37 protein-coding genes and 1 riboswitch (1 of these 38 running past the window's edge) are annotated in these 57671 nt (G+C 57.8%); of the genes, 20 read left to right on the top strand and 17 right to left on the bottom strand.

Annotated features, from left to right (window positions below; translation table 11 throughout):
• Both LC093_RS19140 and LC093_RS19135 read right to left on the bottom strand, forming a co-directional pair.
• Positions 1–596: the beginning of an extracellular solute-binding protein gene (locus LC093_RS19140; RefSeq protein WP_226668729.1), read on the bottom strand. It extends 1612 nt beyond the left edge of the window; 596 of the gene's 2208 nt are visible here — the first part of the coding sequence; it begins with the start codon at positions 594–596; its stop codon lies off the left edge, out of view.
• A 113-nt stretch (positions 597–709) separates the two neighbouring features.
• Positions 710–1810, bottom strand: a complete 1101-nt coding sequence (locus LC093_RS19135) for an ABC transporter ATP-binding protein (RefSeq protein WP_226668725.1) — start codon at positions 1808–1810, stop codon at positions 710–712.
• A 369-nt stretch (positions 1811–2179) separates the two neighbouring features.
• Here LC093_RS19135 and LC093_RS19130 point away from each other — a divergent pair, with 369 nt between their 5' ends.
• The 10 genes from LC093_RS19130 (at position 2180) to LC093_RS19085 (ending at position 25169) form a co-directional block, all read left to right on the top strand.
• Entirely contained in the window at positions 2180–3751 is a 1572-nt protein-coding gene (locus tag LC093_RS19130) for a TolC family protein (RefSeq protein WP_226668721.1), read from the top strand.
• 89 nt (positions 3752–3840) lie between these two features.
• Positions 3841–4719, top strand: a complete 879-nt coding sequence (locus tag LC093_RS19125) for an efflux RND transporter periplasmic adaptor subunit (RefSeq protein WP_226668717.1) — start codon at positions 3841–3843, stop codon at positions 4717–4719.
• 1 nt (position 4720) lies between these two features.
• Positions 4721–6064, top strand: coding sequence for an efflux RND transporter periplasmic adaptor subunit (locus LC093_RS20485; protein WP_226668713.1), 1344 nt, complete (start codon positions 4721–4723; stop codon positions 6062–6064).
• Positions 6065–6102: 38 nt separating this feature from the next.
• Positions 6103–8331, top strand: coding sequence for a hypothetical protein (locus LC093_RS19115; RefSeq protein WP_226668710.1), 2229 nt, complete (start codon positions 6103–6105; stop codon positions 8329–8331).
• A gap of 115 nt (positions 8332–8446) precedes the next feature.
• Complete coding sequence (locus LC093_RS19110; protein ID WP_226668707.1) at positions 8447–18910, top strand: isopeptide-forming domain-containing fimbrial protein; 10464 nt, start codon at positions 8447–8449, stop codon at positions 18908–18910.
• A gap of 190 nt (positions 18911–19100) precedes the next feature.
• Positions 19101–20597: a coniferyl aldehyde dehydrogenase gene (locus tag LC093_RS19105; RefSeq protein ID WP_226668704.1), complete on the top strand. Its 1497-nt coding sequence runs from the start codon at positions 19101–19103 to the stop codon at positions 20595–20597.
• Between the two features lie 408 nt (positions 20598–21005).
• A complete protein-coding gene (locus LC093_RS19100; protein WP_226668701.1) occupies positions 21006–23282 on the top strand; it encodes a TonB-dependent receptor in 2277 nt (758 codons plus the stop codon).
• A gap of 161 nt (positions 23283–23443) precedes the next feature.
• A complete protein-coding gene (locus LC093_RS19095; RefSeq protein ID WP_226668698.1) occupies positions 23444–24424 on the top strand; it encodes a hypothetical protein in 981 nt (326 codons plus the stop codon).
• Positions 24409–24804 carry a hypothetical protein gene (locus tag LC093_RS19090; protein WP_226668695.1) on the top strand — a complete coding sequence of 132 codons (396 nt, stop codon included), beginning with the start codon at positions 24409–24411 and terminating at the stop codon, positions 24802–24804. The genes LC093_RS19095 and LC093_RS19090 overlap by 16 nt, the downstream gene beginning before the upstream one ends.
• The gene (locus LC093_RS19085) at positions 24801–25169 is read left to right on the top strand and encodes a hypothetical protein (RefSeq protein ID WP_226668692.1); all 369 of its coding nucleotides are present in this window, start codon (positions 24801–24803) and stop codon (positions 25167–25169) included. The genes LC093_RS19090 and LC093_RS19085 overlap by 4 nt, the downstream gene beginning before the upstream one ends.
• A 10-nt stretch (positions 25170–25179) precedes the next feature.
• On the opposite strand, the gene cobO is transcribed toward LC093_RS19085, so the two are convergent.
• The 10 genes from cobO to LC093_RS19035 all read right to left on the bottom strand — a co-directional run bounded on the left by cobO (position 25180) and on the right by LC093_RS19035 (position 38464).
• Complete coding sequence (cobO, locus tag LC093_RS19080; protein WP_226668688.1) at positions 25180–25803, bottom strand: cob(I)yrinic acid a,c-diamide adenosyltransferase; 624 nt, start codon at positions 25801–25803, stop codon at positions 25180–25182.
• 196 nt (positions 25804–25999) lie between these two features.
• Complete coding sequence (locus tag LC093_RS19075; RefSeq protein ID WP_226668685.1) at positions 26000–27877, bottom strand: TonB-dependent receptor plug domain-containing protein; 1878 nt, start codon at positions 27875–27877, stop codon at positions 26000–26002.
• Positions 27878–27992: 115 nt separating this feature from the next.
• A riboswitch (cobalamin riboswitch) is annotated at positions 27993–28175 on the bottom strand.
• 235 nt (positions 28176–28410) lie between these two features.
• A complete protein-coding gene (locus tag LC093_RS19070) occupies positions 28411–29193 on the bottom strand; it encodes an ABC transporter ATP-binding protein (protein WP_226668681.1) in 783 nt (260 codons plus the stop codon).
• Positions 29190–30182: a FecCD family ABC transporter permease gene (locus LC093_RS19065; protein WP_226668679.1), complete on the bottom strand. Its 993-nt coding sequence runs from the start codon at positions 30180–30182 to the stop codon at positions 29190–29192. Before LC093_RS19065 ends, LC093_RS19070 begins: the two co-directional genes overlap by 4 nt.
• Positions 30166–31014: an ABC transporter substrate-binding protein gene (locus tag LC093_RS19060; protein WP_226668675.1), complete on the bottom strand. Its 849-nt coding sequence runs from the start codon at positions 31012–31014 to the stop codon at positions 30166–30168. The genes LC093_RS19065 and LC093_RS19060 overlap by 17 nt, the downstream gene beginning before the upstream one ends.
• Positions 31015–31017: 3 nt before the next feature.
• Positions 31018–32412 (bottom strand): DNA repair protein RadA, encoded by a 1395-nt coding sequence (radA, locus tag LC093_RS19055; RefSeq protein WP_226668671.1) that lies wholly within the window; start codon positions 32410–32412, stop codon positions 31018–31020.
• 136 nt (positions 32413–32548) lie between these two features.
• A complete protein-coding gene (locus tag LC093_RS19050) occupies positions 32549–35692 on the bottom strand; it encodes an efflux RND transporter permease subunit (protein WP_226668668.1) in 3144 nt (1047 codons plus the stop codon).
• An 11-nt stretch (positions 35693–35703) separates the two neighbouring features.
• Positions 35704–36633, bottom strand: coding sequence for an efflux RND transporter periplasmic adaptor subunit (locus tag LC093_RS19045; protein WP_226668664.1), 930 nt, complete (start codon positions 36631–36633; stop codon positions 35704–35706).
• 15 nt (positions 36634–36648) lie between these two features.
• The gene (locus LC093_RS19040; protein ID WP_226668661.1) at positions 36649–37980 is read right to left on the bottom strand and encodes a TolC family protein; all 1332 of its coding nucleotides are present in this window, start codon (positions 37978–37980) and stop codon (positions 36649–36651) included.
• 61 nt (positions 37981–38041) lie between these two features.
• The gene (locus LC093_RS19035; RefSeq protein WP_226668658.1) at positions 38042–38464 is read right to left on the bottom strand and encodes a hypothetical protein; all 423 of its coding nucleotides are present in this window, start codon (positions 38462–38464) and stop codon (positions 38042–38044) included.
• A 196-nt stretch (positions 38465–38660) separates the two neighbouring features.
• On the opposite strand from LC093_RS19035, the gene LC093_RS19030 reads away from it, so the two are divergent.
• The 5 genes from LC093_RS19030 (at position 38661) to LC093_RS19010 (ending at position 43394) form a co-directional block, all read left to right on the top strand.
• Positions 38661–39437, top strand: a complete 777-nt coding sequence (locus LC093_RS19030; protein WP_226668655.1) for a 4'-phosphopantetheinyl transferase family protein — start codon at positions 38661–38663, stop codon at positions 39435–39437.
• Complete coding sequence (locus tag LC093_RS19025; protein ID WP_226668828.1) at positions 39412–39891, top strand: hypothetical protein; 480 nt, start codon at positions 39412–39414, stop codon at positions 39889–39891. The genes LC093_RS19030 and LC093_RS19025 overlap by 26 nt, the downstream gene beginning before the upstream one ends.
• 153 nt (positions 39892–40044) lie before the next feature.
• The gene (locus LC093_RS19020; protein ID WP_226668651.1) at positions 40045–40554 is read left to right on the top strand and encodes a DUF411 domain-containing protein; all 510 of its coding nucleotides are present in this window, start codon (positions 40045–40047) and stop codon (positions 40552–40554) included.
• 7 nt (positions 40555–40561) lie between these two features.
• On the top strand, positions 40562–42505 hold the full coding sequence (locus LC093_RS19015; RefSeq protein ID WP_226668649.1) for a copper resistance system multicopper oxidase: 1944 nt from the start codon (positions 40562–40564) through the stop codon (positions 42503–42505).
• 10 nt (positions 42506–42515) lie between these two features.
• Positions 42516–43394 (top strand): copper resistance protein B, encoded by an 879-nt coding sequence (locus LC093_RS19010; RefSeq protein WP_226668647.1) that lies wholly within the window; start codon positions 42516–42518, stop codon positions 43392–43394.
• A 73-nt stretch (positions 43395–43467) separates the two neighbouring features.
• Here LC093_RS19010 and LC093_RS19005 read toward each other — a convergent pair whose 3' ends face one another.
• Complete coding sequence (locus LC093_RS19005) at positions 43468–44601, bottom strand: helix-turn-helix domain-containing protein (RefSeq protein ID WP_226668645.1); 1134 nt, start codon at positions 44599–44601, stop codon at positions 43468–43470.
• Between the two features lie 317 nt (positions 44602–44918).
• On the opposite strand from LC093_RS19005, the gene LC093_RS19000 reads away from it, so the two are divergent.
• Positions 44919–46013 (top strand): efflux RND transporter periplasmic adaptor subunit, encoded by a 1095-nt coding sequence (locus tag LC093_RS19000; protein ID WP_226668643.1) that lies wholly within the window; start codon positions 44919–44921, stop codon positions 46011–46013.
• Positions 46014–46046: 33 nt separating this feature from the next.
• On the top strand, positions 46047–49148 hold the full coding sequence (locus LC093_RS18995) for an efflux RND transporter permease subunit (protein WP_226668641.1): 3102 nt from the start codon (positions 46047–46049) through the stop codon (positions 49146–49148).
• Between the two features lie 67 nt (positions 49149–49215).
• On the opposite strand, the gene LC093_RS18990 is transcribed toward LC093_RS18995, so the two are convergent.
• From LC093_RS18990 to LC093_RS18975, 4 genes are all read right to left on the bottom strand, one after another.
• On the bottom strand, positions 49216–50253 hold the full coding sequence (locus LC093_RS18990; RefSeq protein WP_226668640.1) for an alpha/beta hydrolase family protein: 1038 nt from the start codon (positions 50251–50253) through the stop codon (positions 49216–49218).
• Positions 50250–51212 carry an alpha/beta fold hydrolase gene (locus tag LC093_RS18985; RefSeq protein ID WP_226668639.1) on the bottom strand — a complete coding sequence of 321 codons (963 nt, stop codon included), beginning with the start codon at positions 51210–51212 and terminating at the stop codon, positions 50250–50252. The genes LC093_RS18990 and LC093_RS18985 overlap by 4 nt, the downstream gene beginning before the upstream one ends.
• Positions 51213–51367: 155 nt before the next feature.
• Positions 51368–51730: a cupredoxin domain-containing protein gene (locus LC093_RS18980; protein ID WP_226668637.1), complete on the bottom strand. Its 363-nt coding sequence runs from the start codon at positions 51728–51730 to the stop codon at positions 51368–51370.
• The gene (locus tag LC093_RS18975) at positions 51727–53970 is read right to left on the bottom strand and encodes a heavy metal translocating P-type ATPase (RefSeq protein ID WP_226668636.1); all 2244 of its coding nucleotides are present in this window, start codon (positions 53968–53970) and stop codon (positions 51727–51729) included. Before LC093_RS18975 ends, LC093_RS18980 begins: the two co-directional genes overlap by 4 nt.
• Before the next feature lie 231 nt (positions 53971–54201).
• Between LC093_RS18975 and LC093_RS18970 the strand changes: the two genes are divergently transcribed.
• The 3 genes from LC093_RS18970 to LC093_RS18960 all read left to right on the top strand — a co-directional run bounded on the left by LC093_RS18970 (position 54202) and on the right by LC093_RS18960 (position 56957).
• The gene (locus LC093_RS18970; protein ID WP_226668634.1) at positions 54202–55542 is read left to right on the top strand and encodes a DnaT-like ssDNA-binding domain-containing protein; all 1341 of its coding nucleotides are present in this window, start codon (positions 54202–54204) and stop codon (positions 55540–55542) included.
• Positions 55454–56107 carry a replication protein P gene (locus LC093_RS18965; protein WP_226668633.1) on the top strand — a complete coding sequence of 218 codons (654 nt, stop codon included), beginning with the start codon at positions 55454–55456 and terminating at the stop codon, positions 56105–56107. The genes LC093_RS18970 and LC093_RS18965 overlap by 89 nt, the downstream gene beginning before the upstream one ends.
• A gap of 133 nt (positions 56108–56240) precedes the next feature.
• The gene (locus tag LC093_RS18960) at positions 56241–56957 is read left to right on the top strand and encodes an outer membrane beta-barrel protein (RefSeq protein WP_226668630.1); all 717 of its coding nucleotides are present in this window, start codon (positions 56241–56243) and stop codon (positions 56955–56957) included.
• Positions 56958–57671: the final 714 nt, after the last annotated feature.

Here is a 57671-nt window from a genome sequence, read left to right as displayed (position 1 = left end):
TGGATATTGGCGCGACTGTCCAGCGCCAGTTGTCCACGGGCGTCGAACGGGCCATTGCCAAAGCTGTTCATCAGCGCGCCGTGGAAAAAGGGCTCGGTATAGCTGTACGCGAGACCAAAGCGCCCGGTGTTGCGATCGCTGTGCCGCCGGGCTTCTGCCACCAGTTCATCGGTGGTTTGCGGTGCGTCCGACACCAGGTCGGTATTGATAATCAGCGCGGTGCTCTTGAAGTTGAATGGCAGGCCGTAAAGGTGCCCTCCGAAACTCATGGCCTGAATCAGGTTTTCGGGGAAGCGTGTGCGCAATTCGGCGTCGACAAGATCGTCAATTGGCGCCACCGTGTGTCCGGCGCTGGCCCAGCCGCCGAGACGGTCATGGGCAAAAACGAACAGATCCGGTCCCTGTCCGCGGGGCAGGGCCGCGGAGAGCTTGTCGGCATAGCCGCCATAGGGCACCGCCAGAGTCCTGACGATCACCGCGTTCTGGCTTTGGTTGTACGCCTCCACCAGCTGCTCGAAGGCGGCGCGCTCGGCACCGCGGTAGCCGTGCCAAAGGTTGACTGTATCGGCAGCACCGACGTGACCAGCGAACAGCAAAAGTACGACCTGTAGGAGCCAGCTTGCAGGCGAAAGCCACGCACGACAACGGCTCCGGGGATGGCTGCCTGGGAGAGGCTCGCCTGCAAGCAGGCTCCTACACGGTGGGGGGGTCAGCACACCACTGCTCCAGCCGGAACACCGACATGGCGAATCCGTTGCTGGCTCCCGGCATCAAACAGGTATACCGCCGCAGGGTCGAACGCGAGTGCGAGCGTTTCTCCCGGTGTAAGCAATTGCATACCCGGCAGCCGCGCAACCATCCGCTCATCCCCCGCGCGCAGGTGTACCAAGCGCTCGGCACCGAGGCTCTCCACCAGCTCGACCACCGCCCGCAACCGCGGCCAGTGCCCCGGTGCGTCGGCGGCGGGCACCAGCTGTTCCGGGCGCAGCCCCAGGGTGAGAGTCTGGGGCTGGTTCTGCAACCCATCCAACGCAAGCTCGAGCATTGCGCAGTGCACGCCACTGCCGGTGTTGTGCACCGGCACCAGGTTCATCGGCGGTGAGCCCATAAAGCCAGCTACGAAGGTATTGTCCGGATCGCCGTAGAGCTCGAGTGGCGTGCCCACCTGCATCAGCTGCCCCTGGTTGAGGATCGCAATGCGGGAACCCAGGGTCATGGCCTCGACCTGGTCGTGGGTAACGTAAACAGAAGTGGTACCGAACTCCCGGTGCAGCCGGCCGATATTCGCGCGCATCTGCACCCGCAGCTCGGCGTCAAGGTTGGACAGGGGTTCGTCAAACAGGAATACCTGGGGCTCACGCACCATGGCGCGGCCAAGGGCGACACGCTGGCACTGGCCGCCGGACAATTGCCCTGGTTTGCGCTGCAACAGGTCAGACAGGCCGAGCGTGTCTGCCGCCTCACGCACCCGCCGCTCGATACCGAGTTTGGGGGTATGCCGCACCCGCAGCCCAAACGCCATATTCTCGAACACGGTCATGTGCGGATAGAGGGCGTAATTCTGGAACACCATAGCGATGTCCCGGTCTTTCGGCGGCAGGTCATTGACCAGGTGGCCGCCAATATACAACTCACCTGCAGTCACCGATTCGAGCCCCGCAATCATGCGCAGGACGGTGGATTTGCCACAGCCAGACGGACCCACCAGCACCATAAATTCGCCGTCGCGGATCGACAGGTCGAGCTCCGGCACGGTCGGCAGGCTATCGCCATAACGCTTGCTCACGCCTTTGAATTCAATACTGGCCAAGGGGGCAGCTCTCTCTCATCGCCATCAGTACGCCGGCAGGGTTCTTTTTCTATCGCACTTCTATCTATCGAACTTCTATCTATCGAACTTCTAAGGGACATTGGTTTTAAACGAAGGATGCCAGCCCTTACCGCCTGCCACCACAGGACACCCCATTGGCGGGCAGGCAAACACTGAACAATAAATGAACAGATCCGTTATTGCAAAGCAATCCGCGCCGCACCAGTAGGGCACACAGGAAACATTTAACGCCTCTTTCATACAGTAGGCGCCGTCATCACCCTGCCAGCTGCACGGCTGTACTAGATTTAGCTCGCGCTGCCGTATCGCGCACTCAGAAGTCAATAAGTACGCTAAGGACACCGAGATATGCGCCTGGCCCCCCTCGCGGCATTCAGCCTGACCGCGGCAATTCTTGCCGCCTGTACCATTCAGCCAACTGCCATCGATGAAGAGACCGTCAACCAGCGCGCCAGCAGCGACTGGATGGCGACGTTCGGCAATCAGCAACCGGTAACCGGTCCCATCGACCTCAACGAAGCGATTGCCCGCGCCATCGCTTACAACATGGACAACCGCCTTAAGCTGATGGAAGCCGTGGTCGCCAACCGCAACCTGCGCCTGAGCCGCTGGGACATGCTGCCGGAAATCGCCGCCAGCGCCGGCTATCACCACCGCAACAAGCAGCACTTTGCCAGCAGTGAGGACGTCAACGGCAATCAGTCCCTGGCCCAATCCACCTCCCTCGACAAAACCTACAGCACTGCAGGGCTGGAACTTTCGTGGAATGTGCTGGATTTCGGCATCAACTACCTCTCCGCCAAACAGGCCGCCGACGGGGTGATGATCGCCATCGAACGCCAGCGCAAGCTGATGCACAACGTCATCATGGATGTGGAATATGCATTCTGGATGGCCGCGGCCGCCCAGCGTGCGGAAAACCAGCTTCCCGGACTCATCGCACAGACCGAGCGCGCGTTAGAGAAATCCCGCCAGAGTGCCGAGCGCGGCCTGCGCCAGACCGAAGCCAGTCTCTCCTACCGTCGCGACCTGCTGGACCTGATGCAGGAACTGCTGGCGCTGGAAGGCGACATGCACGCGGCCAAAATGGAATTGGCCTCGCTAATGGGCCTGCCTCCCGGCACTTCGTTTATGGTCAGCGCGACTCAGAGTGACATCCTGCGCAGCCCCTTCTCGGAAATGAGCATGGAGGAGCTGGAACAGTACAGCCTGCGCAACCGCCCCGAGCTGTTGGAAGAAGACTACCGGCAGCGCATTGCGGCCACTGAAATCCGCAAGGCGTGCCTGCAACTGTTACCGGGCCTGGAACTGCGCACCGGCTATTTCTACGACGATAACAGCTACCTGCTTTACAACGACTGGGCCGAAAGCAGCCTGCGTCTCACCTGGGACCTGCTCGGCACCGTAGTGGCCGGCCGCGACCTGGTGGGCTATGCCCGCGATACCGAACGCCTCGGCGACGTGCGTCGCGCCGCGCTCACCGTGGCGGTACTCACCCAGGTCAACCTCGCCTACAGCCACCTGCGCCGCGCGCAGTTGAACCACGGCTACGCCACCGAACTCGCGTCCATCGATGGCCAGATGTCGAGCCAGTCCCGCGCCCGCTGGCAGGCCAGCCAGGGTACCGAGCTGGAAAGTATTCACGCCGCCACCCAGTCACTGCTCTCCAGTGTGCAGAAAGATGTGAGCTATGCCGACTGGCGCAGTGCCAGCAGCCGCCTGGGTAACGCGGTGGGCTTCCAGCCGGAGTTTTATATCGACTATCGCCAGCCGCTGGAGGTGATCGAACAGCAGGTCGCGGATATGCGGACCCAGAGCGCGAACATGGAGCTGCTGCCCATCGGCGGCTACACCGCCGAGGGCGCCGAGAAGCGCGAAGCGGAAATTCGCGAAGACGGTTCGGCGGCAGCTTACTGGTAGCAGCTACAGACCGTTGAAATAGCTCATCGCGGAGCGCCCTCCACTTTGGAGGCACGCCGCAAACAATGAAGTATCAGTGGTACCCAGAGATGTTGAAGATTTTTCGCACGCAGCCACGGCCTGCGTCACTACGCCCCCGCAAAACTTTTGCTGCGGTGTTTTTCCCGGTTTTTCTTGCGGCCACACTCGCCCCGGCCACCAGCATGGCCGCGTCAGCCGGCGACACGGCACCGGCCAAACTCAATGCACTGAGCCGGGTACAGCTTTCCAGCGAACTGGCCGCACGCCTTACCCAGGTCAAAGTACGCGCCGGCGACCATTTCTCCCGCGGTGATCTGTTGGCGCGCTTCGACTGCACCGAATTGAAGGCCGAACTCGAAGGTGCGGAATCCCAGCGCGCCCTCGCCCGCCGGCAGCTGGATGCGAATATTTCCCTCAAGCAATTGGGCGGGAATGTCAGCGAACTGGAAATGGTACAAAGTGAAGCGCAGCTCGCCGAGGCCACCGCCAGCGCCAAGGTGTTAAAGCACCGCAACAGCTACTGCGATCTGCGCGCGCCCTTCGACGGCTTCGTGGTAAGCCGCAGTATCGAACCTCACCAGCGCGTGGATGTTGGCGCGCCACTTCTGGAGCTGGTGGATAACCGCAGCCTGGAAGTAGAGGCCATTATTCCTTCCGGATGGCTGGCAAAACTTTCTATCGGTGACCGCTTTGAAGTCACCATTAATGAAACCGGCCGCCGCTATGCCGCTACCCTGCAACGCATTGTACCGGTGGTGGATCCGGTTACCCGTACGGTGCGCGTCATCGGTCATATTGATGCTGGCCCTCAGGAAATATCCCCGGCGACACTGTTGATTTCCGGCATGAGTGGCGAAGCCAGATTTTCCCTGAACGACGGCAGTAAAGATTTACTGGCCGACACCAAGGATCCCGCCGCAGCGCCATCCACCAGCGGAGCCAACTAGCGTGGATGCCCGTCTGCTGGAAAAACTGAATCACTTCCTGGCACTGGAGAAAAAACTCCGCAACGCCAGCAGTGTGCAGCAGGTGGCCCAGATTGCCAGCAGCGATAGCCAGGCCCTGCTGCACTTTGACAGCTGCGTTTTTTTCAGTGGCCGCCAGCTCAAACCGCTGGCTGCTTCCAATATCTCCGTCATTGATGCCACCAGCAGTGAAATCCAGCGCTGGCGCCAGTTGCTCGGCCAGCACTTCGACAAAGCCCGGCAACGATCGCCACTGCAATTGGAATTATCCCAGCCCGGAAATGACAGTGCGTCCGAAACCGGGAATAAAGAACATAGCGATCAGAGAGATACCATTGAAACCAAATACCTGGTCCTGCAAACACTGGGGAAAGACGGTAATGAGGGCTGCCTGGCACTGCTGCGCAGCCAGCGTTTTTCCGACCAGGAACGGGAAGTATTGCGGGAACTGGGCGGCGCGGTAACCCAGGCCCTGTTCGCCGTACGCGGGGCGCGGCAATTTTCGCTGCGTCACTGGTTCCGCCGTCGGCCACTGGTGTTCGCCGCGCTCATCACCGCTATCTGCCTGATCCCGGTACGCCAGAGCATACTCGCACCAGCCACGCTGGCGGCCATCGAACCGCGAATTGTTTCCGCACTGACGGATGGTGTCGTGCGTGAAATTCATATTCAACCCAACGCACCAGTGCAACGGGAGCAGTTGTTATTCTCTCTAGAGGATGCGGAAGTCACGGCGGAGATTGATCGGGTACAGCAGGAAATTTCGCTCTTTCAGGAGCGCCTGCGTATGACCCGCCAATACAATTTCCAGCAGACCTCCGCCGGCCACAAACTGGCCCAGGCGGAAACCGATCTGGCCATTCGCAAACTCGACCTCGACTATCAGAAAACTCTGCTGGACAAGACCCGTGTCACCGCCCCGGCCTCCGGCGTGGCCATTTACACCGACCCGGCGGAGTGGATCGGGCGGCGGATTCGCGCGGGCGAAAAAGTCATGGAAATCGTGCAGCCGGATGCGCGCCAGATCCAGATAGATCTGCCAACTCAGGACGCCATCACGCTGCCGGAGAATGCACACGCAGTCTTTTACGCAACCTCCGCACCGCTCGCGCCGATCGAGGGGCGTTTGATCTACCACAGCCTGCTCACTACCGAGGGAGAAAATCTTCCCGCGAGCTACCGCCTGCTCGCGACCATCCAGCAAGACCAGCCCCAGATCCGGATCAATACCCGCGGCCACGCGCGCATTTATGGCGCCCGCGTTCCTCTTGTCTACTATCTGCTGCGCCGCCCACTGGCTTCCGCCCGCCGCTGGATCGGAATGTGAATGCAGCAGAGGTAATTTGAGGTATCAAGAGGTAAGCCGTGCAGTCACAACCATTTATCAATCCGGAAATACCTAGTGGCACGGCCAACCCGGCGTGGCCGCCGCTGCGCAGCGATCTGCAATTTCATCGCGCGCAAGACAATGCAACAGACAGCAGCCCGCACAATTGCTGGATGCTCTATGATCCGCTGCGCGGGCAATACCTGGAACTCGGCGAACTGGAAATACTGGTACTGCATCACTGGCCGCTCGGCAGTCCGCAAAAAATCGCCGATACCATTGCCCGGCAACAGGGCTGCGCCGTAGACCCGGAGCAGGTAAAGGCCGCGGCACAGTTTATTCGCGACAATGAATTAACCCAAACTGACAGCCAGCAGATTGCACAAAAGCTCGCGGCGGTTACCCCGCAACAGAAGCGGCTGACGCAATTGCAGAAAACCCTGTTCTGGCGCCGCCCGCTGTTTGTGCCGGACTTGAGTAGCCGCCTGCTACAACCGCTGGCCCGCTGCACCCGACATGGCTGGTTTTACGCGGTGCTGTTGTGCAGTGCAATCTTTGCCGGCATTTCCATCAACCAGCACTGGCCCGAATTTCTGGCCTACTTCGATGCCAGCTGGAACGCCGCCGGCGCCGCACTGTTTTTTGCCTGCTATCTGGTATTGAGCCTGTTTCACGAACTGGGCCACGCCAGTGTCGCGCGTTTATATGGCGTGCGCGCCAATTCCGTCGGCTTCGGCCTGATCGCCTTTATGCCGATCATGTTCAGTGAAATTACCGATGCCTGGCGCTTGCCGCGGCGCGCGCGCCTGCATATCTCCGCCGCTGGAGTCGCGTTTGAATTCACATTGGGATCCATTGCGGCACTCGCCTGGTGCCTTATGGATGACGGTCCTCTGCGTGCACTGATGTTTTACCTGTTTACCACCTCGCTGATCAGCACCCTGCTGATCAACGCCAATCCATTGATGAAATTCGACGGCTATTACCTGCTGAGCGATTTCACCGGCGAGAAAAATCTGCACCAGACCGCAACCAATACTTTGCGCCACTGGATCTGGCTGAAACTCCTGCGCTCCCGACCACCGGCAAGTGACCGCCGGCACAAATTGCTCACCCTGTTTGGTTTCGCCAGCCTGGTTTACCGGCTGTCGGTATTTACACTGATCAGCTACGCCGCCTACCAGATGCTGTTCAAGGCCGCAGGAATTCTGGTGCTGATCCTGTGTGTCGGGTTGCTACTGATTCTTCCCGCAGTGCGTGAAATCCTCGGGTTTCTTTCATTTTTCAAAGAGCAGCGAAACCTCGCCATGGCCAAAAGTGCATCCAGCCAAAATGCGGACAGCGACGAGGGTCGCTGGCAAAGTGCAATACAAATCCTGCGAATGCTGAATCCACGCATTCTTTTCTGCAGTGCTTTTTTTCTCGCTCTGTTGCTGGTGCCACTGCCGTGGCCGGTGCAGCTTCCTGCGGCCACGTATTTTTCCCAACAACAAAAAGTTGTGGCTCCGGCCAATGCCACGCTGGAATCCCTTGAGCTCCAGGCGGGGAGCAGCGTGCAGGCCGGGAACCTGATCGCAAGCCTCCACGATAGCGAGCTGGACTACCGCATTGCGCGTACCCAGGCCGAGTTGCAACTGCTGCGCCGCCGCCAGAGCAGCGACGGATTTGCCGAGAGCCTCGACGCACTCGATGGCGTGTATCTACAGGACCTGCTCAGCAAACAACAACTACTGCGTAAACTCGAAACGGAAAAGCAGCAACTGACAATTGTCGCCAAGGTATCGGGCACGGTGGACTGGGTGCTACCGGGTGTGCACACCGGCCAATATCTGGAACTGAACCAGCCCATCCTGACCATTGCCGACCGCCATACCCTGTCTGGCCGCGCGTATGGCCAGTCGGCACAGGTATCGCGACTGGTCCCACCGGAAAAAAATCACTCCCTTAGCGGCCGGTTGTTTCTCGCCGGCCAGTGGCGGGCACTGCCAGTAGCCGTCAATGCGGTTGAACAGATTGCTTCCCGGCGCATTCAGGACCCGGCACTGGCTTCCGACTTTGACGGGCCGCTACAGACACTGCCGGACGATCGCGAGCGCAGTGCGGAAGCACTGCACCTGGTGAGTTTTTCCATCCCGGCCGATACAGCGCTAACCCCGGCCAGTGCCCAGCGCACCGGGTATCTGGTGATATTCGGCACGCCGACCAGCCTGCTGTCACTGATTGCCGACCGTATAGCCGGTGTCGTCATTCGTGAGAGCGGCGTGTAGCGGTGTTTCACCAGTTTATTTCGCAATAGATTTTTCGTACTAGATTTTCGCTTCTCAATAGCTTTCCTCGGGCCAGGCAGGCCACACAGGAAAACCACAAGGAAAGAGGTATCCCATGGAACTCAACGAGTTTTCCAGATCGTCCCTGGCACAAGCCATCAACCTGCACGGCAGACAGCTCAGCAGCGTGCGTCGGTCACTGGAAAAAAGGGTCCTGCTGGATGCCTCGGTGGCGGTGGATGTCAGCCATACCCTGACCGATGCCAGCGGTGCGGAAGCGACCGACAACGGCGACGACAGCGCGAAGGAAAGCTCGGCGAAAAATACCCAGGACAACGACAACAGTGTGGAAGCGGATACCGCAGCCATCGCGCAACGCCAGGAGCTTGTGGTTATCGACCTGCAACTGGATCAGTCGCAGTCATTGATCGATGACCTCGTAGGCCAGGCAACGGAAGTCACCCAGAACGAAGACAGTATCGAGCTCATGATCGGCGAGCGCAGTATTACCCTGCTGACACTGGATGGCAGCGACAGCCTGACAACCATCACCGATTTTTTACAATCCACTGAGCAGGTCTACGACGCCGTACACCTGATTTCCCACGGCGGTGCCGGTGGTATTGATGTGGGCGGCGAAGAACTTTCCCTCACATCACTGGCCGCTGATGGTAACGACAGCCACAGTGCACAGCTGCAAAGCTGGCGTGCCAGCCTGAGCGAAGGTGCGGATATTCTGCTGTACGGCTGCAACACCGGTTACAGCCTGACCGGTGAACGTTTTATTGACCAGATTGCCGATCTCACCGGCGCCGATGTGGCCGCTTCTGACGACCCGACCGGCAGTGCGCTGCGCGGCGGTGACTGGGAGCTGGAGCAACAAAAGGGGGATGTAGATACCGATGTCGTGTTCTCCAAGTTGCTACAGGGCAGTTGGGAAGGGCTGATGGTGGCAACGCCCTCAGCCACAGTCGACGCCCCCAGCGAGGACTTTATCAACGAGTCCACGGATATCGGTTTTTCCTTTGACAATGACGGCGATACCACAGGTTACGGTCCGTTTATGGATATCGTCGCCGGCCCCGGGTTAGAACTGGGCAGTGTCAGCGGCCTCGATGGTGCATCCGTCATTACCTACACCTACGAAGGCGGCCAGTGGGTAGACAGCAACGGCAATGTGGTGGAATACCACCCCTACGACTTCAATCAGACCGGGTTAATTCCATTGCCTCCCGGTGAAGAAGGTGCCACCTGGTATGCAATCCAGTTGCCCTTCGGTTCGTTTTCCCCAGACCAGCCATCGTTTGATTTCAATGTCTCCGCCATTCTCGACGAAGCCGCCGGGGCCATTGTCGGCGTGCCCATTCCCATCTGGGTGCGCCCGGGATTTGCGTATGGCAACGATGCACTGAATAACCCGGATGTGGATCCGCCGATCCTCGGCAACCCGATTGAGACAGAGATCACCCCCACCGTAATCGATGTGGAAAAAGATGCACTGGATGGTGACGGCGATAACAATTCCATCGGCGATGATGGCGAAACGGTTACTGGCCCCAGCGAGCCGGTAACCTGGCGAGTAACGGTAGATATCGCCAACCTATCCACGATCGAAAATCTCGTGGTCACCGAAGAGGTGCCGAACAACTTCTATTACATTCCCGGCAACGTCTCCGTTACCGATTCCAGTGGCACTCCACTCGATGTCACCATCACCGAACCGCCGGAAGGGGCCAACAACGGCTCTGAATTAATTATCCAGTTCAATACGCCCATCGAGGGCACACTCGCCAGTAACGATATCGTTATTACCTATACCGGCTATGTGCCAGATTTCGATGCTGACGGCAATCCCATCGTCATCAATGATGGTGCCAGCGAAGCAGTGCGTAATAACGTTACTGTGTCCGGTGATTACCAGGGCGAAACTATTACCGATCAGGACGATGCCATCATCACGGCCGTCGCTACTGCACTGCAAAAAGATGTGGCGATCATTGATGACACCGGCGCTGAGGGTTACACCCCCGGCGACCGGGTGGAGTACACACTGACCCTGGAGGTGTCCGACTATATGCGCCTGAACAATCTGATTCTTTCAGATTCTATCGGCGACGGACTGGAAATAGATCCGGATTCATTCACGTTTGAATTGTTTTCAAACGGTTTTTCGTTTGGCCCGGATGCCCTGAACAGTGGCAACCTCTCGGTGATCGAAAATGCAGGTGATGGCAGCACTGATGTCAGTATCAATTTATCCCAGGAGCTGATCGACGAGCTGATCAGCCCCAACGGTGGACTCAACGGTGATCTGTTCGAAGATACCAATATCGACGGCACCACCACCGTCGTCATTACCTACGAAGCGGTTATCCGCGAAACCTACCTGGCAACGGGCGATGCGGTGAGTGTTTTTGATGTGATAAACAACCAGGCCACGATAAATGGCACTGCTGAGTCTGCCAATGGCGGAGATATCTCCAACAGCAGCAATGAAAGTATTCAGATCGAAGGGGCCGAATCCAGCAAAAGTTTGTACGCCGTTGATGGCAGTACCGATCCTGCGGATCTTGGCGAAGTCAGTGTCGGCCAAGCGGTAACCTTCGCCATTGATATCGACCTGGGTACCTTGGACAGTGGCGGATTGACCATCACCGATTACCTGCCACAGCCAGTATTTGATGCAATACCTCCCACATTTATCAATACGGATGAAGGAGCCAATGTTCCGCCAGTAAATTTCTGGGGCTTCGGGCCTGAGACCGATTTTGACAACTGGCCACCCGGTTACCTGGAAAGCTTTAACGTTACGGTCACCACCGACGATGCAAACAATTCCATTACCTGGAATTTCGTACCGATTGAACAGATCGCGTCCCAGGGCGGTCATGTACAGCTGCTGTTTACCGTAGAAGTCAACGATCAGCCATTTACCGATGGTCTGCTCCTGACCAATGTGGCCCAGGTTAGCGTCGATGGCACAGACGAAACCGTCACCCTGCCACCGGGCGGCATCCAGATTGAAGTGGTATCGCCAGATGTGAATGTTACCAAGGGCGTGATTTCCACCGACGACGGCAGCGGCGTTTTCGATCCCGCGCCCGCAGGTCCCGTCACCTTCGATCCGGCAGGCACAGCCAACGACGGCACCCCGCCCTGGACCGGCACCATCACCAGTGACGATCTCGACAACACCCCCATCGATTCCAATCTCAGTGAAATTGATGCCGGTGACACGGTGCGCTTTGCCATCACCCTGGAAAACACCGGCGGTTCCGATGCTTTCGATCTGGTAATCAGCGATACCCTCCCGGAAGGTTTTGAAATTCCACCCGGCGGGATCAACCTGCATATTTATACCGGCGACGGCACCCAGATCGATTTCACCGGCAATCCGGAAGATTTATTTGCCGGGGGCATTACCCTGGTGGATCCATCGTCCGATGAGGGCGCGCTCAACGAAGGCCGCGATCCCGATACCGGGCCTACCACCGACGGCAGTAATATCATCATCATCACTTACGACCTGATTGCCACTGACGATGTGCAACCGGGTCAGGAGATTGAAAATACCGCACAGCTGGAAGGCTACGGTGGCGTAGACGGAGGTAACGACTACACCGAGGGCAACACCAATATCAACTGGCAGGACGATGCCACGGTGACGGTGCTCGACAACGCCGTAGACAAGGAGCTGGTCGGTACCAGTATCAACAGCGCCAACAATGCCAATGATGAGGCGGTGATTGGCGAGGTCATTACCTACACCCTGACCCTGACCATCTCCGAGGGGCAAACACCCTCGGCCAGCGTGCTGGATACACTGGACGACGGCCTGGTATTCCTCAATGTAACCAGCGTTACCTCCTCATCCGGCGATATCCAAAACGGTACGGGTGGCGCCTGGAGTCAGGACGATCTCACTGTCACCACCAACGGTCAGCAGGTAACCTTCGACCTCGGTGACCTGGACAATATCAACCGCGACAACTCCGTCGATGAAACCATCACCATTACCTACGAGGTACTGGTCGCCAACGACGTGGTCAACCAGAGCGGTGACCAGCTGAACAACAATGCGCAATTCAGCTGGGATAGCACGAATGACGGAGTCGACAACCCCACGGTAAATGACAGCGACTCGGCGGAAGTGGTCACCGTCATCGAGCCGGATTTACAGGTGGATAAATCCCTCACGAGCAGCGACCCACTGATCGATGCCGGCGACCCGGTGCAGTACACCATTGTGATTTCCCACACGGGTTTTTCCGATACCGATGCCTTTGATGCAACGTTTATCGATACCTTGCCGCCCGAACTGGAAAATGCAGTACTGTCCAGCGCCACCTTGAATGTGGGCGGCACTACAACGAATGTTTTAGATTTGTTTGTGGTCAATGGTAATACCATCGAAATGGCCCCCGACGCCAGCTTTGACCTGCCGCTCGGTGCAACACTGACACTGGTGATCGACGCCATCGTGGTCAACGATGTGATCCTCGGTTCCGTGGTGACCAATACCGCCACCGTCGATTGGGAAAGCATTGATGGCGATGACGCAAACGAGCGCACCGGCGAAGACGGCGCCGGCGGCGAACTGAATGACTACGAGACCGACGACAGCGCCCAGTTTGTGGTGGCGAGTGTGGAAACCGGCAAAAGCATCGTCAGCAGCTCAGAAGAAAATGAGTACAATGCGATTGACGAGGCGGTGATCGGCGAGCTTGTCACTTACCAGGCCAGCTTTGAAGTACCCGAGGGTGTGGTAATCAACGCGCAGATTCTGGATACGCTGCCGGCGGGCATGGAGTTCGTCGGGTTTGACGGCATCTTTGTCGGTGACGATCTCGAAATTACCGGCGGCGGATTTGGTGACCCAACCGTTGTTGGCAACGACGATGGTACCACCAGCCTCGATTTCGGCTCCGCCACTGTGACCAACAACGGCACCGACAATGTCCCTGATTTGATCACTATCGTGTACACCGTGCGCGTGACCAATGTGGAATCCAACCAGGCCGGTACCGAACTGATCAACAATGCCCAGTTTATTACCGACAACGGCACCTCGGAGGCGTCCACCACCGTTACGGTGATTGAGCCGGCACTGACCATCGATAAGTCCGCCAATATTACCGAGGGCGACAATGGCGATGACGTCAGCTACACCATCACCGTCACCAACCCCGACGACGGCAGCAGCACCACGGCCTATGACATCAGCTTCAGTGATCCACTGCCTACTGAGCTAAGCAATATCTCGTTCAGTGCCAGTCTGCAAACCGCGTCCGGAACTACCGATATTTCAGGCTTCTTTGTCATTGTTGGCGGCGAGCTGGTACTCGACCCGCAGGCCGAACTGGACCTGGATCCCGGCAGCACCGTCACCATCACCGTAACCGGTATACTCTCCAATACCATCGCTGGCGACACCATCACCAATGCCGCCGATTTGGACTGGAGCAGCCTCGATGGGGACGTTGACGATGAACGCACAGGGGAAGATGGCGAAGGCGGCGAACTGAACGACTACGCCACCAGTGACGAAGTGGAAATCACCGTCGCCTCCCCGGAAATTGAAAAAGTCCTGGTGTCCACTTCGCAGAACGACGACCTCAACGACGATACCGAGGCCACCATCGGCGAGATTGTCACCTTCTCGGTCACTCTGACGCTGCCGGAAGCCACCCTCATCGGGCAGATCACCGATGTTTATGGACCGGGCTTTGAATTTATCGACCTGGTGAGCGTGACCGCGAGCAACCCGGATGCGATCCTGATCGACCAGGACGCGATTACGGTAATCGACGACGCGGCCAACAACACCATTGGTTTCGACTTCGGCAATCTGGTCAATACCGACACCGATAACACCACCGAGGAAACCGTCACCTTCGTTTACCGGCTGCGGGTCACCGATATTCCGGAAAACGTGCAGGGCACCACCCTTACCAATGACGCTTCGCTGGATTTTGACAGCGACGCCGATGGCAGCCTCGACAGCAGTATCAGCGACGACGCCTCAGTGGACGTCGTGGAACCGCTGCTGGATATCGACAAGGAACTGCTGAGCGATACTCCGCTCACCCTCGGTGGCCTGGCCACTTACCAGATCACCATCCAGCTGGATCCTGCCAGCGGTGCCGACGCCTACAACGTCACCATTGAGGACGCGCTGCCTCCCTATCTTTCCGGGGTGGAAAATGTGCAGATTGATGTAACCGGCGGCTCACCCACCATTGTGGATAATTCCCTGGCAAATCTGCTGTCGCTGGATATCAGCGAGATCGATGCCTCCACCATCATCACCATCACCGTCGACGCGCGGGTGACCACCGATCCCTCCGCCGTGGGCCAGACCACCACTAACCTTGTGGAAGGCGAGTACACCAGCCTCGACACCCCCGAAGGTGGCGACGACAGCGATATCGAGCGCGAGTACGATGTCAGTGATGAAGTGACCGCAGAAATTGGCGCGGTGGACCTGGTTGTAGACAAGGATGACGGCGGTATTACCGCCGTGCCCGGCGGCGATATCGTGTACACCATCGACTATGAGAACGCCGGCAATATCGACGCCACTGGCGTAGTCATCACCGAATCCCTGCCGGAGTACGTGACCTTCGACCCCGCCGCCAACCCGGGCTGGACTCTGGACGGCGACACCCTCACCTACAATGTCGGCGACCTGGCCGCCGGTGAAACCGGTAGTATCGAGCTGGTGGTGACCGTCATAGATCCGCTGCCCACCGGCGTCGAGGAAACCAACAACACCGTTTCCATCGACGGCGACGAAAGCAACGGTACCGATCCCACCCCGGACAACAATACCGACGAAGACGTCACCCCATTGGAAGCCGCGCCGGATTACGTAATCGACAAGGTCGAGAACTTCGAGGACCCGGCCAACCCCGGCGACACCATCGAGTGGAGCATTACCGTCACCAACGAGGGCAACCAGGACGGCACCGGCGTTTTCGTCACAGACACTTTGCCGGATACCAGCCTGTTCAATAATTTCACCGCCAGCGATGGCGGCGTGATCGACCTGGATGCTGGTACCGTCACCTGGAATATTGGCGACATGGCGGTAGGCGACAGCGTTACATTTACCCTGAGCGCCATCGTCAACGAATCCGTGCCCACGGACATCCCCACCCAGATCAACAGTGTGGTCGTAGAAGATGACGGCGCCAACGGCGAAGACCCGACGCCGGACAACAACCGCGACGACGAAGAATTCGATATCGCCTACGTCGACCTCGCAATCGACAAGGACGACGCCGGCATTACCGCCGAGCCCGGCGATACCCTGGTCTACACCCTGGATTACGCCAACAACGGTACCGCCGACGCCACCGGCGTGGTGATCACCGAGTCCCTTCCCGATTACGCCACTTTCGATGCAGGCAGCTCCACCGCCGGCTGGATCGACAACGGCGATGGCACCTTCAGCTTTGAAGTGGGCGATCTGGCCGCCGGCGAGACCGGCACCGTGGAGTTTGCGGTCATCATCGACGACCCGATCCCCAGCGGCGTGGAGGAAACCAGCAACACCACCAGTATCACCGACGACGGTGACCACGGCCCGGACCAGAATACCGAAGACAATGACGACGATGAGGTCACCCCCATCGACGGCCGCCCGGATTACGTGATCGACAAGATTGAGTTATTCGACGATCCCGCCGCCCCCGGTGAAACCATCAGCTGGGATATCGTGGTCACCAATGAAGGCAACCAGGATGGCACCGGTGTCGTCGTCACCGACACCCTGCCCACCGGTGACTATTTCGACGCCGGCTTTATTGCCAGCAATGGCGGTATCGTGGACCTGGATGCCGGTACCGTGACCTGGAATATCGGCGACCTGGCCGCGGGCGACAGTATCACCCTGACCCTCACCACCACCGTCAATGAGAATGTGCCGCCGTTCCTGCTGCCAACCCAGGTCAACTCGGTGGAGGTTACTGATGACGGCACCAACGGTGAAGACCCGACCCCGGAGAACAATCGCGACGAAGAAGAATTCGACATCACCCTGGTGGACCTCGCCATCGCCAAGACTGACGACGGTATCACCACCAGCCCGGGCGGCTTGGTGGTCTATACCCTGAGCTATGCCAATATCGGCGGGTTTGATGCGGAAGACACTTTCATCACCGAGACCCTGCCGGACAACGTGACCTTCGACGCGGCCAACTCGGATCCCCGCTGGGTGGACCAGGGGGACGGCACATTCACCCTCGATCTCGGCACCGTCGCATCCGGTGAAACCGGCAGCGTCACCTTCGCCGTGATCGTCGACAATCCACTGCCTGCCGGCGTCGAGGAAATCTTCAATACCACCGAAATTGACTATGGCGGCGGCAACGGCCCGGACCAGAACCTCGAAAATAACACCAATGACGACACCACCCCGGTCATCGCCCAGCCGGACTATGTGATCGACAAGATCGAGAACTTCGAAGATCCCGCCCACCCCGGCGACACCATCTCCTGGACCATTGAAGTCAGCAACCAGGGCAACCAGGACGGCACCGGTGTGGTGGTGACCGACACCCTGCCGGATACCAGTCTGTTCAGCGAATTCACCGCCAGCGACGGCGGCGTGATTGATCTCAATGCCGGCACCGTGACCTGGGATATCGGCGACCTCGCCGCCGGCGAATCCCTCACCCTCACACTCACCGCGGTGGTGAGCGACTCGGTTCCCACCGAAATCCCCACCCAGACCAATACAGTGGTAGTGGACGACGACGGCAGTAATGGCGAAGACCCGACCCCGGAAAACAACCGCGACGACGAAGACCTGGATATCACCTACGTAGATCTCGCCATCGACAAAGACGATGGCGGCGTCGACAGTGACAATCCGGCAGAACCCGGCGACACCATCACCTACACCCTGAACTACGCCAACAATGGCACTGCGGATGCCACTGGGGTAGTGATCACCGAAAGCCTGCCGGACTACGTCACCTTCGATCCAGCCGACAATCCCGGCTGGGTGCTGGATGGCGATACCCTGACCTTCGATATTGGCACCCTCGCCGCCGGCGAGACCGGCTCGGTCACCCTCGTGGTCACCGTCATCGACCCGCTGCCCGCGGGCGTGGAGGAAACCAGCAACACCGCCAGTATCGAAGACGACGGCAATGTCGGCCCGGATCAGGAGCTGATCGACAACACCGATGATGAAGTCAGCCCCATCGACGGCCGTCCGGATTATGTAGCGGAAAAAACCGAGAACTTCGAAGACCCGGTCAACCCGGGCGACCCGGTGTCCTGGACCATCGAGGTACGCAATGAGGGCAACCAGGACGGTACCGGCGTCGTAGTCACCGACACCCTGCCCGACACCAGCCTGTTTACCAATTTCACCGCGAGTAATGGCGGTGTGATCGATCTCGCCGCCGGCACCGTCACCTGGAATATCGGCGACCTGGCAGCAGGTGACAGCGTGACGCTGACGGTTTCTGCCGTAGTTGTGGATAACGTGCCCGCCAATGTCGCCCCGCAGACCAACAGCGTGGTGGTGGACGACGACGGCAGCAACGGGCTGGATCCGACGCCGGACAACAACCGCGACCGGGAAACCCTGGAAATCGAGTTTGTGGACCTGTTTGTCGACAAAGAACACGGCAACGCCGAACCCGGCCCCGCGGATACCCTGGTCTACACCCTCACCTACGGCAACCGCGGCAATACCACCGCTACCGGCGTAGTAATCACCGAAACCCTGCCGCCCAACACCACCTTCGATGCCGCCGGTTCCAGCGCCGGCTGGGTACAGAACGGCGACAGCTTTACCTTCGATGTGGGCAGCCTGGCACCGGGGGAAACCGCCACCATTACCTTCGCGGTGACCGTGGACTATCCGCTGGACGTGACCGTACAGCAGATCGACAACACGGCGGTGATTACCGACGACGGCGACCACGGCCCGGATCAGAACCTGGACGACAACACCGACCTCGACGAAGTCGACCTGTTCAATCCCGGCCCCAATGTGGACAACATCACCCTGTCGCAGCTGTATCCGGACTACATCTATCCGCCGCGGGAGTGGGAGCGCCAGGCCCCGGAAATGCACGGCCGCCTGATCTCCAAAGAAACCGAAGATGTACGGGTGAACCTGCAGGGCGGACGCAACGGCGGCAATTTCGACCCGGCCTTCGGCCCGGTGGATGGCCGGCATTACCCCAACAACTGGTCGCGGGTGTTCCAGAACGACCTCAGTATCGACACCAGCGACACTACCGGCGGAGACAAGTCCAGCCCGCTGGAACTGGATCAGGACACCGGCCGCTACCGCGCCAATACCCTGTTCGGGGAGTTCCAGCGCCCGGCCGCAAGCCCGGACTTACCCGCGGGCGCGCCCGATAGCGCACCAATACCCGCCCCACTGCCGGAGCCACTGCGAGACGAACCGGTCAGCCTGCCGGTGGAACGCAGCGGTGTGCAGAAGCAGCTGGATGAGATCACCCGCGAGATGAATGAATCCCGTGTATCACCGCTGCTGGCAGCACTCGCGGCCATCACCCTGGAGGAAGGAAAACCGGACGTTCAGCCCTAGTGTTGTCGCGGCGCACAAGTGGCGGCTTTACGCGCCACTTGCACAAAATGTCAAAAAGCTGAACCATCGTGTCAATTCTGGCCGCGGCGGATGCTTTATGCTGCGGCTGGACTTGATCACGCTTGCGCGCCTGGCCGGTGCCCCGATAGCCGGCCCCCGACTACCCGCTAAAAAAATAAAGGGAATCGCGATGACCACTGACACCATGGCCGACACTACCACCACCACAGCCCACGTCCCGGTAAACGAGGCTCCCGCAGCGGAACCTACGGAGCAGGTATACATGCTAGAGCAGCTGCTGCAACGCCAGCGCCAGGCCTATCTCGCGGCCCCCATCTCCAGCTATGAGCAACGGGTTCAGGACCTCAAGGCCCTGGGGCGCATGATCCGTGAGCACCAGGACGAGATCGTCCGTGCAGTGAATGCCGACTACGGCAACCGCTCCCATCACGAGACCCTGTTTGCGGAAATTTTTCCGGCCCTGGACAGCATCAAAGACACCATCAAGCGGGTGAAAAAGTGGATGAAGCCCCAGCGCCGCCACATCGACTTCACCGCCTTCCCCACCTCCTCCACCAAAGTGATACCGCAACCACTGGGCGTAGTCGGTGTCATCGTACCGTGGAACTTCCCGGTGAACCTGTCCTTCGGCCCGCTGATCAATATCTTCGCCGCCGGCAACCGTGCCATGGTCAAAATGTCGGGGAATTCCAGCACCCTGGCCGCGCTGTTAAAGCGCATCAGCGGTGACTATTTCCCCGAAGACAAGCTGGTATTTATCGAAGAAGCCGGCGGAACCGGCGTCGAGTTTTCCAAGCTGAAATTCGACCACCTGATCTTTACCGGCTCCGGCGCTACCGGCCGCAAGGTAATGGCCTCCGCCGCCGCCAACCTCACCCCGGTCACCCTGGAACTGGGCGGCAAATCGCCTGCGATTGTGGGCCCGGATTTCAATATCGATACCGCGTGTGAGCGCATCCTGTTCTGGAAACTGTTCAACGCCGGCCAGATCTGTACCACCGTGGATTACCTGCTGTTGCCGGAAGACAAGGTGGACGCCTTTGTCGCAAAGGCCAAAGAACTGTTCCGCAAGCGCTACCCGGATATCCAGAGCCCGGATTACACCGCGGTAATCGACGAACCCTCGTTCCGCCGCCTGTGGAAAACCCTCGACGACGCGGCACAGAAAGGGGCAACGGTGATCGACCTCACCGATGGCCAGGGCAGCCGCGACGACGCCATCCAGAAATTCCCCGCACACCTGGTGCTGAATGTCAGCGAAGACATGGACATCATGCAGCGGGAAATCTTCGGCCCGCTGTTGCCGATCAAGACCTACAACAACCGCGAGGAAGTAGCCGCGTACATCAACAAGGGCGACCGTCCGCTGGCGATTTATCCGTTCACCAACGACAAGTCGCTACGGGATTTTTATATCGATCACGTGATGTCTGGCGGAGTGAGCGTCAACAATGCGGTACTGCACGTTGGCCAGCACGATATTCCGTTCGGCGGTGTCGGCGAGAGCGGCATGGGCCACTACCACGGCTACGAAGGTTTTATCACCTTCTCCAAACTGCGCCCGGTGTTTTATCAGGGGCCGCTGGATCCACTGAAATTCCTGATGCCACCCTACGGAAACGTAGCGGACAAGATGATGAAATTAATGCTGCGTTTGACAAAATAGCAGCGGGCCTATTAAAGCGCATGAAGTTAATGCGAAGGCAAAGCGCTGGGTAACTGTTTTCAGAAGCGTCGGCGACAGGGACGTCGCCGACGCAGCTTACAGGGATGTATGCACAGCGGTTCTGAAAACAGTTACCCAGTGATTTGCCGCCACCGCGCTGGTTTTAGAACCACCATTTCCGATCCCCCCAACACACCAAATTGCGATCAACCCATATTTTTTGTAGGGTTTTCGTAGAGCAATGCCATGCTGGCGCTCTTTTTTCCTGGACTCTTTTATTTCAAAGGGCCTCCAGCACATTTGCGACGATGCAACATCGTCGTGCACTCCGGGCAACAACGCCCGTCATCACATCGCGCAACCCAACACGGATCTTTACGGAACACGCGCGATCACAAGGAGAAAAACATGTCTGCACCAAATCGCAGCCACCATCACCATTCTGACGCAGAGCCATCACAACGCCCTACTTCAACCCGAAAACTACTGGCCAGTGCCATCGCACTCACCGCCGGGATCAACGCCCTACCCGCCCTCGCCGATCAGCAATCCGTCCTCGAAGAAGTGACCGTAACCGCACAGAAACGCGAACAGTCCATGCAGGATGTCTCCGTCGCCGTCAGCGCCTTCTCCGGCGACGCCATCGACAAAATGGGTTTTGAAGAAGGACTGGATATCACCCAGCAGGTTCCCAACATGAACTTCTTCGCCATCTTCGGCGAAGCCTCCAGCCCCTCCGTCAGCCTCCGCGGCATCAGCCTGGTGAACTTCTCCGACTCCTGGGAATCCCCCGTTTCCATCTACGTCGACGACGTCTATCGCGGCAACCCCGCCGGCTCCGCGATCCAGCTGTTCGACCTCGAACGCGTCGAAGTACTGCGCGGTCCCCAGGGTACCCTCTACGGCCGCAACACCACCGGCGGCCTCGTGCATTATGTTTCGCGCAAACCCACCGAAGAATTTGAAGCCAACGTCAGCGCCAGCATCGGCACCTACTCCGAGAGCATTCTCGAAGGCAGCATGAGCGGGCCGATCAGCGACAGCGTGCGCGGACGTGTCGCCGTCAAAAGCACCCAGAACGACGGCTGGCAGACCAACACCGTCACCGGCGACAAACTCAACGACACCGACAGTTTCGGCTACCGCACACAACTGGAATTCGACCTCAGCGACAGCGGCAGCCTGCTGCTGAATGTGCACGGCAGCAGTGCCGACCAGCAATCTGTCGGCTTTGCGCATATGGGCTATTTGGAATACGCCGATCCGGATCCGGAGATCGACGCCGGCGCACCGACCTGTTCCATCGGCCGAATCCAGAGCGGACTCTGTACCAGTGAATCGTTCAATATGACCGGCGCCGAGGCCGTAGATGGAAAGTTTGATCCGGAGCATGTCGCCAGTGGCGCCGCGAACGGGTTGGGTACCCAGATCGATACATTCGGTACCTCCGCAACACTGAGCTGGGATTTCGAAAATATCACGCTCACCTCCATCACTGCCTACGAAGAACTGGATAAGTTCCTGCAGGATGACGGCGACGGTACCGCGATCGTTTACTTCGACGAGCAGTACGGTGTCGATGCAGAACAGTACACCCAGGAATTCCGCCTGAGCGGCAGTACCGAAAGCAGCAACTGGGTAACCGGCTTCTACTACTACAAGGATGACCGCGGTCTGGTCACAGAGGCACCGACTACAGCAGACGGCCTCTGGCACCGGGAGATCGTCACCCTCGACAGCGAATCGTGGGCCCTGTTCGGCCAGCTGGAATACGACCTCTCTTCTACGCTGACCCTGGTCAGTGGCCTCCGCTATACCGAAGAGGAGCGCGACTTTACCCAGGATGCCGGCCCCAGTTTTTATGCGGATGCCGTCGACACACAAAAAGATCTTAGTGATAACGCCACCACCGGCCGTATCGGCCTCGACTGGCGTCCCGCATCGGGCACACTGGCCTACGCCAGCTATTCCACAGGTTTCAAAAGCGGCGGCTTTTCCGGTAGCTACAACGCGAACGATCTCGCCACGGACCCGGTAGGTGCAGAGACGATTGAAAACTTCGAGCTGGGCCTGAAAACCACACTCGCGGATGTCTATCGACTGAACGCGGCAGCTTTCCATTACACCGTGGAAGACTACCAGGCTCAGGTATTTATCAGCGTCGATGAAGGCAGTGTGATTACCAATGCCGGCGATGTTACTGGCACCGGCGCTGAAATCGAGTTAACCGCACCGATCACCGACAACTTCGAAGTAATCGCCGGCGCCGGCTGGCTCAGTACCGGATTCGATTCCGACCAGATATTTTTTGTTGCCGGCGATGCCTATACGCTCGACGGCAACGAACTGCCCTCGGCACCGGGTTTTACTTACAACCTGATGGCCCGTTATTACATGAGCCTGGGTGAAAGCGGCGAGCTGGTATTCCAGGGGGACTATGCGTGGCAGGACGACCACTACCTGCAAATCGAAAACGACCCCTACTCTCGGCATCAGGCCTATGGCCTCGCCAACGCCAAAATCAGCTGGCACTCCCCCACCGACGCCTACAGCGTAGAGGCGTTCGCCAGAAATCTGGCCAATGAAGAGTACTTCACCTACCAGAACTCCCTGGGCAGCGACTGGGGCTACGGCGTCTGGGGCCAACCGCGCACGGCCGGTGTGCGTTTTAACTGGAAACTCTGATGTTCCTCGATTAATTCACTGCAAACCAAAAGCGCCTCAAATGAGGCGCTTTTTTTATTGGCAACTGGTACGGGTTTACCTTCAATTCTTCTGAATCCAGCACGCAGATCGATTAGTATTTTCCCTTCTCGATTTCACACCATTTTCAAAAGGATCTGAAAATGAGCACTCTTCTGCTGTGCAACAGGGACATGACGTCCCCGGCCATACAACAAGCCTGCAACGCCAACCTGCAACAATATTCCGCACCACACTGCCCCGACCCAAGAATCGCCCGCGCCAATACGCCCTACCTGCTCAACAGCCATAGCGACAGCCAGGGCAAACGCATCCAGACACTGCTCGCCCCGCCGCAGGTCGCCCGCTCCGTCACCGACCTGTCATTAACCTTTGGTGAGGACAACACCATCGCCATTGCGGCGATGATGGACCAGTTGCGGGATTACAATATTGCCCTCACCGGCGCTTCGACCAGTGTCTATGGTGAGCGGATCACAGGCTTTGCCGAATCGGTAAAAAGGTACCAGGCAGCACTGCTGACCTACCGGGATGCAAAACAGAGCCGGGCTGCCAACCAGGCTCAACTAAAACAGCAGGCACACAATGCTTTCGACAGGATGCAGGCCCAGTTCCGAGCAGAACTGAACGCAGCTACCAGCCACATCCGCTCCCGTCGCGGCACTCCACTTACCAGTGCCGAACGTGGTATCAACATCGCCAGCAGCAGCCGTAGTGTGGCCAAATTGCAGTTAAGCAATGAAATCCAAGCGCATAAGCTGGTCAAGTTCAGTCAGTACACTAAAGTGCTTGGCAATGGTTTAGCAGTCATAGATTTTGGTTCAAGAATTGGCAAAATACACAATAGCTACCAAGCCGACGGAGATTGGGAGCGAGACTTGTTTGTTGAGTCGAGCACATTCGCCGCTGGTGCTACTGCAGGGCTAATTACAGCCAAAGTAGGATCAGCTGCCCTCATTTTCACGCTAGCCTTGACCCCCGTAGGATGGGCCGGTCTAGTCGTAATCGCAGGAGGTGCCCTTGTCGCTGCAAGCACGGCAGGTGCAACAATTTATGCTACCAACAAAACCCAAAAGAATGCCGGAAGCACCTATGACAGGATCACACAATGGATGAACCAATAATGACAACCGGAGAAATAATTTTCACATTCTTTTTCGGCTTCATGCTCATAACCTGTATCTTTTATGTTCTTCTCGGCCAGATAACCGTTAAAAGATTAAGGAAAAATACAGAAACCAAGGATTCTCTGGGCGTAGAGTTTGTGAGCGGCTGGGACATACTCAATGTCGCCCAAGCTCTATCTCTACCGAGGTCCTGGAATGAAAAAATGGAAAAAAGTCCGGCATCTTTTTTAAATGCCGACTTTCGATCAATAGAAAAGAACACTAACAAATTGGACAAAATTATCGCAAAAACCTTCACGTTCTTTTTTTTATCCACAGGACTATTAATTGCAATAATGCTCGCGCATGATTTATTCAGCGGACCCACAACTCAATGATAAACGACTCTATTTTCGGCCCACTTACCGTAGTCGGCCTTGTCTTGTCATGGTCACAGTATGTCACCTTCGGATTTTTAACTGTTCGTCGGTTACGCAAGATACCGGAATTGGACTACGACTTGGGAACAAGGTTCATAGGTGGAAGAGACGTATTCAAAGTAGCGGCGGCATTGGCTGTACCAAAACCATGGATAAACAAAGTAGAAAACTCTTCAATATCCTTCTACATTTCAAACCCCACTCTTATTCGAAAAAACACCAATAAGTTTGAGCAGGCATTCGGAGCATCCGTATTTTGGTCTTTTTGGATAGCTTTTCTCTATTTGGCAAGTATCGTCATATTAATTGAGCTTGGATTTTAACAATCACCCCCTACCACTCCACGCCCTTTCGTGCCGAAACACCACTCTCAAACGCATGCTTCTGCGACCTCATCTCCGTTACGGTATCAGCAATATCCATGAGGTATTGTTTAGCCCCACGCCCGGTAACGATCACACTCTGTTCTTTCGGCCGGTTCTCGATTGCGGACAGCACCTCGCCTTTATCCAGCCATTTGTAGTTCAGCGCGTAGGTCAGTTCATCCATCACTACCAGATACACGGACTCATCCGCCAGGGCCGCTTTCAGCTTTTCCCATACAGCCAGCGCGGCGGCTTTATCGGCCTCGAAGTCCTGGGTTTCCCAGGTGAAGTCCGTGCCCATTTCAAACCACTGCAACGGGTATTGCTCAGGAGGCAATTGGCTCAACAGGTTCTTCTCGCCGCACTCCCATACGCCTTTGATAAATTGTCCCACCACGACCTTGTAACCATAACCGAGCGCGCGGGTAACTGTTCCCATAGCGGCGGTGGTCTTCCCCTTGCCGTCACCGGTGTAGACGATAAAAATCCCGCGTTCTTCCAGCGCCTTTGCGACACCGGCGTCCACAATTTCCTTGCGCACCTGCATACGTTTTTTATGACGCTGCTGTTTGTCGTTTTCAGAATTGCTCATAACAAACCACTAAAAATAATTTGATTGAAAGCATAACAGGAATCGAAGCGCACAAGTCGTCGAGCGAAAGCGCGCTGGCGATCCGATACGGAACGATTGCCGACAGGTTGTGGAGTATCGGGCCGCCAGCGCGCGCCCGTAGGTAGGGAAAGAGAGCACCAGAAAGCGGGCCCGGCGGCCCGCTATTCCGAACGGATCAGTCCAGACTGAACTGAATACCCGCGTAGACTGCGGCCCCGGCCGTGTTGAAACCAGCCACCTCGCGGTAACCTTCGTCGAGCAGGTTTTCCCCACGCAGGGTAAAAGCTAACCGATCACTGAAATCGTATTTCGCATTCAGGTCCAGCCGGTTGTAGCTGTCAAGCGCCAGTGCCGGCTCACCCCATACAGGATTGAGGCTATCCCGGTCAGCAACGTATCGCCAGTTGCCGGAAAGGCTCAGGCGCTCGTCCAGCAGGCTGTAATTCACTCCCAGGTTGTACACCTCCTGCGCCACATTCAATCGCTGCTCACCGGCACTGTCTGTACTATCCAGCCAGGTGCCATTGGCATACCAGCGGGCAGAGTCGGTGAATTTTCCTGAAAGGGAGAGTTCATACCCTTCCGAGTCACTCTCGCCTTCATCCTGCGCATAGGCGCCCCAGCCCGAGCCGAGACCGCTCACATACACGATGGCATCGCTGACGGTCTGGCGGAAGGCAACCAATTCCAATTGCAGCAATTCTGCGAAGCTGTACTCCATGCCCAGCTCAAAACCACGACTGGTCTCCGGACCTACCGGTGCTACACCGCCGACCAGATTGGTCGCCACCTCGTATGGACTGGGTGCGCGAAAGCCGGTGCTCGCACTGACGCGATATTTGATCTGTTGGTTGTCACCGATCAATTGCGGCACGGCGGCGGAGACACGCCAGCTGTCGTGATCTTCGTCTTCCAGGCGATCATGGCGGTAACCCAGAGTATAGAAAACCTTACCCGCCACATCAGCGCGCCACTCACCGTAGAGCCCGAGGATATCGACCGAGTGTCGGTCACTTCCGGTCTCATACTCCTGCTCGTCCAGATCCGCGCCCCAGGAAATCGCGCCAGCATCCAGGTTCCAGTTTCCGGAGTAATTCCACTCATCGATACGGCCTTCCACCGCATAACTGCTGGCACCCTGCGCCAGGCTGTCGCGCTCCAGTTGCTGGCTGGATATCGCGGCCTTGTGGGCAACCGCGCCGGTATTCAGGTTCCCGGCCAACTGGTAAGTGGTCTGCTGATACTGCTCTTCACAGTCGTCACTGGCGTTCCAACCCGCGTAACAGCCGTCGAATTCAGTATCCGCGTCGATCTGGCGCACCTGCCCTTCGACAGAAAATTGTTCACTGAATGCATAGCCGAGACTCGCACTGGTAGTGCGGTTGTCATAGCCATCACGCTCGCCACTGGAATCACTTTCACGCGCATTGAAGCCGTCGGAATCGAGCTGACTCAGGTTCAGTTTGTAATTCCAACCGGCCTGTTCACCGCGCAGTGCCACCTGATTGCGATTGGTGTTGTAACGGCCGGTCTCCGCACTGAGCTGCAACTCCAGCGGTTTTTGCGCGCGTTTGGTAATGATATTGATCACACCGCCGGCACCGGCGCCGTACATCATGCCCTGAGGCCCGCGCAGCACTTCGATGCGCTCCACGTCGCTGGCAAGCAGGTGCTGGAACTGGGTGGTAACCTGGGTATTGGTCGGATCGGCCACGTTCACGCCGTCCAGTAATACCAGGGTGCGGGAACCGGACTCCCCGCGCACATAAATATTGCTGACTTTACCCAGGCCGCCGTTATTGCTGACGGAAATCCCCGGCAGGGTTTTGACCACATCCATCAGGGTGGCATAACCGAGCTTTTCGATATCCACAGACGTCAGTACGGAAACAGATACCGCCGTCTGCGCGCGTGGAATTTCGACCCGACTGGCGGTAACAACAACCTGTTCCAATGTTTGATCGACGGGAGTGGCAGTGCTTTCCGCCGTGGCGGTTTGCACGAATGCCGAGGCGCTGGCGACAATCGCGCTGGCGAGCAGATTTTTTTTCATGGTATTCCCCAATCTGAAAATGCGTTCGATTGAGGGAGGGGAGACGGGCGACAAAGACAGGCATGCGCGCACACCGGCAATGAATGACTAGCCCGGACAAAGCCCTCCGCTTTATCGCAGTTACTGTCCTCAAGGCCGGTATCGGGCTTATAGTTCTCTGCTGACTGCGGAAAACGAATCACCGTTGCGGGGGCAGCGCCGGATTTAAAATACTCACACCGGACTTCCCGTTTAACCCAGCCAAGACAACCGCTTGTGGCGGCTATGACTGCTGGGCACCTAGAGAGGGCGCGAGTATATAGGAATTGTGTGAATGCGGGAATGAAGGGCTGGTCAGGACTGATTAGATTTAAAACTGTGGGCTCAACGCGAAGGTACAGATACCGGGTGTAGCTTTGTGAGACCGTCTGCGGCCAGGACGGCCGCAGCCGAGCCCCCATGGATGGGTTTACGGCGTGTCGCACAGAGCTACACCCGGTAGCTGTACCGCCACCGCACTTGATTCGGGGCGGATCATGTAGTCGTGGGAAGAATCACAATAAGTCGCCAGCAACAAACTCCGGGCGCCCGTCACGCCAGCGGAATTCACTGTGTATGCCATACACCTCACCTACCCGCGCCGGCGTCAGTACCTCTTCGGCAGAACCCTGTGCCGCAAGCGATCCGTTGTGCAGCAGAAGAATCCGGTCACAATAGCGCGCCGCAAGCCCTAGGTCGTGCAGCGCAAGGATCACGGTTTTACCCGTGTCCGCCTGCTGGCGGAAGGTCTGCATCAGCTGTAACTGGTGACGGATATCCAGTGCCGCGCCGGGCTCATCGGCGATCAGCAAGGGCGCATCCCCCACTAACAGCCTTGCCAGCTGCACGCGCCGTAACTCACCACCAGAAAGCTGTGTCACTGGCCGCGCCGCCAGGTGCCCGGCGTCCACCTGCTGCAATGCCAGCAGGGAGCGGCGGGCCTTCGCTGCCCGGTCGATCGAACGCCCCCAGGGCAGCAGCCCCAGCGCCACCAGATCCTGAGCCGCCAGGCTCCAGGCCGGTGCTTCCTGCTGCGGCAGATAGGCACACAGCTGTGCCCGCTCCGCCGCCGCAATACGATTGAATTCACGCTCACCGATGCACAGCTGCCCCGTATCAGCGGCATAAATGCCGGCGAGACAACCCAGCAGGCTGCTCTTGCCGGCACCGTTGGGGCCAATTACCGCGGTGAGCTCGCCGGGCCTGAAGGCACAACTGATACCCTCCAATACCCTGCGATGATTTCGCGTCAGCGTCAGGTCGCGGCAGTTAAATTCGAGACTCTGCACATCGCTCACAGGCTCATCTCCCGCCGCCCGCTGACGATCAACCAGAAAAAGAATGGTGCACCGATAAACGCGGTCACCGCACCAATACGCAATTCCTGGGTGCCGACCGTATTGAGCACCAGCACATCCGCCAACAGCAGCAACAATGCGCCGGCCAGCGCACTGACCCACAGCAGCCGCCCCGGGTCCTGGCCGACCAAGGGGCGCATCAGGTGCGGCACTACAAGGCCGATAAACCCGATGGTGCCGGCGACGGCCACGGAGCTGCCCACCGCAAACGCGATGCCGAACAGCACCAGCAGTGGATAGCGCCGGCCGGCAAACCCGAGGGATGCCGCGCTGGTTTCACCGAGAGAGAGCGCGCGCAGGTAGTTGCGCGCGAGAAACAGCATGATGGCGCCGGCAACGATAAATGGCAGCGCCAGCAGTACCTGATCCCAGCCGCGGTTGGCCAGTGAACCGAGCAGCCAAAAGACGATTTCCTGCATCGCAAACATGCTCGGGGCGTAATTCAGGGCCAGCGCCATCAGTGCCGACAGAAACGCATTAATCGCGACCCCCGCCAGTACCAGCCGGCTGGCACTGGCACCGCGACCGGCCAGCAGCCACACACTGCCAACAGCGAGCAGCGCACCGGTGATCGCGAGCAGGGGCAGCATTAATCCGCTGACCGCCGCGCCGTAATACAGCACCAGAATGGCAGCCAGGGCCGCGCCGCTGCTCACCCCCAGTAAGGCTGGCTCCGCGAGCGGGTTGCGCAGCATCCCCTGCATAGCAGCACCGCCCAGGCCAAGTGCCGCGCCCACCAATAGAGCCAGTACCGCACGCGGCAGGCGTAACTGCCACAGGATGACGCTATCGCTGCTGTCACTGCGCCAGCCACTGGCGATGGCCGCCGGCAGGTCGATGGCGACCGGCCCGCTGGACAGGGCCAGCAGCATGGCAACCGGCAAAGCGGCCAGCAGCACTGCAATGAGGGTTTTATTCCGCGTCGACAATTTCCGCTCTCTTCTTTTTCAGTTGTTGCAGCACATCCACCACCGCCAGTGCCGGGCAATAGCCCAGTTGCTCCGGCAGGCGATAGGTACGACCGCTGGCGATATATTGTTTTAATACCGGGTGGCGTTCCGCGAGGTGGGCAATGGCAAAGTCCTGCGCGCCGCCGTAAAACACCAGCAGATCTGGCGCCAGCGCGATGACCTGTTCCAGGCTGACTCGCCCCAGCTGATTCACCCCTTCTTCGGCCGCGAGATTGGTGAAGCCGGCGCGGGTAAGCAGCTGGTGTTCCAGCATGCCGCTGCCATAGGTAATGTTATTGGCGGATAGGATCAGGGCGCGGGGCTTGCTTTGTTCATGGCCTGCGGAAGGGTTATCTGCGAGCAGGTCGGCCAGTTGTTTTTCCTGCGCAGTCAGCTGTGGCAGCGGCCCCAGCGCTTTACCCAGCGCGGTCAGTTGCGCCTGCAATTGTTCCAGGCTGTAGGCATCGGGAATGCGAACCACGGGAAAGCCCAGCTGTTCCAGGCGCGCCGCGGCGCGTTGCGCACCAAACTGTCCGGTGAGTATCAGGTCGGGGGTGAGCGGCAGCAGCTCTTCGGCCTGGGCGCGGTTCAAGTAGATGTGCTCGGGAATCGGCGCGCGACGATATTGATCCTGGCCCGAGAGCCAGGTGACGGAGACAATGTTATTTGGTGGAACCCAGCTCAGCAGTATCTGGTCCAGGCACAGGTTCAGGGAGGCGATGCGCTCGGCCGCTAGCGCCGGTACGGCACACAGCCACAATCCGCATATCAGCCATGCCCGCAGTCGGGTCGTCCTTCCCTGGCGCCCCATGAATTAGCTCATCTCGATGGCGTTGAGTGCTTCTGCGAGAGTTTTCACCGCCACCACTTCCATGCCTTCGATATCGTTTTTCAGGCGGTTGCCGGCCGGCACGATCGCCTTGCGGAAACCGTGCTTGGCGGCTTCCCTGAGACGCTCCTGCCCGGACGGCACCGGACGGATTTCCCCCGCCAGGCCCACCTCGCCAAACACCACCATGTCGCGTGGCAGCGGGCGATTGCGGAAACTGGAGACCACCGACACCAGCAGTGTCAGGTCGGCGCTGGTTTCCATGACCTTCACGCCGCCCACCACGTTGATAAAGACATCCTGGTCACCCACCAGCACGCCGCCGTGGCGGTGCAGTACGGCCAGCAGCATGTTGAGGCGGTTCTGATCCAGGCCCACGGCGACCCGGCGCGGATTGCCGAGGCTGCTGTCATCCACCAGGGCCTGAAGCTCCACCAGCAGCGGGCGGGTGCCTTCCCAGATGGTGGTGACCACGGAGCCCGCGGCGATTTCGTCCGCGCGCTGCAGGAAGATGGCGGAGGGGTTGGACACTTCCTTCAGCCCTTGCTCGGTCATCGCGAATACGCCCAGCTCGTTCACCGCGCCGAAACGATTTTTGTGCGCGCGCAGGGTGCGGAAGCGGGAGTCGTGGGTGCCTTCCAGCATGATCGAGCAGTCGATGATGTGTTCGAGTACTTTCGGGCCGGCGAGGCTGCCGTCTTTGGTGACGTGGCCGACGAGTATCAGTGCGGTGCCGGTCTGCTTGGCATAACGGGTCAGGTAGGCGGCGCTTTCGCGCACCTGCGCTACAGACCCCGGTGCGGACTGCACTTCGGCCATATGCATGACCTGGATGGAGTCCACCACCATGACTTTCGGTTTTACTTCGCCGGCGGTGAGGCAGATCTGCTCGACGTTGGTCTCGGACAGCATTTGCAGGTGGTCGGCCGGCAGGCCCAGGCGTTTGGCACGCATGGCCACCTGTTGCAGCGATTCCTCGCCGGTCACGTACAGGGCCGGCAGGTTTTGTGAGAGGTGGCACAGGGTCTGCAGCAGCACGGTGGACTTGCCGGCACCGGGGTGCCCGCCGATCAACACCACCGACCCGGGCACCAGCCCGCCGCCGAGTACCCGGTCCAGCTCACTGGCATTGGTGGGAATGCGTGGCAGCTCGCTGAGGTCGATCTCGGAGAGCTTCTGCACCTTGCCCTGCCCCGCCGCACCGGCATAACCGGCCTGGGCATCAGTAAAGTTGGCGGAGCGACTGTCGGTATGCGCCGGCCCCAGCCGCACTTCGCTGAGACTGTTCCACGCCCCGCAGGCACTGCACTGGCCCGCCCATTTGCTGTAGTCGGCTCCGCATTCATTACAGACAAATGCGGTTTTGGATTTTTTGGCCAAGGTGTTTCTCTCAGTTCTTGGTGCGGTGGTATCAGTTCTTTTCTAGCTTTGTGGTGGTGCCGCTATCCGGTGTGAACTTCCGAGACACGAGCTAGGCGCCCGAAACTATGTTCAAGGCGCTAATAGGGGTCGCAGTTTACCCCTCCGTCAGGGATGTGGAAAACCGAGAGCCCCGAATCCGCCCATGTACCCACTGGTACAAAACCGGCAAAACGACCAACGTCAGCAGCGTGGAGGAAATAATTCCTCCTATCACTACCGTCGCCAGCGGCCTCTGCACCTCCGCGCCAGTCCCGGTATTCAACGCCATCGGCACAAACCCGAGGCTCGCCACCAGTGCCGTCATCAGCACCGGGCGTAAACGCAGCATGGCTCCGTCCACAATCGATGTATACAGCTCACCGCTCTCCCGCCAGCGTTCACGGATAAACGACAACATGACCAGTCCGTTCAGCACCGCAACGCCCGACAGCGCGATAAAGCCAACACCCGCAGATATCGACAGCGGCATATCCCGTAACCATAACGCCAACACCCCACCGGTGAGCGCCAGTGGCACGCCGGTGAAAATAATCAAAGCGTCTCTCAAAGAACCAAAAGCCAGCAGCAGCAAACCCAGAATCAACAACAGCGTCAGGGGCACGACCACCGCCAGACGATTGCTCGCCGATTGCAATTGTTCGAAGGTACCACCGTAATCCAGCCAGTACCCCGGTGGCAGGCTGACTGAACTGGAAACCCGTTGTTGCACCTCCTGCACAAAGGAACCCAGATCCCGGCCGCGCACATTCGCCGGTACCACCACCCGACGCTTGCCATTCTCCCGGCTTACCTGTCCCGGTGCAGGCAACCATTGGATAGTCGCCACTTCTTCCAGCGGGACAAAACCACCAGTGGGCAGTGGTACTGGTAGGGAAGCAAAGCCGCGTACATCGCGGCGCAAATTTTCCGGCAGGCGCACAACCAGTTCAAAGCGGCGATCACCCTGGTAGATCTGGCCCGCGGTCTCACCGCCAATCGCCGCCGCGACCAGGTCCTGTAAAACCGCCAGGTCGAGTCCATATTGCGCCAGTGCCACACGCTTCGGTGCAATGGATAACACCGGAAGGTCATCCACCTGCTCCACCCGTGCATCGGCCGCGCCATCGACAGTTTCTACCTGTGCCAGTATGTTCCCGGCAGTTTTACGCAGCTGTGCCAAATCGTCCCCAAACACCTTGATAGCGAGATCAGCGCGTACGCCGGAAATCAGCTCGTTGAAGCGCATCTGGATCGGCTGGGTGAATTCGTAGTTGTTGCCGGGCAGGTCTGCCAGTACCTGCTGCATTTGCACGATCAGTTCTGCGTGGGCGAGGCCGGGATTGGGCCAGTCAGCGCGAGGTTTCAGCATGACGAAGGTATCCGCCACATTGGGCGGCATCGGGTCCGTGGCGACTTCCGGAGTGCCGATTTTGGAAAAGACCCGCTTCACCTGCGGGAATTCCATCAGCACCTGCTCAACTTGTTGCTGCATCGCCACGGACTGTTCCAGGCCGGTGCCGGGGATACGCATCGCGTGCAGCGCCACATCACCCTCATTCAGCTGTGGAATAAATTCCGAGCCCAGTGTCGTCGCGAGCCAGCTGCACAGTGCGACCAGGGAAAATGCGAAAAGCAGTACCAGCCAGCGCAGTTGCAAGGCTGCCAGCAACAGCGGGCGGTAGAGTTTTTTCAGGCCCCGCAGTGCGATATTTTCCCGTTCGCGTACCGGTCCGCGCAGCAAGAGCGCCACCGCGGCGGGCACCAGAGTAAAGCAGAATAGCATTGCCGCCAGTAGCGCCATCACCACTGTCGCCGCCATAGGGTGAAACATTTTTCCTTCCACGCCGGTGAGAGAAAACAGCGGAATATAAACCAGGGTGATAATCAAAACCCCGAACAGGCTCGGGCGAATCACTTCATTGGTCGCGCTAAAAACTACCTGCAAGCGCTGCTTCAGTGGCAACGCCTGCGGTTGGCTGCGCCCTTCCTGCGCCAGCCGGCGAATGGCATTTTCGACAATGATTACCGCACCGTCGACGATCAAGCCGAAGTCCAGCGCGCCCAGGCTCATCAGGTTGGCAGAAACGCCGGTTGCCCGCATGCCGGTCAGTGTGGCGAGCATGGCCAGAGGAATAACCGCCGCGGTGATCAGTGCCGCGCGGAAATTCCCGAGCATAAAGAACAGCACGGCAATCACCAGCAGAGCGCCTTCCAGCAGGTTTTTCCGCACCGTCGCCATGGCTTTATCCACCAGCACCGTGCGATCGTACACCGGCGTTACCACTACCCCTTCCGGCAGGGATGGCTGCAATTTTTCCAGTGCATCGGCCAGGTCTGCAGCGACGGTTCGGGCATTCCCGCCCACCAGCATCATGGCGGTACCCAGTACCGTTTCACGGCCATCGGTTGTTGCAGCGCCAGTACGTAATTCGCGCCCGATCCCCACATCGGCGACGTCGCCCACGGTCACCGGTGCGGCGGAAGCCGAAAGCGCAACAACAACATTTTCTATATCCGCGATATCCTGCAACTGACCCGGCGAACGCACCAGTAACTGGCTCGCGGACAATTCCACAAAACCGGCACCGCGATTCTGGTTGTTGCGGCGCAGCGCGCGTACAACATCGTCCAGGGTAATGCCAAAGCCCAGCAGTTTTTCCGGATAGGGCGTGATGTGAAACTGCTTGCGATAGCCACCAATCGCATTGACCTCGGTCACCCCTGGCACCAGCGCCAACTGCGGCCGGATGATCCAGTCCTGGATTTCCCGCAGTGCGGTGATGTCGTACGGCTGTCCGTTCGCGGTTTCCGCGTCTGGTTGCGCCGTTACCGTGTACATGAACACTTCACCGAGCCCGGTGGCAATGGGCCCCATACGCGGCTCCAGCCCCGCGGGTAATTCACTGCGAATTGTCGCCAGCCGGTTAGCAACCAGATTGCGGGCAAAGTACAAGTCAGTATCGTCGCGGAATACGGCAGTAACCTGGGACAGGCCGTAACGGGAAAGACTGCGGGTATATTCCAGCCCGGGAAGCCCGGCGAGCGCTGTTTCCACGTAATAGGTAACCCGCTGCTCCGCTTCCAGTGGCGAATAACCGGGAGCCTCAGTATTGATCTGCACCTGGATATTAGTGATATCCGGTACGGCATCAATCGGCAGGCGCTGGTAGCTCCACACCCCGAACGCCACGATAAAAATGACAGAGCAGAGCACCAGCTTCCGGCGCTCGATAGAAAAACGCAGTAGAGATTCAATCATTACCGTCTCCCTCAATGCGCATGTTCTGCGGCGGATTTTTCCAGCTCAGCTTTGAGCAGGTAACTGTTAGCCACTACATAGTTTTCGCCGCGCGTCAGGCCACGCAGGACTGCGGTAAATTTTTCACCCCGCTCTCCGGTCATCACGTCACGCACTTCAAATCGTCCGGGAGCCATCCGCACAAACACCACGGTTTCGCCATCGACCTGCTGTAACGCACGGCTGTCCACCACAAGCGCTTCCGGTCGCGCGGGCATCTGCACCTGTGCGGCGACGAAAACACCCGGTACCCATCGACCATCCCCATTGTCGATTCGGACTCGCGCACGACTGTATGGAGAATCATTTCCCGCCGGCACGATGCTGCGAAGGGTTCCGGCATATTTCTGTTCGCCAGCCGTGATCCTTACCCCCTGCCCCTCCTGCACCCGGGAGAGATTTGCGGGAAAAACCTGCAGTTCCGCCCACAGGCTCGAGTAATCCGTGACCGTGAACAGCACCTGATCACTGACATATTCTCCCGGCCCCGCGTGCTTGGCGGTAACCGTTCCGGAAAACGGTGCACGCAGCGGGTAGTCCTGCAGGCTTTCGTTGGAGTGCACCCGCGCCAATAATTGCCCGCGCTCGACGCGGTCACCGATATGTACCTCGACGGACTGGACCACCCCGGGATAGCGTGCGCGGATATGGCTCACCGCCGTCGGTTCGAGCAGTATTTTTCCGTACAGCTTTGTGTTTTGTTGCACCTGTCCCGGGCTCGCAATGGCCGTCGTCAGTTGCGCATATTTGAGTGCCGTTTCACTCAACTCTATATGGCGAGTCTCGCCATCATGATGATCCTGTTCGGCATAAACACTGAAGGACAATAGCATGGCCGCCGGCATCAGCAGGTGACGCATACGAAGAGCAGTGGCAAGACTTCTAAACTTGAATATTTTCATCACATCGACCCGAATTTATTTAACGCTTTCTGCCGGCGACGACACTGTCAGGGGCACCGCGGTCAGTTGTTCTATTTCGGCGCCGGCAAGCAATGCTTCCGAGGCCCAGCCAATCAGCAAACGGCGCGCACCCAGTAATTCTTCGCGCGCGGCAACCCATTCCAGATAGCCGTAGCGACCGTTACGGTAATAGCGTTCGGTTTCTTCGAGCGCGGTGGTTAACAGGGGAATGACTTGGCTGCGGAGTTGCCGGCAGGACTGAATCGCCTGTTCCCGACGGAAGAACGCATCGTAGAGTTGCGTGTAAATTTTCAATAACGCCGCGCGCTCTTCGACTGCGACGCTGTCCAACGCGGCCCGCGCCGAAGCAATGGAACCCCGGGCACGGGCGCTACTAAACAGGGGAGCGCTGAATCCGAGCACCAGCGAGCCGCTGTCCGCCACGCCGCTTTCATTGTCCGTTCCCCGCAGCCCCATAGCCCACTGGATATCCGGGCTGCGTTCTGATTCGGCAAGCCGCAATTGCGCGGCCCTCAATCGCTCCTCGCTCGCAAAGCGGGTCAGCACTGGATTTTGCCGGGCACGCTGAAAGAACGTATTGAACTCCCCCGAAGAACCCAGCTGGTACAGCACACTGCCATCGACGCGAAAATTCCCGCTCGATGCCGAAGCCGTGTCGCCCCACAAGCCTGCCAGTATTACCCGGTCAGTTTTATGCCGGGCAGCAACACGATCACGCACTATGCGTGCGCGAATCAGCGCTGCCTCTGCACGACGCTTTTCAGCCTGCGGCGCGCCGCCTGCCGATACTTTCGCCGAGACGGCATTCAGGGTATCCAGTGCCAGGCGCACGGTGTCATCCGCCAGTCGCTGCCGTTCGGCACTGGCAACCACCCGAACATATCGGCGAGTGACTTCGCCCATCAATTGCAACGCCTGCAAGCGCTGCTCAGAATCCAAAACCAGGCGTTCACCGCCGACGACCTGATCGCGTGCGCTGCGCTTGCCGCCGAGTTCGATAACCGACGACAGTGCCACCGTCACTTCAGGTTCTTCGCCGTCATCGCCACTGGCGATATTTTCGAATTCGGTTTCCAGGCGCACACCGGGATTCAACCCCGCGGTATAGGCGCGCCCGTCCAGCATTTTCTGGCGAAAATCAAAGACCGCAAGCGTCGGGTTTTGCTGCAAAGTCCGCTGCATCGCCTCTTGCAAGGACAACAATGGCGGCGGATTATTTGGCGCGGCCTGAGCACCTGTGCCCGCGCATAACAGCGTCGCGGGCAATATCACACACAGCAACGCCTGCCCGGCACACTGCCGGACAGTATTAGGTAAAACTGACATTGTTTATTCCGAGTTAATGAACAGGAGCCGCGCTCAATCACGCGGCGCGAAATTCAGGAACTCAGGCGATAGGAGGGCGTAGAAGTGCAGAAATATAACGGCGGGGGAAACCCGCATTGATTGGCTGGAACCACTCACTGACAGACAAGATGGAGACTCTGGTACTGGAGAGCAGCGCGAGGCAGCCGGCACTGTGACAGTGGCAGCAATGATTGCAATCCTGCGTGAGATCCGGACTGTTGTGATCTGTAATCAGCAGTTGCGGAAGCTGCGGATATTCGCTGCTGCGCTCCGCGGCGGAGTGCCCGGAATGGGCGCGATGGTCCAGGTGGGGAGAGCCGTCTGCGGCATCCTGGTGACTGGCCGGTAAATGGCTGGTACTTGCCGACAAATCCTCGTGGCTGTCACTGAATGCTGCCGCCGTCTGGAAAACCAGAAGCGCAACCAGTATCAGGCACAAACGTTTGACTGAACCGAAAGCCAAGTTGTACAACCCAAGCCATTGAATGGAAAACGGAACATAGCAAAATGCGCACGCAGACTCAAAGCACTGGCGGCACATTCAACTTCCAACTAGCTTATACACGCGCCAGCAGCTAGCCTGAGGGTAGCAAGGGTAACAAACGCCGAAAGCCGGCCACGTTTCACTATTGGGAAATGCATCACCGCCGATAGTCACCATGAATTCAACACCACATATGTCTCCCCGCTCCGCTTCAGTGACAACTGCACATATTGCATCCCGGCTGCCCGGGCTGTGGCTGCTGCGCACTGACGATATCGTGGCCGGCAGCCCCACTGCCGTTGCGCTGGAAAAATTGCTCTCGGATGAAGAACGTGCCCGCCAGCAGAAATTCCAGGGTGCGGATCAGCAACACGGTTTTCTGCTCGGGCGCGCGCTGATGCGCCGGGTACTGGGCAAGCTCAGCGGCACCAAGCCAGAGGCCCTGCGCTTTTCCCGCCTGCCTACTGGAAAACCCCTACTGGAGAATGCCCCCGAGCTCCATTTCAGCCTGAGCCACAGTGGCCGCTGGATAGCGCTGGCGGTATCGGAAAATGAGGCCATCGGTATTGATATCGAGCAGCCGCAAAAACCCCGCAACTTCCAGCGCATCGCCCGGCATTACTTCCACCCCCAGGAGTGCGCCCTGCTGGACGCGCCACCGCGGGAACTGATGCCGGTGCATTTTTACCGTATGTGGACCCTCAAAGAGGCCTTCTACAAAGCCCGCGGCACCGGTATCTCCGAAGGGCTGGGCCGTGTGGATTTCTCCGGCTTCCACCTGGGTCAAAGGGCACAGTTTGCCGCCGACCTGCCCGGAAGAGAGCTGCCGTGGCAGTTTTTCTACGCCATGTTCCCCCTGCGGGATACTTCCCAGCTGCACCTGGCAGTGGCCGGCGTCGATCCCGCAATTGGTGACCTGTCAGCCAATGCGATTCGTCGCGGAATGGGCTGAGTGCGCTTGCACGGATCATCACCAGCTCCTACTATCGCCGCTCAACCTGCCGCCACGTGACCCGGACTTCATGTTCAATACCCTCAGGACACTGCTGTTACTTGTGCTATTCGCCGTCGCTGGCGAAGCCCTGGCAGCGCCCTGTGATTCGGGTAGCGACCATCAGGCTCCCGGCATCTCGCACGACGCGGTGAACATGCCGCATAAATCCATGGAGTCCATAGCCAGACACCAGCAATGCGCGGATCACGGCTGTAACTCCCGGTCGGAATTGCAGACACACCACAGCTGCGACAGTGACTGCAATTGCTGCCCCGGTGTGTGCACCAGCGTCATCCCAACTTCCGCGAATCCGACGGAATTGATCGGCTTCAGCCTGCCCCGCACCGCCTACCGGTCGCTGGATTCGAGTCCAGAACCGGAAACCGCTATTCGTCCGCCCATTTTGTCCTGACCAGGGATCAGTGCGCCTCGTAAAAGGCCCTCTGGTATTCCCAACGCCACTTTTCCCGACACAACACACGCCTGCGAGTTCACGATGCAGCCTCTCCTGGCAGTGTCTATTCCCCCGCGTGTAATCACGATATTTTTACGACAGGACATCACTATGCGCCCATTTATACTGGCCCTTGGCGCCGCTCTTCTCTTGCTCAGCGGCTGTGGCAGTAGCCAGGACACACAGTCAGCGACGGAAGCCCGCTCGACGGCTGCGACCGATTCCATCGCCCTCACCACCTACAAATCAGCCACCTGCGGCTGCTGCAAACTATGGGTGGATCACGCCAGCCAGCGCGGGTTCCTCGTCGACGCCCGCGATGTGAATAACCTGAACGACATCAAACAACAGCACCAGATCGCACCGGAATACCAGTCGTGCCACACCAGTGTGTCGGAGAACGGCTATGTTTTCGAAGGGCACGTTCCGGCCAAACTGATTCGCCAGTTCCTGCAGAACCCTCCGGCCGGTGCACGCGGACTCGCGGTGCCGGCCATGCCGCTCGGCAGTCCGGGCATGGAAGTGGGCGACCGCTTTACCCCGTACGAGGTACTGCAGCTGAATAACGACGGTAGTCACGCCGTCTACGCCAGCATCGACCGCCCAGAGCAACAACACTGAGGCGCCTATGAATAACTCCAGAAAAAGCTCCCAGCTGGCGCTGCCATCCCTGTCGCGGCGCCGCTTCGTAACCGGCATGGCCGCAGGTGCAACGCTGCTTGGCGCGCCCGTCGCATCCAGTGCCAGCGCACAGCGCAATAACCCGACTCCGCAGCCACTGCGCGGCAACCATTTTGACCTGCAGGTGAACTATCTCCCGGTAAACTTTACCGGCCGCGAGCGCACCGCAGTGGCCGTGAACGGCAGCCTGCCGGGCCCTGTCCTGCGCTGGAAAGAAGGTGATACGGTCACCCTGAATGTCACCAACCACCTTGCCCACGACACATCCATTCACTGGCACGGCATCATTTTGCCGAGCAATATGGATGGCGTGCCCGGCCTCAGCTTCAACGGCATCCGCCCCGGCGAGACATTCAAGTATCAGTTCCAGGTCAACCAGAGCGGCACCTACTGGTATCACAGCCACTCCGACTTCCAGGAACAGATCGGCCACTACGGCGCGATCGTTATTGATCCCGCGGAACCCGATCCTGTCGCCTTTGACCGCGACTATGTGGTGCTGCTGAGCGACTGGAGCGATGACTCGCCCCACGACATCTACGCCAAGCTCAAGAAAGAGGGGCACTACTTCAACCGCCGTCGCCGCACCGCCGGCGACCTGTGGCAGGAGATCCGCCAGAAAGGCGTGGCGCAAACCTGGCGCGACCGTGAGATGTGGAATGAGATGCGCATGTCGGATCGCGATATTTCCGACGTCACCGGTTATACCTACACCTACCTGATGAACGGCCAGACGCCGGATGCCAACTGGACCGCGCTATTCAAACGCGGGGAAAAGATCCGTCTGCGCTTTATCAATGGCTCGGCCATGTCGATTTTCGATATCCGCATTCCCGGTCTGAAAATGACGGTGGTCGCCAGCGACGGCCAGAATATCGAACCGGTGAGCGTGGATGAATTCCGCATCGGCGTGGCCGAAACCTACGACGTGGTGGTGGAGCCGGCGGATGACCGCGCCTACACCCTGTTTGCCCAGACCATCGACCGCAGCGGTTACGCCTGCGGCACCCTGACCCCGCATCAGGAACTGCGCGCCGAAGTCCCCTCTATGGATTACGCCCCGGTACTTACACACCGCGATATGGGCATGGGCCACTCTGGCCACGATATGGGCGGCATGAGCGACATGGATCACAGTGGCCACGACATGGGCAACATGGACGGCATGGATCACAGCGGCCACGATATGGGCGACATGCAGGGCATGGATCACAGCAGCCACGATATGAGCGGCATGCAGGGCATGGATCACAGCAGCCACAATATGGGCAGCATGAGTGGTATGGACCACAGCCAGCATACCGGCCACCAAATGCCAGGACGTACCTCTGGCCTCGGTCGCGCCGGCTTTGGCAGCAATGCCCCGGTACAGCACTATCCCAGTGAGTACGGCCCCGGTGTGGACATGCGCGCACAAATGCCGGCAAACGGCCTCCACGATCCCGGCATCGGCCTGCGCGGTCACCAGAGCCGCTACGGCCGCCGGGTACTTACCTACGCGGATATCCGCAACCTCACCCCCACCATTGACCGGCGCGAACCCGAACGGGAAATCCAGCTGCACCTCACCGGCAATATGGAGCGCTATATGTGGTCCATGGACGGGATCAAGTTCAGTGATGCCGAGCCCCTGATGCTGAAATATGGCGAACGTGTGCGGGTGACCCTGGTGAACGACACCATGATGACCCACCCGATTCACCTGCACGGTATGTGGAGCGAACTGGAAACCGGTGACCCCGAATATATCCCTCGCAAGCACACCGTGATCGCGCAGCCGGGCTCCACCATCAGCTATCTGGTGACCGCCGATGCCTATGGGCGCTGGGCCTACCACTGCCACCTGCTGTATCACATGCCCGGCATGTTCCGCGAAGTCAGAGTGGTGTGAGGAGTTGAATATGAAACAGAAAATGATGTGTTGCGCCGCTCTGCTGCCACTTCTGACGACGTCGCTGGCGTTTGCCCAGGATCAGGAACACGGGGGGCACCACCATAGCGAGTCTATGGAACCTATGGATCATGGCCAACATCAGGCTCAGCCGGGAACCGTGCCCGCAGATGGCCATCAAGGTCATCAGGGACACCGCAACCCCTACTCCACCGCAAGCCTGCACAATGCTCCCAACCAGCCGGACCACGTGATGGATCACGAGGTGTTGCTGACCAAGGTAACCATTGACCAGCTGGAAGCGCGCGAACACCAGGGCAGCGCACTGGAAGGCAGCCTCTGGTTTGGCGGCGACTTCAATAAGCTGTGGCTGAAAACGGAAATCGAACGCGAAGAGGGGGAGACCACCAACTCAGAGCTGCAGGCACTTTACAGTCGCGCCGTGGCGCCCTACTGGGATTTTCAGGCGGGAGTTCGCCACGATTTCAAACTGGAAGGTGGTGACAGCAAGAGCTGGGCGACAATCGGCTTTAACGGCCTCGCCCCCTATTTCTTCGAAGTGGATTCGGCACTGTTTATCGGCGAAGACGGTGACAGCGCGCTGCGCCTGGAAGCCGAGTACGAACTACTGTTCACCCAGCAATGGATTCTGAGTCCGGAGATTGAAATGAATTTCTACGGCCAGAATGATCCCGAAAGCCACACCGGCTCCGGTCTCTCCGATATCGAAGCCGGCCTGCGCTTGCGCTACGAATTCACTCCGCAGTTTGCACCCTACTTCGGTGTGCACTATGAAAAGAAATTCGGCAACACGGCGGACTTTGTGCGTACCGAGGGCGAAGCCACCAGTGAAACTACCTGGGTAATCGGGCTGTACACCTGGTTTTAATTATTCAAAGGTACGAAACCGTACGGTGAAAATTCCCGGCCGGTTCGGCTCGCGGTAATGTCTTCCCAGGCATTTACTCAGCCGCGAGCCGTCCGCGCCGGGTCTGCTGATATTGTCGCGGACTCATTCCGACAATCTGGGTGAATTTGCGGGAAAAATACAGCGGGTCTTCATAGCCCACCGCTTCCGCTACCGCCTGCACACTTGCGTCTTCGCGCACCAATGCCTGGCAGGCATCAGACATCCTCCGCTCATCCCGCCACTGTAAAATACTCCGCCCGGTATAGGCCTTGAACAATTTCGACAGGCGCGCGCGCGACAGCCCGGAAACACTGGCCACGTCCTCTATAGTGAAATCGTCATACAGGTGATCGCTGATATAGCCCAACGCTGTTTTCACGCGGCCATCCAGAACCACGCTGCCCGCGCGTTGCGCATACTGGAAACTGCGCAGGAATATCTGTTCCGCCAGATTTTCGATGATGGCCTGGGAGAGTTCCTCGGCGGGCGATTCCACATCGAGCATCTGTTGGAAAATATGTTTGATTGCGGGAACTTCTCCAACCGGGACAGGCAGGAGGTAAATATACGGCCCCAATTCCGACCAGTTCAGACGGCTCATCACCCGCTCTGCCGGTTTGCAGTAAAACCAGTAGGTTTCCCACAGCGCATGATCGTGATGACGGCGAAACTCATACAGTGCGCCCGGCGCGAGAAGAATCATATCGCCAGGTTTGGAAACAAACGTCTGGCGAATGCAATTGAATTCCCCGCCGCCTTCTGTGGTCAACATCAGGCACCAGCTGCGGCTACTGCCCAGCGGTCGGCTGACCTGAATATCGCCAAGTTCACCGCGCTTGCGACGGCTGGCCCCGAAAATAGTTAGGGACTCGAAATAGTTATCGACCAGCTGATGGGTAGCCAGAAATTCATTCAGGAAGGTCACTACCTGTGCAGGCTGCAGGATCACTTCGGGCATAAATTGACTGCGCCAGCGCTCGATAAAGCTGTGGGCATTGGGCTGCGTCAGAAACAGTTCCCGCAGGCGTGACTCGGACCAGATCGGCAACAGGCCCGGGGCAATATCGCGAATCCTGCTACTCACAAATACCCGGGCGGCGGACGCAGCCTGCTCGGTTACCGGCTGACCAGACAGTATCCTCCATAGCGTGGCCACCTGTTGAACAGAATCCTGCGGTTTGGTCATAACTTTTCCAGCCATTTAAATACGAAAAAACCACAAAATTCGACATCTTTACAACCATTTACTGTGGTTAGACGAACCTATACACATATCCGGCATTATCCCCTCACCCCCCAAGGCAATACAATTGTCCATATATAAACAGGTTCGTCTATTCCTATCCGGACCCTACCTCTCCTAGACTGCGCACTTACCGTAACCTGTGGGAATCCTGCGCGCTCAAGATCCACGTACACCGTGACCAGAAATCAGGTCCCGTGCTGCTGACCAACCCGAGCAGCTCCCCAATCAAGCTTTAACCAATCCCATGGAAATCGAATATGAAACTGACCGGTAGTTTCCGCTTCCCCGCATTCCTGCTGTTGATCGCAGCGGCAGCCAGCTTTGTCGGCTGCACCGACGCCAAGAACGATGCGAACGAAGCAGAGCGCCAGTGGCCGGTAAAAGTCGCCACGGTCGCCAGCAACGGAAACACCGGCCTGCGCCATTTTGCCGGACAGGTTAAGGCGGTGCAGACGCTGGACATGTCATTCCAGGTAGGCGGGCAACTGGACAAACTTCCCTTGAAAGAAGGTGAAGTCATTCCGAAAGGGAAGGTTATTGCGGCGCTGGATGATCGCGACTACCGCCGGCAGGTAAAAGAAGCACGGGTCAGGCTGGAGCTGCTGCAGAAAACCCTGGATCGTCAGCGCTCCCTCGCCGAACGCAAGATCATTTCGGTACAGGCTCTTGATGAGACCGAGAGTAACTACGACCTGGCCAAGGTAGCGCTGGAGAACGCCGAGCAGCAACTCGCCTACGCCACTCTGCGCGCGCCCTTCGATGCCATCGTAACCAGGCGACTGGTAGAAAATCACACCAATGTGCAAGCCGGTAAAGGCATTGTTCGCCTGCAGGATATTTCCGAAGTCCGGATTCAGGTATCGGTGTCTGAAAAACTGATGGCGACTGTGAATCGCTCGCAAGTGGATGCGATCACCGCAACCTTCGAATTCCTGCCAGGCAGGGAATTCCCTCTCGAGTACCGTGAGCTTCAGACCGAGGCCAATGAGGTCACCCAAACCTATATGGTCGAACTGGGCATGCCGCGACCGGAGCAGGTACAGATTCTCCCGGGCATGACCGCGCGCGTGAACCTCAAATTCAATGCCACCAAGGGCGACCTGCGTATCCCGCTGTCCGCCGTGCAGACAAGTGCTGACGGCGCGTCTTATGTGTGGCTGATCAACGATGAACAGCGAGTAACCCGCACACCCGTAGAGCTGGGACGTACCGATGGTGAACTGGTGCAGGTTACCGCGGGCCTGGAGCCCTCGATGAAGCTGGTCGCCGCTGGTGGGCAACATCTGTATGAAGGAGCCCTGGTGCGCAACTATCTCCAAAAGTCCACAAATGCCAAGCAAGCTGATATTTGAGCCCGCGGGCAGTGAAGTATTCGGAGAAAGTGCATGAAAATTTCTGATCTGTTCATTGACCGGCCGGTGTACAGCTGGACCCTGATTCTGATTTTCCTGCTCGGCGGCCTCTGGGGGCTGTCGGACATCGGCCGCCTTGAAGATCCCGCGTTTACCATCAAGCAGGCCCGGGTATTTACGACTTACCCCGGCGCCAGTGCGCGTCAGGTGGAAGAGGAAGTTACAGAAAAACTTGAGATTGCCATCCAGCAGATGGGACAACTCAAACGCATTACTTCGACTTCCCGCACCGGACTTTCGGAAATTAATATCGAGATCAAGGATGAGTACCTTTCCGAACAGCTGCCGCAGATCTGGGACGAACTGCGCCGCAAGGTAAACGACGCGCAATCGTCACTCCCCAAAGGCGCGCAACCGTCGGTGGTGAACGATGATTTCGGCGATGTGTACGGCATTTACTATGCGATGACCGGCGAAAGTTTCTCGCCGTCAGAAATGCGCGAAATATCCAAAGCGGTCCGCCGTGAACTGCTGACGGTCGAAGGGGTTGCACGGGTATCCCGCTCCGGGGTCATCGACGAGGTCGCCTTCCTTGATGTGGATGAAACCCGTCTCGCACAACTCGGTTTTTCCCTCGACGATCTCTCCCAAGTGATCAACGCCGAAATCAGCACTGAGCAATCGGGTGAAGTTGGCGACCGCGACCTGCGCACACGTATTTCCGTCAACGGCACAGCCACCGATCTGGATTCCGTGCGCAATATTCTGTTCGGTGTGCCCGGTTCTACCGCAATGCTGACGGTTCAGGATGTTGCCGACGTTTCCCTCGCCTACGACGAAAGCCCGAGCTTCATCGCCCGCTTCAATGGCAAGCCGGCGATCCTGATTGGCGTTGCCGGCAACCAGGACACCAATATCGTCGATGTGGGCAACGCCGTAGAAGCGAAACTTGCACAGCTGGAGCAAGCGCTGCCGCTGGGTATCGAGATTTCCCCTATTTACGAACAGCACCGGGTGGTTGAGCAGAGCGTCGATGGGTTCCTGTTCAACCTGCTGTCGTCGGTCGTGATCGTAATCCTGGTACTTTGTGTCTTCATGGGCTGGCGCTCTGGCGTGGTGGTAGGCGCGGTACTGGGCCTGACTGTGATGGGCACCCTGCTGTTCATGAATATGTTCGGTATCAACCTGCAGCGGATTTCCCTCGGCGCCCTGATCATTGCCATGGGTATGCTGGTGGATAACGCCATTGTGGTGGCCGAGGGCATGCTGATCGGCGTGCAGAAAAATGAACAACCCAAGAGTGCGGCCAACCGGGTGGTGCGCCAGACCTTCTGGCCACTACTGGGCGCGACCATTATCGGCATCATGGCCTTCTCCGGTATCGGCCTGTCACCGGACACCACGGGTGAGTTCCTGTTTTCCCTGTTTGCCGTAATCGGTATCTCATTGCTGCTGAGCTGGGTGCTGGCCGTTACCGTGACCCCGTTTGTGGGCAACCACCTGTTCAAACCGAGTGAGCTTGCCGGCTCGGAGGATCTCTACGATGGCAGGTTCTACCGGATGTACGCGGGCGTACTGGCAAAGGCTCTGCAATACCGTCGCCTTACCGTCGCACTCCTGTTTGCGGTCACTGCCATCAGCTATATGTCTTTCGGCCTGGTGAAACAGGCATTTTTCCCCGATTCCAACACGCCGATGTTCTTTGTGAATTACCACATGCCCCAGGGCAGTGATATCCATCGCACCGATGACGCGCTGCAGGAAGCCGTGGACTATATGCAGTCGCAACAAGAGGTCGTCTGGGTGACGTCCGTGGCAGGCCGGGGCGCAGACCGCTTTATGCTCACCTACGCTCCAGAGGCACCGAATGCCGCCTACGGTCAGCTGATCGTACGTACGCAAGACCGCAAACAGATTCCAGCGCTGATAGCGCGCGCTAAAACGACGCTGCGAGAAAAACACCCGGAAGCGCTCGTCACCTTCAAGCAGATGGCCTTCGGTCCCGGCAATGCGCCGGATGTCGAGGTGCGAATTTCAGGCCCGGACCACGCCGAGCTGCGCGCAATGGCCGAGCAGCTGAAACAGGTGTTCAGAGAAAAGGGGCTGGATAACATCAGCCACAACTGGCGCGAGCGTGAGCCCGTCATCCGCGCACATATCGACGATGAGCGCGCCCGGGTTGCCGGTGTGACCAGCGCGGATATCAGTCGCACGGTGCAGTTCGCCACCTCCGGCTACCGGCTCGGCAGCATTGAGAGCGGCGACCGCATCATTCCGGTTGTCGCCCGCTTGCCGGAAGGCGACCGCAATCAGGTGGGCTCGCTGGAAGACCGCCTGGTGTGGAGTGCCAGCCAGCGCGACTATATTCCCGCCGGACAACTGGTGGAGAAATTCGAAACGACCGCGGAAGATGGCCTGATCCATCGCCGCAACCGTATTCCCACGATTACCGTCAGTGGCGATGTGACCGCAGGGGTCAATGCGATGAATGCCTCCGCACACATTCTCGACGGCCATGAAAACCTGCAACTGCCCCCCGGCTACCGGGTGGAGATCGGCGGTATTTACGAGAAATCATCCGAGTCCAAGGAAAACCTCGGCACACGCCTGCCACTCAGTTTTCTGGTGATGATTCTGGTAACCGTGCTGCTGTTCGGTACCGTAAAGGAACCGCTGATCATCTGGCTGGTAGTGCCCATGAGCCTGGTAGGCGTAGTAATAGGTCTACTGGTGAGCGGCTTGCCGTTCGGATTTATGTCACTGCTGGGCGTGCTCAGCCTGTCGGGCATGCTGATCAAGAATGCGGTGGTATTGGTGGATGAAATCGAAGTGCAGACCCATGCCGGCCTGCCGCGTCTGACCGCCATCCAGCAGGCCAGTGTCAGCCGTCTGCGCCCGGTGTTCCTCGCCGCGGTGACCACGATTCTCGGTATGTCACCGCTGCTGTTCGACGCCTTTTTTGCGGATATGGCGGCAACCATTATGGGCGGCCTCAGCTTCGCTACCGTGCTGACACTGATCGCGGTTCCGGTTTTCTATGCAATGTTCCACAAGGTCAGAGCGGATGAGGTGATTTCAGAAAATTCCCCACGTACCGAAAGTCGTGCGGAATTGAAAGAAGCAGAACCAGCGTAAACCAAAGCCGCTTTTAAATACCGGGGCAGTGCACTGCCCCGGCACCCTCCCCTGATTCAGGATTCCGTCAGCGCTGTGATACCTGCGCAAACCCCTGGGTAACCACCCCCAGAGTATCGGAGGCCAAAAACTCCCGGGCCTGCGATATGCCTTTCATCTGGGCATCCAGGAAGGCCAGGCTGACCGCATTGGCCATTCTCAATGCGTCTGCTTGCGGCTCCGTTTCCAGCTCTAAACGACAAATCAAATTGCCAAAGTAATGGTCGCTGCCCTCGGTAACCAGCAGGCTGTTAAGCCCCTCGACGCCGCGATCGTAACTCATGGCATGCAGGCGCCAGTCGCGAAAAAAACGCGCTTCCACGTCCCAGGTGCCCGTGGTCACCAGCTGCGGAACGCTCATATTTATCCAGCTCTGTTCATCGACCATATTAAACATGGGCCCCGGTGGACTGAACGCAACCACCGCCTGTATTCGCGTATCCGTCTCCCGCATGCGCGCATCAGATTCCGGCACTGCGGCGTCAGCACCTCCCAGCATTTGTGCAGTAAAGGCACCGAAACTGTGTCCGGTCGCAGCCACCCTGCTGCGGTCGATACGCTGGCCCAGCTCCGCAGACCCGACGACAAGTGAGTCGAGTCCGTCCAGTATGTTGATGAGATCGCGTGGGCGCTGTTGCATCACTCCGTCCTGGCCGTAGCGCATCATCGCCAGAATTCCGTTGAACATGCCCCCGGCATCCATGTGATCGGGAGCCAACACCACATAACCGTGACTTACCCAGTGACGGATGATGCGATCGTAGGCACGCCGGTTGGAAAAGTTGCCATGGGAAAATAGTAGCAGAGGGTAAGCCCCTTCCGTTTCGGGGTAGAACGCAGTCAGTGTCAACGGCCCATCCCGAGTGGCGAGCGTCATTTCCGGGATCACTGAGACCGCGAGTGGTCCGGGCTCAAAACCGTAAACAACGGACAGCTCTGCGTCTTCGGGCATTGACTTCGCATCAGGTAATATCAGGGGAGCGGGCTTGAAAAACAGGGTGTAGAGCCCCCACCCGCCAATCAGCAGAAACAGAACCGTCAGGCTTAAACGTTTGACTGTTTTCATTGGTCACCCTCCGGCGCAACAAAGGCGATCAGGTCCTGCAATGCCGAATCGACCCCTTCTACAGGCAACAGGTGGCCAGCACCCTGGTAAATTCGCAGTACCACCGGATTGCCGCTGCGTTCGATCAGAGATTTAAAGCGCTCAGCCTGAGCCTCCGGTAACTGGGGATTTTTCTCGCCCCACATCACCATCGTGGGCGCCTGAATTTCAGGTAGGACCGTCTCGGTGTCGGGAGATTTGAAATCCTGCATACGCCCGACAATGCCGCGCCGTGTGTCGAGGTTTCTGAACGTCTGGATAAACCCGGATTTAAATGTTTCGCTGGCCTGGTTGTCTGCGGTCAACCAGTCGACAAACTGGTTCAGGGACCAGTCAGGCAGATAACGCAGTACCCAATATGCCCCATCCGGCAAACCACCATTTTCCGCATCTGACTGGTCATGTCCTTCCAGACCTCCAGAATTCACGAGCACCAGTTTTTCGACCCGCTCCGGATTTTCTGCGGCAAAATTGAACATGGTTGCGCCCCCCATGGAAGCACCGACGAGGATCGCCCTGGAGATACCGTGGTGATCCATGAACAATTCCAGGGTTTCCATGGTGCTCAGCAGGGAATAGTCACCATCTTCAGCCAGTGAAGAGAGGCCGTGGCCGGGTACATCGAAGCGATAGACAGGGTGACTGTGAGCGAGCTCTCTGGCCCACTCATCCCACATACCCATATGAAAAAACATGGCATGCAGCAGGATGACCGGCGTTTCGCTGCTTTGATCAAGACCATCGGCACGGTAGGCAATTTTTGCCGAACCAATGTCCACGTAGGAAACACCACGGGAAAATGCCGTATCCCGCAGCGCCTGGTCCCGATAAGCGTAACCGCCATACAACGCAAACAGCAGCAATAACAACAGCACTGCCCCAAGAAAACGGGCAGACCATTTCCAGACCCAAGCCATCATGAGCAACTTGCCTCCCCGTTGTCGGCTATCTTTTTTACAACGCCAACCTGTAAAGGTGGCGTTATCTGGAGAGGCACTCTAGAAATAATTGCCCAATAAATTGGCTTTTATCAATTTTTAGCGTATCTGGCCGCCTGTATTGAGACAGGCAAGCTTTATACAGCGACCAGTAATCCCCGATACATTTTCATCTGACAGGTAAACGGGTATTCCCCTTTTTCCAGTTCCGGGAGTCTTACGTTGGTTGTCGTATGCACACCCAATTGCGCGCTGATATCCAGGTCGTCAAAAACCACATACTCGGCGCACGGGCTGGGATCTTCACGCTGGAACTGCAAGGTAATTTCCTGGCCCGCAGGCACCTCTACACGATCCGGCTCATACACGCCGTCTTTCACCTGGATAACCAGGGATTCCTGATAGTGTTCACCGGACACGTTTCTTCCCGCAATCCAGAACCACCACACAATCACGGCAATCAACAGCAGTCCGGCTACATTCACCAAGATACCGATCACGACTGTACCTCCTTGATTTGCGAAGGTTTGAAAAAGCGCAAACGGTTCGCATTACTCACCACCGTGACGGATGAAAATGCCATGGCCGCACCGGCGATTAACGGGCTCAGCAAGGCCCCGGTAAACGGGTAAAGCACCCCCGCAGCAATGGGAATCCCCAGTGTGTTATAGACAAACGCACCGAATAAATTCTGTTTGATATTACGCAGGGTCGCCTTGGAAAGCTCGATGGCATCTGCGACCCCATGCAGCGAGGAACGCATCAGGGTGACATCGGCGGTTTCTATCGCTACATCCGTGCCAGCACCAATGGCAAATCCGACATCCGCACGCGCCAGCGCCGGAGCATCGTTAATGCCGTCACCGGCCATCCCGACTCGCTTGCCATTTTGCTGCAATTTCGCCACCAGTTTTTCCTTGTCTTCCGGTTGCAAATCCGCATGTACGTCATCGATATTCAGCTGCTTCGCCACCGCCTTGGCAGTCGCGTGATTGTCGCCGGTCAGCATTTGCACCCGCAGGCCGAGTTTCTGTAACCGAGCGACCGCTTCTTTCGCATCTTCACGAATCGGATCAGCCACGGCAATTACACCTGCGATACGGCCATCCACTGCGGCATACATGGCGGTGCGACCTTTCTCTGCCAGCTCCTCTGCCCGCGCAGGCCAATCGTGTAATTCAATATTTTCTTTTTCCAGAAGCTTCCGGTTCCCCAGCAACACCGTCCTGCCATCTACTTTTCCACGAACCCCATGGGCGGTTATGGCTTCAAACTCATTTACACCAGGTAGTTCCAGGCCTTTGTCTTTTGCAGCCTGAAGGATCGCTTCGGCCAATGGGTGCTCCGAACCGGTCTCAAGCGCGGCGAGCAACTTGAGCAGCTCCTCTTTATCGCTATCGGCTTCAATGTCGGTCAGCTTTGGCGCGCCTTCGGTCAGCGTTCCGGTTTTATCCACCACCAGTGTGTCCAGATTACTGGCCTGCTGTAGCGCCTTGCCATTGCGGATCAACACACCGTGCTCCGCACCTTTGCCGACACCCACCATGACCGACATCGGCGTTGCCAACCCGAGAGCACAGGGACAGGCGATGATAAGAACAGAAATCAAAACCACCAGCATATGTGCAGCAACAGGCTCCGGGCCGACGTTGTACCAGACCAGCGCGGCAACCACGGCGATGATCATGACCGAGGGAACAAAAATCGCGGAAATTGTGTCGGCCAGGTGAGCAATGGGAACGCGGGAATTTTGCGCACTACGGACCATGTCGATGATCTGTGAAAGTCGGGTTTCAGCCCCTACCTTCTCCGCGACAAACACCAGCGTGCCGTTCTTGTTCAGGGTACCGGCAGACACGCTATCTCCCGACGCTTTTTTTACCGGCACCGGTTCACCGCTCAGCATGGACTCATCCACCAAACTGCTACCTTCGTCTACGGTGCCATCCACCGGAATTTTTTCACCGGGACGCACGCGGATTCGATCACCTTTCTGGACAGCGTCCAACGGTACATCCTGTTCTTCGCCGTTTTTCAGCACCCGCGCGCTGGTGTCCTGCAATTCCAGCAGTTTTTCCACCGCTGCACTCGTCTTGCCCCGCGCACGAACTTCCAGCGCCTGCCCGAGGTTGATTAAACCGATGATCATTGCGCTTGCTTCAAAATAGACGTGCCGTGCGGTTTCCGGCAGCAGCTCTGGCCAGAGCACCACCAACATTGAATACAGCCAGGCAGCACCGGTGCCGAGCGCGATCAATGTGTCCATATTGGCGTTGTGGTGCCGGAAGGCTTTCCAGGCGCCGGTATAGAAGTGCCCGCCGCAAAATACCATGACCCCGAGGGTTACCAGTCCCACCGCTCCCCAGGCTAACTGTTGGCCCGATGTGTGTACTGACATTTCACCTGTGATCAGTCCCCACGCCATCAGCGGTAGTCCGACAGCGAGCGCGGCAATGCAACGCCAAAGCAGCTGCCGGTAATGCCGGTGATCTTCCGCTTTCTGCAGCTCCCGCTGTTCACGGGGATCAGGTCTGGCCGGCTCGGCACCATAGCCGGCATTTTCAACCGCCTCGATACAGCGCTTCTCATCGACTTCGCCAGTGACGGTCAGGGTTTTCTCGGCGAGGTTGACCTTCGCCTCTTCTACCCCTGGCACGCCCTCAAGAGCGCCCTCGATCTTGCGCACGCAGCCAGCACAAGAGGCACCTCGCAGGGTCAATACATGTTTCTGGTTCGGCATCGCGTTTACCACCTGCAATTATTCGCTTTTCAATCTGGATATTTTCAGCATACAAGTCGTCCCCCCGGGTAAGGTAAATACCCTTCCACCCAAAGTTTCGCGACTTTCAACCCGCTTCCAACCCGCTTCCAACCCGCTTTTGTCCCATCAGTCAGCCCGCTTCTGGCTGGAATGAGGAGTCAGCCAAAATGGCACACTGTCACCAAGTGTTGGCAATGGTAGAATCGCGCCATGAAACATCCCCTGCTCCCGGAAAGACCACTCAGCATTTCCCCTACTCTGGCCGCGACCCTCGGCCTGGAGGAAGCGGTGCTGCTGACCGCACTTGGGGATATGCTGCCATTTTTGACTGTAGAGTCTCATCCCGGTCGGGACTGGTATACCGCCGATAGCGAGCAACTTGAGCGGCTGCTGCCGTTCTGGCAGCCGTCGGATATCCAGCGGGTCGCCACCAGCCTGCGTAATCAAGGTGCCCTGCTGCTCGGCGCGGCGCCCTACGGTGACAGCGGCATCCTGAAGTTCACGCTGCCTGCCGGTCAGGCGCAAGCGGCACAGGGAAGCGGCGCACGTACGCACGGACAGATGTCCAATCCTGCTCAGGCCCGCACTCGCAACGCCAATTCTATCGGGCCAAACTGGACACCGGACAATGAAACCCTGGCGCGAATCAGCCAGCTGGGAGTACCCGAGCATTTTGTACGGGAGCAATTGCCCGAATTCGTGACTTACTGGCGCGACCGGGGTGAATCCCGACACTCTTTCGGCTCACTGTTTCTAAAGCAGGTGAAATCCAAGTGGGAGGCCTACCGGGCAACCCAGGACCGCAAACGCCCGCTACCCGAAGACTGGCGGCCTGGTGAAGACACTCTGCGTAAACTCTCCGATGAAGGTGTTCCGAGTACCTTCGTGCGTCGCTGTACCCAGCGGTTTGTGGACTACCACCGCAGCAGCGGCAAGCAGTCTGTGTCCTGGGATCTTGAATTTAACGACTGGGTGATGGAAGACTGGGAAAAGCAAGACGCGCCCTTTATCGAGAAGCGCAAGCCCATCCCGATGACCCGCGACTGGCAACCCAGTGAACACACCTGGGAACAGTTGCGACGTCTCGCCATCAATCCAAACTTCGCCGCAGAGCTTTTGCCGGAGTTTATCTACAAATGGCTGGAGCGCGGCGGTCACAGCGCCCGCTGGGGCGAGCTCTTTATTGACTATGCGCGGGTAGAGTGGGCCTACTACTGCCAGGGTATCGAAAAGAACCCGGTGGCCAAACCCATTTCCCGCAACTGGCAGCCCTCCAGTGACTGCCTCGGGCATCTGTTAAATCAGTGTGAAATCGACCAAGACTTCGCACTTTCACTGGTTTCCGAGTTTATTCTTTATTGGCGCAGCCAGAATGCAGCCCGCAAGAGCTGGGATTCTGTTTTTGTGCGCCATGCGCGGCATAAATGGGCCGAGCGCAATAAGTTCGCAATAGGACACCACCATGGCAAGCCACAAGAATCCACCGCACCAACAAACCGGCGTACAAGGGACTTATCCATCGAGGACATCCTCAACGACACAAGCTGGTAGCGAAGCCATTAGCGAGCAAAAAAAGGCCATCAACTATTTATTTGGCTTGTTTAAAATTAATTTTCACAACCAGTACATGTCAGCCTTCCCCGACGTAGGAACGTTAACGCATGCACGACAGGTCTGGCAAAAGGCCCTAGCCAATATTTCGCCTGACCGAATTTGTCGCGCCGCCGAACGGGCTATTACTGTATGTGAATACTTGCCAACTATTCACAAGTTCCTTCAGCTTTGTGCAGAAGGCGATAGCGGACTGCCCGAGCCTCGTGCTGCCTACCGGGAAGCCTGTAACGCCCCCAGCCCAAAGGCCAACTTCAAGTGGAGCCACCCGGCGGTGTATCACGCCGGGCGCGCAGCGGACTGGTTTTTCCTGGCAAATAATCCGGAGGCCTCGGCCTACCCGGTATTTGCGGCCCACTACAAAAAGATCTGTGAACGCCTGATGGCCGGTGAGAGCCTGCCGGCCCCGGAGCAGGTTCAATTGGAACACCAGAGCGCCAAACCCCTTTCAAAAGCGGAAAATGCCAAGAAGTTGGCGGAATTGCGCGCACAGCTCGAAATATGATGAATACCGGGCTGGGAGTGTATCTGGATACAACCTCCGCCAGCCCGGTAGATTAAAACGTCTCTGCACAGGACTTCCGTAGAGCCTTATATACAAGACTTATACACCCAAAGCTCGAACAGCAGGTCACGCCATGGTCAGGCCCCTCATTCTGCTAGTTGTACCCGCAGCCATGCTGGCAAACACTGCCAGCGCCGATTTTTATTCCCACCGCTACGGCGGCATCAGCGTTCTCGACAGCCAATTCAGTGGTTTTTGCACGACGAATCGCGAATTTGTTAACAGTCTGAATTCAGATACCCAGCGAGCCACCCCAGGCGCCTGTACGGAAAGCAAAAGTACCGGCTGGAAGATTTATGGTGGCTGGCAATGGACCCCGCACTGGGCCTTTGAAGCCGATCTCAGGGATTCAGGTGAAAGCGAACATCAATTCACCGTAGTAAATCCAAGATTGCCAGGCCTGAACGTTAGAGACCGTGTTACTACCAGAATGGGTAACGCTTTCGTCATGGGCCATATACCCGTTGGTCGTAGTGGTCTTAGTCTGTTTGGAAAAATCGGAGGCGGTTTCTGGTTGAATCAACTCACCGAATATCAGGAAGGCGAGGCGATTTTCCAACTTCTGATGAGTGACGGTTCATCAGAAGACGTCACCGTCCCTGTATCAGGCAAGTTCAGAGAAAACGCGAGCGGCTTTCACTGGGGCTATGGTGCAGGTGTGAGCTATCACCATCGCAACAGCTGGACACTACGTGCAGAATGGGAAGTATTCCCGGAAGTAGGGTCGGATGAGCTGCGCGCTCAACACCAGCTGGAAAGCGCTTCAATTGGTTTGAGTATGCACTTCTGACGGCACGGCAGCTCGCGTGTTATTAACATTGGGATTTCCCGGCTCCCTGCGAAACCTTACTCACAGAATCACTGGATAGATTTGGGGATAACTCCGGGGTATCTGTGCTTGCCCGCATGGCTGCTAGCTTTCCGGTAGAGAACAAAAAAACGACGGCTGCAAACACCCTTAAACTGAATTGATTTAATTCATTTTTTCGCGGTTATGCACAGGCGTATTACTCACAGAATCTTGGGATAGAGCTGGGGATAAGTACGGGTTATCGCCCCAACCCCCCGTGGTTACTCGCTTTCAGCAAACGTATAAAAAAACACCTGCATTTTTACGCCACTTCTCAAGAGTATCAGTTAATAAGTTTGTGGCTGGACATTACGCTTTTTCCCCAGGCTTAATTTTCACAGTAAAAGCAAATTGATTTGGCTAGTTTTTTTGAGTTTATACACAGGTGGATTACTCACAGAAACACTGGACAGAGCTGGGGATAAGTACGGGATATTTGTGCTGAGTGGCGTGGTAGCTGGGGTTGGGGAAACGGCTAAAAAAGCGTCTGCTTTAGGTTACCCATTAATTGTGACGAAGAGATTAGTCGTCGGGCTTAGTGCACCGGATCTGGATTGATGTGTAGGAGCCTGCTTGCAGGCGAGCACTCTGGCTAGCTAGGTGATCGAATGTTTGTGAGTGTGAATAAGTAACTTGGGCGTTTTGTTGTGGGTG

This window comes from Microbulbifer aggregans (assembly GCF_020524005.1).
GTDB classification, from domain to species: Bacteria; Pseudomonadota; Gammaproteobacteria; order Pseudomonadales; family Cellvibrionaceae; genus Microbulbifer; species Microbulbifer aggregans_A.
The sequence above is the reverse complement of the archived record's forward strand: the minus strand, read 5'-3'. Positions and strand labels throughout refer to the sequence as shown.

Bases quoted from the DNA above. Each gene is read 5' to 3' on its own strand.
- LC093_RS19130 (WP_226668721.1), top strand. From the start codon at position 2,180: ATGCGCCTGGCCCCCCTCGCGGCATTCAGCCTGACCGCGGCAATTCTT.
- LC093_RS19125 (WP_226668717.1), top strand. From the start codon at position 3,841: ATGTTGAAGATTTTTCGCACGCAGCCACGGCCTGCGTCACTACGCCCC.
- LC093_RS19110 (WP_226668707.1), top strand. From the start codon at position 8,447: ATGGAACTCAACGAGTTTTCCAGATCGTCCCTGGCACAAGCCATCAAC.
- LC093_RS19105 (WP_226668704.1), top strand. From the start codon at position 19,101: ATGACCACTGACACCATGGCCGACACTACCACCACCACAGCCCACGTC.
- LC093_RS19100 (WP_226668701.1), top strand. From the start codon at position 21,006: ATGTCTGCACCAAATCGCAGCCACCATCACCATTCTGACGCAGAGCCA.
- LC093_RS19095 (WP_226668698.1), top strand. From the start codon at position 23,444: ATGAGCACTCTTCTGCTGTGCAACAGGGACATGACGTCCCCGGCCATA.
- LC093_RS19090 (WP_226668695.1), top strand. From the start codon at position 24,409: ATGGATGAACCAATAATGACAACCGGAGAAATAATTTTCACATTCTTT.
- LC093_RS19085 (WP_226668692.1), top strand. From the start codon at position 24,801: ATGATAAACGACTCTATTTTCGGCCCACTTACCGTAGTCGGCCTTGTC.
- cobO (WP_226668688.1), bottom strand. From the start codon at position 25,803: ATGAGCAATTCTGAAAACGACAAACAGCAGCGTCATAAAAAACGTATG.
- LC093_RS19075 (WP_226668685.1), bottom strand. From the start codon at position 27,877: ATGAAAAAAAATCTGCTCGCCAGCGCGATTGTCGCCAGCGCCTCGGCA.
- LC093_RS19060 (WP_226668675.1), bottom strand. From the start codon at position 31,014: ATGGGGCGCCAGGGAAGGACGACCCGACTGCGGGCATGGCTGATATGC.
- LC093_RS19050 (WP_226668668.1), bottom strand. From the start codon at position 35,692: ATGATTGAATCTCTACTGCGTTTTTCTATCGAGCGCCGGAAGCTGGTG.
- LC093_RS19045 (WP_226668664.1), bottom strand. From the start codon at position 36,633: ATGAAAATATTCAAGTTTAGAAGTCTTGCCACTGCTCTTCGTATGCGT.
- LC093_RS19040 (WP_226668661.1), bottom strand. From the start codon at position 37,980: ATGTCAGTTTTACCTAATACTGTCCGGCAGTGTGCCGGGCAGGCGTTG.
- LC093_RS19030 (WP_226668655.1), top strand. From the start codon at position 38,661: ATGAATTCAACACCACATATGTCTCCCCGCTCCGCTTCAGTGACAACT.
- LC093_RS19025 (WP_226668828.1), top strand. From the start codon at position 39,412: ATGCGATTCGTCGCGGAATGGGCTGAGTGCGCTTGCACGGATCATCAC.
- LC093_RS19020 (WP_226668651.1), top strand. From the start codon at position 40,045: ATGCGCCCATTTATACTGGCCCTTGGCGCCGCTCTTCTCTTGCTCAGC.
- LC093_RS19015 (WP_226668649.1), top strand. From the start codon at position 40,562: ATGAATAACTCCAGAAAAAGCTCCCAGCTGGCGCTGCCATCCCTGTCG.
- LC093_RS19010 (WP_226668647.1), top strand. From the start codon at position 42,516: ATGAAACAGAAAATGATGTGTTGCGCCGCTCTGCTGCCACTTCTGACG.
- LC093_RS19005 (WP_226668645.1), bottom strand. From the start codon at position 44,601: ATGACCAAACCGCAGGATTCTGTTCAACAGGTGGCCACGCTATGGAGG.
- LC093_RS19000 (WP_226668643.1), top strand. From the start codon at position 44,919: ATGAAACTGACCGGTAGTTTCCGCTTCCCCGCATTCCTGCTGTTGATC.
- LC093_RS18995 (WP_226668641.1), top strand. From the start codon at position 46,047: ATGAAAATTTCTGATCTGTTCATTGACCGGCCGGTGTACAGCTGGACC.
- LC093_RS18990 (WP_226668640.1), bottom strand. From the start codon at position 50,253: ATGAAAACAGTCAAACGTTTAAGCCTGACGGTTCTGTTTCTGCTGATT.
- LC093_RS18985 (WP_226668639.1), bottom strand. From the start codon at position 51,212: ATGATGGCTTGGGTCTGGAAATGGTCTGCCCGTTTTCTTGGGGCAGTG.
- LC093_RS18975 (WP_226668636.1), bottom strand. From the start codon at position 53,970: ATGCCGAACCAGAAACATGTATTGACCCTGCGAGGTGCCTCTTGTGCT.
- LC093_RS18970 (WP_226668634.1), top strand. From the start codon at position 54,202: ATGAAACATCCCCTGCTCCCGGAAAGACCACTCAGCATTTCCCCTACT.
- LC093_RS18965 (WP_226668633.1), top strand. From the start codon at position 55,454: ATGGCAAGCCACAAGAATCCACCGCACCAACAAACCGGCGTACAAGGG.
- LC093_RS18960 (WP_226668630.1), top strand. From the start codon at position 56,241: ATGGTCAGGCCCCTCATTCTGCTAGTTGTACCCGCAGCCATGCTGGCA.